Source organism: Bradyrhizobium sp. CCBAU 45394, assembly GCF_028128655.1.
Classification (GTDB): domain Bacteria; phylum Pseudomonadota; class Alphaproteobacteria; order Rhizobiales; family Xanthobacteraceae; genus Bradyrhizobium; species Bradyrhizobium diazoefficiens.
The window spans coordinates 1-41,461 of the sequence record NZ_LBIX01000148.1; the positions used below are offsets into that span (position 1 = coordinate 1).

The window sequence follows — 41,461 nt, forward strand, 5'->3', positions numbered from 1 at the left end:
CTCACTCTGGCCAACGCTCAACTGTCCAGTTCAGCCCAATTCGGCTTATTAACGATCGACCGGATAACCAGGGCTTTTCCATCCGTAACTGCCTGCCGATCAGTACTTGGCTCAGTACTTGGCGACGACCGGGCCCGCCGTGAACTGGTAGTTGAAGCCAGCACGGAGGATATGGTCGCGGAATTTGACGTCGATGTCATTCCCTGTCCCGGCGAAGTAGGTCTTGGTGCCGAGATCGATGTAGAGATATTCTAGCTTCGCCGACCAGTTGGGTGCGAACTTCTTCTCCAGGCCTGCGCCGAGCGTCCAGCCCACCCGGGTCCGGCTTTCCGACACTGTCGCGCCGGTGGCCGATATGGGCGCGCCGACGGGGTCGTTGCCATCGAACGCCTGAAGCGTAAGCGTCGGCGTGCTCGAGAACTTGACCTCGCCGACCGCCAGACCGCCGGTGGCATAGAGCAGCAAGCTCGGATCAACGAGGAAGCCGCCTCGTCCACGGAAGGTTGCGAACCAGGGAAAATCGGTGCTGGTCGCCGTGGACGCCGTGACACCAAACCTGCCGATTCGGATCGTGCCTAGCACGTCGTTCGATCGCCCGCGTTCGCCGGTGCCTTGAATGTCGGCCTCGACGCCGACGACCCATTTCCGGTCCAGCTGCCAATTGTAGCCAACTTGGCCGCCGCCGAGGCCGCCATCCACGTTCTGCTTGGCCGTGCCGATGGATCCCGCGGGAAAGGGCGCGCCGATCACAGCCGTCGCGGTCGTCCTGCCCCAGCTATAGCCGCCGTTCAAACCCGCATAAAATCCCGTCCAGTTATAACCGGGATCGACGATCGGCGGCGCCTTCACATAGGGCCTCGCCGCCAGATCGGCGGCCATCGCGTTCGTCCCAACCAGCGAGGCCGCTGCCGCAATTCCCATCACAATCCGCTTCATAACTTCGCCCCTGCCACAAAAACCAAAATCTGGATGGGACCATACGCCTTCGGTTCCAGCGCGGCTGTCGCGCGGCGGCAACATTTGGAAACAATCGGATGACGCCAGGACTTGGACTGCGACGTCATCGACAAACTAAGCTTTTGATCTACTTATAGTTTAAGAGCGAATTTACCGTGATGCGGTTTTCGCCCGTTGCGTCCATCCGAAGTGGCCCAGCAGGCCATCGATCAGCGGCCAGAACAGAAGCAGAATCGCTAGCGTGGTAATCGACCCGACCAGCCCGTTCGCCCAGAACACTCTGAGGTCGCCGCCGGAGCCGATCATCGACAGGCGGAATGCGTCCTCGGCACGGTTGCCGAGGACGAGGGCGAGCGTAAACGGCGCCAGCGGAATTCCGATCTTCTTGAAGACGTAGCCAACGACGCCGAAGCCCAGCATCAGCCAGATGTCGAACATCGCGTTCTGGATCGCATAGGCGCCGATCGCGCAGGATACCACGATCATCGGCGCCACCGCCGCAAAGGGCACGCGCAGGATCGATGCGAAGATCGGCACCGTCGTTAGCACCAGCACGAGGCCGACGACGTTGCCGAGATACATCGAAGCGATCAAGCCCCAGACGAAATCCTTGTGCTCGACGAACAGCAGCGGCCCCGGATTGAGCCCCCATACCATCAACCCGCCGAGCAGGATCGCGGCTGTGCCGGAGCCGGGAATGCCGAGCGCCAGCATCGGCAGCAGCGCCGCGGTGCCGGAGGCGTGCGCCGCCGTTTCCGGCGCAAACACGCCCTCGATGCGACCCTTGCCAAAACTCTCCGGATCCTTGGAAAAGCGCTTGGCGAGATTGTAGCCCATGAAGGAGGCCGCGATCGCCCCGCCCGGGGTGATGCCGAGCCAGCAGCCGATGAAGGAGGAGCGCAGCAACGTCACCCAGTATTTCGGCAGGTCCTTCCAGACACCGAGCACGACGCGCAGCGAGATGCTTGCCGCGTGGCCGCGCAGTGCCAGCCGCTCCTCCATCGTCAGCAGGATCTCGCTGATTCCGAACAGGCCGATGACGGCGACGAGGAAGTTGATACCGCGCAAGAGCTCGGCCGAGCCGAAAGTCATGCGCAGATTGCCCGACACCGTGTCCATACCGATGCCGGCGAGCAGCAGCCCCAGCGACATCGAGATGACCGTCTTGTGCTTGGCCTCGCGCCCCAGGCCAACGAAGGAGCAGAAGGTGAGCAGATACACCGCGAAGAACTCGGGCGGGCCGAACTTCAACGCAAAGGACGAGATCATCGGCGCGAGGAAGGTGATCAGGAGCACTGCGACCAGCGAGCCGATGAAGGAGGACGTGAACGCCGCGGTCAGCGCCTCCGCCGCCCTGCCCTGCTGCGCCATCGGATAGCCGTCGAAGGTGGTCGCGACCGACCAGGCCTCGCCCGGGATGTTGAACAGGATCGAGGTGATCGCGCCGCCGAACAGCGCGCCCCAGTAGATACAGGACAGCATCACGATGGCGGAGGTCGGGTCCATCGTGAAGGTCAGCGGCAACAGGATCGCAACGCCGTTGGGGCCGCCGAGGCCCGGCAGCACGCCGACGAAGATGCCGAGCACCAGCCCGACCATCATCAGCACGAGCGTCTTCCACGTCAGCAGGACGGCGAAGCCGTGAAGCAGGAGACCGAGAGCTTCCATCGCGGGTCCGTCCTAGTGGCCGAAGGCCGCTTCGAGCGGCCCCTTCGGCATGATGACGTCGAAGGCGATGTCGAAGGTGACGAACATGATCGCCGTGAACAGGAAGGCGGTGAGCAGCGACTTCCACAGCGCGATCTTGCCGACGAGGCGCATGAAGGCCGCAATCAGCAAGAAGCTCGCGACATAGAGGCCGAGGAACTGCGTCACCAGACAGAACAGCAGCGTCGGCACGAACACCGCCATCACGCGGCGGGCCTGCGCGCGCGTGACGAAGCTTCCGGACGCCGCGCGGCGCGCGACGAGCGCCGCGATCAGGCCGTAGAGGCTGCCGCCGCCGAGGATGACGGAGAGATAGAACGGGAAATAGCCGGGCTCGGGCCCGGTTGCGTCCCAGGAAGCCCCGGTGCGCCAATTGTCGTAGCCGAGCGTGACGGCCAGCGCGAGCAGCAGGAGGCAGACAAGGATTTCGATCGTGCCTGAGCTGACGATGGAGGGCGAGTCCTCTTCAGGCGCGGTCGGATCGTCGACGACGATTTCTATATCGGTTTGGGACATGTGCTGCTTTGCAAAGCCGGAATGATGTCACCTCGCCCCCGCTTGCGGGGAGAGGCAGAGGTCGCATCCGCGGCCGTTTTCTAGGACGCCGAAGCAAAGCCTCGGCTATGGCGAAGCGCCGGGTGAGGGGGACTCTCGGCACGGACGGGGAAAGCTGGACTCGCCGAGACCGCCCCTCACCCCTGCCCTCCCCCGTAAGAACGGGGAGAGGGAAAAGAGAGACGGCTACTTCGCGACGAATCCGGCTTCGATCATCAGCGCCTTGTTGATGGCATCGTCCTCCTCGAGGAATTGCACCATGTCCTTGCCGGTGAGGAAGATCGGCTTCAACGCCTGTTTCTCCATGTAGTCCTTGTACTCGGCGGTCTGCGTCACCTTGTGGAACAGCTCGACATAGAAGGCCTGCTGCTCGGCCGTGACCTTGCCGGGCAGGAACATCGCGCGCAGCATCAGATACTGGACGTCGACGCCCTCCTCCTTGCAGGTCGGGATGTCGGCCCAGGACTGCGTGTCCGTCACCTTGCTGGTGTAGAAGATGCGCTCCTTGTCGAACACGCAGAGCGGACGCACCTGGCCGGCGCGCCAGACTTCGAGGTTTTCGCTGGGGTTGTTGACGTTGGCCTCGGTATGGTTGCCAACGAGCTGGGTCGCGGCCTCGCCGCCGGACTTGTAGGGCAGATAGGAGAATTTCGCGCCGGTCTTCTGCTCCAGGAACACGGTCAGCACGTGATCCTCGCGCTTGGAGCCGGTGCCGCCCATCTTGAACGGCGAGCTCGCCGCCTTCGCGGCCTCGACGAATTCCTTTACCGTCTTGGGACCGGCGCTGTTGTCCCACAGCACGAACTGGTCGAGCGCGATCACCGAAACCGGGGTCAGCTCACGCCAGTTGAACGGGATCTTCGCCGACATCGGCAGCATGTAGATCAGCGAATAGGCGATCAGCACCTTGTTGGGGTCGCCCTCGCTGGACTTCATGTACATCAGCGCTTCCGCGCCCGAGGCGCCGCCCTTGAGCGAGACGACCATCGGCTGCTTCATCAGATTGTTCTTCTGGATCGCGGCCTGCATCATTCGCGCCATCTGATCGGAAGCACCGCCCGCACCGGCCGCCACCACGATCTCGACCGGTTTGGTCGGTTCCCAGCCGGCAAAAGCCGGTGTGCCACAAAGCGCGGCCGCCAGCACGATCGTGGCCTTCATTCCATGTCCCACGTGCGTCTTCCCTAATTTCTTGTTCGGATTGGAAATTCAAAGATGAATTCAGCGCCATTGTGCTGGCGAATCCGGCTGGATTCAAGCCACGCGGCGCAACATTGCTTATGACTTTGGGATGAGAACAACTTATTCAAAAATTGAGTAGAATAAGTCAATTACTACATTGAGCAGCAAGCGCACGGTCCATGAGTGTCGTTGTGCCGGCGACAGAAACTTAGATGTTGATGAGGTCTGAGCAAGACCTGCGACCGCCCCCCTGATCCACGGAGTGTCGACGTCCGGAGGGGCTAGGGAGACGGTCGCTATGGGCGCGCGTGCGAAGGGTTAGGGCCCAGTTGCGAACAAATGATGACAAGTATCGGAGCCCATGCCGTCCGTTCGATCGAATTCAAGACGACAGCTTGACGAAAGAAAGAACGATGCGATACCCCGCCCCGCGCTGGACGCGGCATCACCGCAGTTCGCCGACAGCCTATTCGCAGATCTGTTAAAACCCCGAAGTGTCGGTTCGAGCGGCTTTGTCGAAGACAATAGTTGGTAGAAATATGCCGCAGCTTCTTTACATTAACGAGAGATTTGGCCACGACGCGACAATTGTCTTAGACAGCGGAGACGCCTGTTGGATCTCTGTTGGTAAAAAGGGAGTCCTAATACGGTCTCACAAGCATAGCTTCTGGGGCGGATTGCTGGGAGGCCTTTTTGGTCTGAAGCTCTATGAGGAGCGGGATGTCTACCAAGCGCTACAAATTGCGCAAGCTCTCACGGCAACGTATCGGTCGGTTCCACAAATTGGGTGCAAGGACGTGATACTGAAAGCTTTCTGTACAGCAGTTTGGCACTGCTCTTCACCCGCACGAGTCAAGGTCGCATTAAATGAGCCGGCGCGGCCCGAGGAGTAACGTTGCTGTCCGTCAGCTCCGCTTTTTAAGGCCAATTTTGGTTCCGTGCCCCGAAACGACCTACAGCCGAACAGCTCCCCGCATCAGCTTGTATACGTCTGTGCAATATCGTGCTTACGATTGTCTGGCCCAACCACACTCCTGAAATATGGGTGCAAGGGAGAGTGTTAGCTTGGATCGCAACCTCGAGCGGAGGAAAACGCGGTGGAGAGTGCAGTGGGGAGTGCCCGCCCGTGCCGCTGGCGGCATGGCAAGAGCAGCTGCGCTATCATGATGACGAGCGGCGGGGGATTGCTCGCAAGGCCGTTAAAGCCCGCTGGGCGCGACATTTGCCGCAGGCGGCGCATGAAGGCGTCATTCGATTTGGAGACATCGAGATTGAGGCTGCCGTTCTGAACGATGGGCAGCGAGTGATCACGTACAGTGGCTTCATGATGGGCTTAGGTCGCCCCTCCAACGGACGTCAGCATCACCGGGCGGCGTCAAACTGCCTTCTCTTTTGACATTGCAGAACCTAGAACCCTTCATCGGCGAAGACTTTGCTGTGATCGCTAAGCAGATTGAATTCCGCACTAAGCAAGGCGCTAAGGCGTTCGGCTACTCAGCGAACTTGCTTCCGGAGGTCTGTGATGTCTTTGCGCGCACCCAACGCGCCGGAGTCCTAAACGCCACCCAGCGTTACATCGCTGACCGCGTATGAATTATAGCAGAGCAGCTCCAAGGCTCTGGTACGCTACGCCTCATTGATAAAGCTATGGGTTATCAAAAAGTTAGTGAGAAATAGGCGCAGCAAAGGGCCTGAACGCCAATCGGCCCAGGAACTCCCGGACGGGAACAGCGGGCTTCGAGAGTTGCAGTATCAATCTGGTTTTTACTTACCCTTCCAGACCGGCGTCCGCTTGTTGAGGAAGGCGTCCATGCCCTCGCGGAAATCTTCGCTCATATAGGCCTTGAGGATCAGGTCCTCACCCTCTTCGCGCGACAGCGTACGGCGGATGCGGCGGACCGCTTCCTTGGTCGCCTCGAGCGTGAGCGGCGCGTGGCTTGCGACAAGCTTTGCGGTCTCGTCGGCGCGACGCTGAAGCGTCTCGGCGTCGGGCACGACCTCGTTGAGCAGGCCGAGGGCGAGCGCTTCCGGCGCCTCGACCAGCCGCGCCTTGAAGATCAGATCCTTGGTGCGGGCAGGTCCCACCAGTGCGACGACGCGGCTGATGTTGGACATCGACAGGCAGTTGCCGAGCGTACGCGCGATCGGAAAGCCCATTCGCGTCGTCTCAGTCCCGATGCGGAGGTCGCAGCAGGCCGCAATGCCGGCGCCGCCGCCGGTGCAGGCGCCGGCGATCGCCGCGATCACGGGCACGCGGCACTGCTCGAGCGTGCCGAGCACGCGGTCGATGCGGGCCTCGTAATCGAGTGGATCCTGCGCGGTCTTGAACGCGCGGAATTGCGAGATGTCGGTGCCGGAGGCGAACGCCTTGTCGCCGGCGCCGGTCAGGATCAGCGCCTTGATCGAGCGGTCGGCGTTGATCTCAAGGCAGATCTCCGCCATGCGGTCATACATGGCGAAGGTCATTGCGTTGCGCGCCTGAGGGCGGTTGAAGGTGATCCGCGCGATGCCGTCCTGGACGGAGTAGAGCAGGTCTTCGTTGGTCGTCGTCGGTGCGTTCATCGCGCGCTCACTTTCCAGGTTAGTTCAGGCCACCTGCGCCTTCTAAGCTACTTGGGCCTTGGCCATCGGCACCACATCGCGTCCCTTCAGGACGTCCATGGCCGCCAACACGCCGCCGCTCCGGTGCGGAATCTTTGCAAGATCCAGGCCCATCTCGACGCCGGCGAGCGTGCCCATCAGCATCAGATCGTTGAAATGGCCGATATGGCCGATGCGGAACACCTTGCCCTTGACCTTGTTCAGGCCCGTGCCGAGCGACATGTCGAAGTTTTCCAGCACCACCTTGCGGAAGGCGTCGGCGTCGTGTCCATCCGGCACGCGCACGCCGGTCAGCGCAGGGGAATGCGCGGCAGGATCGGCGCACTGCGTTTCCAAGCCCCAGACCTTGACCGCGGCGCGGGTCGCCGCGCTGTGGCGCTTGTGGCGGGTCCAGACGTTCTCCAGCCCTTCCTCTTCCAGCATCTTGACCGCTTCGCGCAAGCCGTAGAGCAGATTGGTCGCGGGCGTATAGGGGAAGGTGCCGAGCTTGTTGAAGCTGATGACCTCCTGCCAGTCCCAATAGGAGCGCATGCCCGGGTTGGCCTTGGCAACGGCGAGCGCCTTCTCCGAGACGGCGTTGAAGCCGAGGCCGGGCGGCAGCATCAGGCCCTTCTGGGAGCCTGCGACCGAGACGTCGATACCCCAGGCGTCGTGCTCGTATTCCATCGAGCCGAGGCCGGAGATGGTGTCGACCATCAGCAGCGCCGGATGCTTGACGCGGTCGAGCAGCTTGCGCACCTCCAACGGCGGCGTCACGCAGCCGGTCGAGGTCTCGTTGTGCACGACGCAGACCGCCTTGATCGTGTGCTGCTTGTCGGCGGCAAGGCGCTGCTCGATCTCGGCGAGATCGGCACCATGGCGCCAGTCGCTCGGGATGAAGTCGACGTCGAGCTTGAACTTGTCGGCGATGCCGCGCCACAGCACGGCGAACTGGCCGGTCTCGCACATCAGGACCTTGTCGCCGGGCGAAAACACGTTGACCATCGCCGCTTCCCATGCGCCGGTGCCGGACGAGGGGAAGATGATCACGGGCTGCTTGGTGCGGAACACGCGCTGCATCGCGGCAAGCACGCCGAAGCCGAGCTCGGCGAACTCCGGACCGCGATGGTCCAGCGTCGGCATGTCCATCGCCCGCAGCACGCGGTCGGGCACGTTGGTCGGTCCTGGAATCTGTAGGAAATGCCTTCCAGTATGCACGGTCATCGGCGTCCTTCCCGGTCTTGCCTTGATTTTGATGGCCGCCGAATAGCACCATTTGACCGGCTTGTCCCCTCTCCTTAAGGCCCCTCCCATGCATCGGCGGCGGGCCTCCGCCGCCCCCTATTCCGCGGCCACCACCTTTCCGGACGGCAGCCTCCCCTCGACCTCCGCGAACGGACGCTCTGGATGCATCAGGAAGGCGGAAAAGCCGCCGAGCAGCAGCAGCCCCATCGACATCAGGAACGGCAGGTACCAGTTGCCGGTCACGTCGATCACGAAGCCCGCGACCAGCGGGGAGACGATGGCCGCGAAGGCCGAGCCGGTGTTCATGATTCCCGAGGCGGTCCCGGAATATTTCGGGGCGATGTCCATCGGGATCGACCACATCGGACCGATCACCAGTTCAGCGCAGAAGAAGCCGGCCGACAGGCACAGCGCGACGATGGTGATGTCGTGGACGAACAGGATCGGAAACAGCGAGAGCAGCGCCCCCGCAAATCCCGCAACGGTGACGCTGAGCCGCGCCAAGCGGACATTGCCGGTGCGGTCGAGGATCTTGTCAGACAGCACACCGCCGACGCTGTCACCGACCACGCCGGCGAAGAAGACGCCGGAGGCGAACAGCGCCGAGTTCTTGATGTCGAGACTGTAGTTGTTCTTGAAGAACAGCGGCAGCCAGTTGAGGTACAGCCACAGGCACCAGCCGTAGCAGAAATAGGTCAGCGTCACCGGCCACATCCGGCCGAGCAACGGTCCCCACGGCACGCGCGGCCGCTCACCGGTCGGGCGCGGCGGCAGCGCGGCGAGCTCGGCTTCGGTGATGGAGGCATGCTCTTTCGGCTCGTTGCGGAAGTACCAGACCCAGATCACGCCCCAGACGAGGCTAACGAAGCCGAGCACGACGAAGGCGCCGCGCCAGGTCAGCCAGAGGATCAACAGCGCCACCACGGGCGGCGTCACGGCATTGCCGAGCCGGGCGAAGGAATGGGTGAGGCCTTGCGCGAAGCCACGGCGGTTCGCCGGCGTCCAGTATTGCATTGCGCGCGTCGCGGTCGGGAACGTCGCGCCCTCGCCGAAGCCGAGCGCGAAACGCGCGACGAACAGCGCGGCAAGACCGTTGACGAAGCCGGTCATGATGGTCGCGGCCGCCCAGATCATGCCGCACCAGAACAGCGTCTTGCGCGGGCCGAAATGATCGCCGACCCAGCCGCCGATCACCTGGAACAGCAGATAGGGATAGGCGAAGGCGGAGAAGACGAAGCCGAGCTGGGTGTTCGAGAGGCCCAGCTCCTTCTGGATCTCGCTCGCCGCAGTGCCGATGTTCACCCGGTCGACATAGGTGATGAAGTACATCGCGCAGAGCATCGCCAAGACGACATGCGTGGCCTTGAACCGAATTCCCATCTCCACCCTCGCTGATTGCTTTTTATGATTGGCCTTGCGTGTCCCGCGCGATCTAGGTGCCGACCCCTTTCAGATGCGGCGATGCGTTGCCCTGCGGGCGCTGCTCCAACAGCTTCATCGCGACATCGACGCCGCCCGAGCGATGCGGCACGCCGGCAACCGACAGGCCCATCTCCACGCCGGTGAGCGCGCCGAGCAGGGTGAGCGCGTTGCATTCGCCGAGATGGCCGATGCGGAAGACCTTTCCGGCGACCTTCGAGAGCCCGGAGCCGAGCGACATGTTGTAATTGTCGAGCACGACTTTCCTGAACTGATCGGCGTCATGGCCCGGCGGCATCAGCACGGCCGTGAGCACCGGCGAGAACTCTGAAGGCTCCTGGCAGAGCACTTCGAGGCCCCAATGATTGACGGCGGCGCGGGTCGCGGCAGCTAACCGCTGATGCCGGGCGAAGACGTTGTCGAGCCCCTCTTCGAGCAGCATCGTGATCGCCTCGCGCAGGCCGTAAAGCAGATTGGTCGCCGGCGTGTAGGGGAAGAAGCCTTTTGCGTTCGGCTTCAGCATCTCCTCCCAGTCGAAATAGGAGCGCGGCATCTTGTTGGTCTTCGCCGCTGCACGCGCCTTCTCCGAGATCGCGTTGAAGCCGAGGCCGGGCGGCAGCATAAAGCCCTTCTGCGAGCAGCTGACGCTGACGTCGACCTTCCACTCGTCGTGGCGGTAGTCGACCGAGCCGAGCGAGGAGATGGTGTCGACCATAAGTAGCGCGGGATGCGAGGCGCGATCGATCGCGGCGCGGATCTCGGCGATGCGGCAGGTCGCGCCGGTCGAGGTCTCGTTGTGCACGACCATCACGGCCTTGATCGCGCGCGCCTTGTCCTCGGTGAGCTTCGCCTCGATCAAGGCGGGGTCGGCGCCACGCCGCCAGTCGCCGGGCACGAAATCGACCTCGATGCCGAAACGGCTGGCCATCTGCCGCCACAGGGTGGCGAAATGGCCGGTCTCGACCATCAGCACCCGGTCGCCCGGCGACAGCGTGTTGACGATCGCGGCCTCCCAGGCGCCGGTCCCCGACGAGGGGAAGATGATGACCGGACCCCTGGTCTGGAAGATTTTCTGACTGCCCTCGAGGACGGTCCGGCCGAGCTCGCCGAATTCGGCGCTCCGGTGGTCGATCACAGGCATGTCCATGGCGCGCAGGACGCGCTCGGGGACCGGGCTTGGGCCCGGAATCTGAAGGAAATGGCGTCCCTGATGCATGAAACCTCCCTGTCGGCGAATTCTGCCGGCTCTGCAGGTTATTTTGCATTCATTTTTTGTCATTTCAATCGAATTTTGGTATTCGATTGTGGACGTCGACGCGACCAGACGGGCAAACTACTGTGCTGCAAATGAAATCCACGATTCCCGACACTGGGGTTCCGATCACCCCGCCCGCCACAAATGGCGGCGACCGCCAGGAGGCCTCGCTCCATGGCGAGATCCTGCTGCGGCTGCGCGACTACGTGGTCGAAGGCAACATTCCCGACGGCGCGCGCGTTCCCGAGCGCCAGCTCTGCGAGATGCTCGGCATCTCCCGCACGCCCTTGCGTGAAGCGCTAAAGGTCCTTGCCGCCGAGGGGCTGATCGAGCTGCTGCCCAACCGCGGCGCTCGCGTCCGCCAGCTCAGCCAGCGCGACCTGGAAGAGCTGTTCGACGTCATGGCGGGACTGGAAAGCCTCGCCGGACGCCTTGCCTGCGAGGCCATTACGGATGAGGAAATCACCGCGATCGAGCAGCTGCATTACGAGATGTACGGCCACTATCTGCACCGCGACATGCACGGCTATTTCCAGACCAACCAGCGCATCCACGAGAGCATCGTCGCAGCCGCGCGCAACGAGACGCTGAAGACCGCCTACGCCAATTTCGCGGGAAGGATCCGCCGCGTCCGCTACTCCGCCAATTTCGCCCGCAAGCGGCAGCGCTGGGCGGAAGCCATGCGCGAGCACGAGGCCATCCTCGATGCGCTGCGCCGCCGCGCCGGCAGCGAACTCAGCGACATCCTGTTCCAGCACCTGCGCAACAAGCGGACGGCCGCGATCGAGCACCTGACCGAGCCCCAAGAGGACGCGCCGGCCTCGCCCTGACGGGCGGCCGGCTTGCTCATTTTGAATTCATAATATAATCGGTCGTGAACAATAATGAATAACTCAGCAAGGCTGAGCTTCGCTGGGTCAGTCCGGGATCAGGGATGACAAACGCCTCCTCGCTCGAACGGCGCCTGCGGTCGGAATTGACCGGCGACGTCCTGTTCGACCGCTTCAGCCGCGGCCGCTACGCCACCGACGCCTCGTTCTACCAGATCGTGCCGGCGGGCGTGGTCGTGCCCAAGACCATGGACGAGGCGCTGCGGGCCCTGGCGATCGCCCGCGACGAGGGCCGCAAGGTCACCCCGCGCGGCGGCGGCACCTCGCAATGCGGCCAGACCGTCAATGACGGCCTCGTCGTCGACCTCTCCAAGCATCTCAACCGCATCCTGTCGCTCGACGTCGAGGGCCGCACCTGCGTGGTCGAGCCCGGCATCGTGCTCGACGACCTCAACCGCCAGCTCAAAAAGCACGGCCTGTGGTTTCCGGTCGACGTCTCCACCGCCTCGCGCGCCACCATCGGCGGCATGGCCGGCAACAATTCCTGCGGCGGCCGCAGCTTGCGCTACGGCACCATGCGCGACAACACGCTGTCGATGGAGGCGGCGCTTGCCGACGGCACGCTCAGCCGCTTCGGCGAGGTGTCGCGCGATCTCTCCGACGTCGAGGCCAGCGACAGCGCGCGCGCCCTGTTCCGCGACATGCTCGATCTCGGCACCCGCGAGGCCGATGAGATCGCCGCGCGCTTTCCAAAGGTGCAGCGCCGCGTCGGCGGCTACAATCTCGATGCGCTGGTGCCGCGCAACGCGCCGAACAACATGGCGCACCTGCTGGTCGGCTCCGAAGGCACCCTCGCCTTCACCACCAAGGTCGAGCTGAAGCTCTGGCCCGTCATCCGTAACAAGGCGCTGGGCGTCTGCCATTTCGGCAGCTTCTACGAGGCGATGGATGCGGCCCAACATCTCGTCAAACTCAAGCCGATCGCGGTCGAGCTGGTCGACCGCACCATGATCGCGCTCGGCCGCGACATCGCGATGTTCAGGCCGATCATCTCGGCCGCGATCAAGGGCGATCCGGACGCCGTGCTGGTGGTCGAGTTCGCCGAAGAGAATCAGGCGGACAATCTCCTGCGCCTGAAGCAGCTCAACGAGCTGATGGGCGATCTCGGCCTCGGCTGGAATAACGACACGCGCAAATGGGGCGGCGTGGTCGAGATCACCGAGCCGGCGCTGCAGAGCGGCATCGCCGATTTCCGCGCCGCCGGCCTCAACGTCATGATGTCGATGAAGCAGGAGGGCAAGCCGGTCTCCTTCGTCGAGGACTGCGCGGTGCCGTTGCCCCATCTCGCCGACTACACCGCGCGGCTGAACGAGGTTTTCGCAAAACACGGCACCAGCGGCACGATGTATGCGCATGCCTCCGAGGGCTGCCTGCATGTGCGCCCGGTGCTGAATTTGAAGCTGGAGAAGGACGTCAAGGCGATGCGCGCCATCGCGGAGGAAGCCTTCGCGCTGGTGCGCGAGTACAAGGGCTCGCATTCCGGCGAGCACGGCGACGGCCTGGTGCGCTCGGAATTCCACGAGACGATGTTCGGCGAACGCCTCGTTGCCGATTTCAGGGAGGTGAAGCAGCGCTTCGATCCCGATGGCGTCCTCAATCCCGGCAAGATCGTCGATGCGCCCAGGATGGACGACCGCTCGCTGTTCCGCTTCAAACCGGACTATCGCGTCGCTGACTTCAAGACGAAACTCGACTGGTCCGCCTATCCCGGCGCCGGCGGCGGTTTCCAGGGCGCGGTCGAGATGTGCAACAACAACGGCGCCTGCCGCAAGCTCGAGGGCGGCGTGATGTGCCCGTCCTACCGCGCGACGCGCAACGAGAAAGACGTGACGCGGGGGCGCGCCAACACCTTGCGGCTCGCGATCTCCGGCCAGCTCGGCCCGAACGCGCTGTCCTCGGACGAGATGATTGAGACGCTCAAACTCTGCGTCTCCTGCAAGGCTTGCCGCCACGAATGCCCGACCGGCGTTGACATGGCCAAGATGAAGATCGAGGTGCTCGCCGCCCGCGCAGCCACCCACGGCCTGACGCTGCGCGACCGCCTGGTGGGCTATCTCCCGCGCTATGCCGGCCTCGCCTCGCGCTTCGCGCCGCTCGCGAATTTGCGCAATCACAGCCCGTTGCTGCAAAAACTGTTCGAGCGCTTTGCCGGCATCAGCGCGCGCCGGGCGCTACCCGCCTTCCGCAGCGACGTGTTCGCGCCGCCTGCGGAAACGGTCGGCCCGGAGAGCGGTCGCGAGGTCGTGCTGTTCGCCGATACGTTCAATCGCATCTATGAGCGCGAAAATCTCGATGCCGCGCTGCGCGTGCTCGCGGCCGGCGGTTATCGCGTGCATCTGCCCAGGCCCGCGGGTGGCAGTCGCCCGCTCTGCTGCGGCCGCACCTTCCTCTCCGCGGGTCTCGTCGACGAGGCCAGGTCCGAGCTGGACCGGCTGGTGGCCGCCTTCGCGCCCTTCGCCGCGCGTGGCGTGCCGATCGTCGGTCTCGAGCCTAGCTGCCTGCTGACGCTGCGCGACGAGCTTTCGTCGCTGCGCAAGGACGATGACGCCAAGGCCATCAGTGCCCATGCGCTGACCTTCGAGGAATTCCTGGTGCGCGAAGCCCAGGCCGGCCGGCTGCAACTGCCGCTCGGTACCGTCGCCGACAAGGCCGTGGTGCACGGCCATTGCCACCAAAAATCCTTCGGCGCCTTCAGGCCAGTCGAGCAGGTGCTGCGGCTCGTTCCCGGCCTTGAGGTCGAGACCATCGAGTCCAGCTGTTGCGGCATGGCGGGCGCCTTCGGCTATGGCGCTGAGACCTATGACGCCTCGATGGAGATGGCCGAGCTGTCGCTGCTGCCCGCCGTGCGGCGCGCAGACGAGGCGACGCTGGTCGTCGCCGACGGCACTTCCTGCCGGCACCAGATCCACGACGGCACAAAGCGCGAAGCGCTTCACGTCGCGCGCGTGCTGGCGATGAGCCTCGATCGCGCCAAGACCAATTCCCCTTCTCCAGCTGCAAAGGAACCCAACCATGGCTGAACTGACGCTCGACACCGCCCGTAAGATCCTCGACGCCGCCTTCGCAAAGTCCACCGAGCTGAAGCTGAAGCCGCTCGTCGTCACCGTCCTGGACGCGCGCGGTGTGCTCAAGATCGCAGCAGCCCAGGACGGCACCAGCCTGATGCGCGCCGAGATCGCGCACGGCAAGGCCTATGGCGCCCTCGCCATGGGCATGGGTTCGCGCGCGCTGTACCAGCGCGCGCAGGAGCAGACCTATTTCATCGACTCCGTGAACACGATTGCCAAGGGCGCGCTGGTGCCGGTCCCCGGCGGCGTGCTGATCATGGACGGCACAACGCTGCTCGGCGCCGTCGGCGTGTCCGGCGACACCTCCGACAATGACGAAGCCTGTGCCATAGCCGGCATCGAGGCCGCGGGGCTAGACGCCAAACCGGGATAGCGCGCGCCCGCTTCGTACGCCAAGCACAAGAATGCGTCTATGCCGAAAGTTGCCTGCCGGTTGAGGGAAAACACGATAAGCAGCTCACGCCCCGCTACTGGGCAGCCCGACCGCCCGGCACGGCATGGCGGGAGGTTGCCGCCGGCGGGCAGGTTCGGACCATCGATAGGGGCCGCGATCTCGAAAACCACGCTTGTCTCGTCACTAAGACCCGCCGTGTGAGAATTACGGACCGGCTGAAGAAGCTCACCTGTCGAAGTCTGCCAGAGTGTTGGTAGTGGCCGACTGCAGTGTCCTAACCGTACGCCACCGGCACATTCGTCTGAATCGCGGCCACGCCAACCTATCTCTATCCTCTCCACCGCAGTCGCGCGGCGCACCGGGCACGAACTCTCCTGTTGGGATAAGCCTCCACCAGAGGATCCGTTGTCTATGACCGTCGTGGCATGGAAACCGCAGCCGGCGGACGTTTGCTTGGACTTTAGATTGCGATCGGGAGCACCGATTGCAAGCGTCTGCGGCACAGCGGCCAAGCCAAGTGGAATCCAGCCAATCCAAAGTCAGCGCTTGGCCGCGCTGCCAGCTAACTCCATCGCTAAATCTAAAGCTGCGATCCCGATTTGGTCTGCAGGATGCGATTTGCAGCGTCGATCCATCCAACCGACGATCGCGGCGAAATCGCCGCCACCTACAATTTCCCTATCACCACTAACATTTAGTCCGCTAATAAAGCCAACGACCCAAGATTCAAAAGCGCCCTTGACAACGGCGCTCTTGGCTCTGTTCGTCCAGGCCGTGCACGATTGAGACCCAGCACCGACAATCGTAGCGCCGGCCCCGAGTGGATTTGTCGGCAGCAGCAACAAGGCGACTAACACTAACAACCTCAGCATCTGATCGGTGACCTATCGCTAGAAGCAACCTACTGATCTATAGCGCATCTGCCAGTCTTATCGATTGGCCGTTCTGGGCCGCGAGAACGGCGATCCGATCGTAAATTTACTCGGCAACCGGCCCCGAAGGCGTCTCCAGCCCGCCTCGATTGGCGCGACGTCCTGCTCCACCTGAGCGATCGAGGACTGGCGATGCGGTTGCTGTCGCTCGAGTAAAGCAGAAAATGGGCCTGCGTGGCATCCTAGTCTATTGCCATTGCGGCCATCATGTTGCTCTGAGCACTGATCGCTGGTCGGATGATGTTCGGTCATCAGCCGCTCAATTTCGTCACGGGCGGCCTGTCGGGCGCGCCCGAGCGCTTGGAAGAACTGCTCGGAGGAAATGTCGGTTCGACCGTAAAGCTCACCAGCAGAATCCGCTGGCCGTTCTATGGGCGAGTTTGCAAGTGGCGTGCTATACACGCTGTCAGCCTTGGCATCTTGAAAACCCTTTATGGTGCAGGTTAGGCCGAGCGGAATTGCAACTTCCGTTTCGGCTCGATTTTCTGTAAACTGAAAATATGAAGAAATCAATTTCCGTAAACAAAAAATCTCGAGGGCGTCCGAAGAAGGCTGGTGGGGTCTATCCCGTCTCCGCTGTCCGATTGTCGCCCGATGTCGCTACTGCCGTCGACAAATGGGCCAGCGCACAGGCGGACCTTCCCTCACGCTCCGAAGCCATCCGCCGGCTGGTCAAGATTGGGCTGAAAGCAAAAAAATGAACTTGTTGCGACGCGGCCTTTTTTGATTTGAGCATCATGATAAACGTCACCGGAACTACTCGATTCTAGCCGTGCTGAACCCGAACACAATTGTGGCCGTCGATGGAGCCGGAGAAGGCAGGCGATAGGAGACGCATCGCCAAGAGACTGAGGCGGCCGCGCGTCGCAAGGCCACCGCGAGCCGCGCCAGCCGCAGAACCGGCCGGGCCAGCGGTGCTAGCCCCTGCGGATCTATCCCATTTGCTCATCGATCGCATCCGGCGGGCACAACTTTGGATGTTCAAAGATGTCAGCCGCCGGCTCGCGGCCTTTGAGATCGGCCCGTCGCAATTCTTCGTGCTGTCCATGATCGAGGCCAATCCGGGCGCCAATCAGTTCGCCATCGCGCAATCGCTATCGATTAATCGCGCTGGAATCGGAAGGCTAGTGGACGATCTGGAGCGGCACGGTCTGGTGCAGCGCTCCGCCTCTGCCGTCAACCGCCGCTACTACGTGCTTTATCTGACCGAAGCCGGCGCCGCACTCTTAGGCCGCTTACGGCCGGCGATCGCCGGATGCGAGACGGCGATCGCCGAAAGGATTGGACCGCGCCGCTTCAGGGAAATGCAACGTGCGCTGGACCGGATGCGGGATCCCTGAAGGAAGCGCAGCCATCATCCGCGCGGCATTCTCGTCAGAAAGCGGACCTCTAGCTGCGACCATAGCTTGCCTCGATCGAGCGCATGATTGCGCATGCGGAGCCAACTCCTGAGTCGCGGTGTGGGTCAAAGGCTGAGCGGCGTCAATCCACTGTCCAAGCGAGTTTTTCTTGCGGTCTCCTAGCAAGGTCAGGTCGAGTAATGCGCCAACGTCAGCATCGTTTGAATCCGTCAAACCGCTCCCTTCACCGCCTTTTGGTACAGCAGGACGGCTTCACGCTCGTTGAAATGCTCGTCGTGACTACCATCATAGGTCTCGTCGTGGGCCTCGTCGGCCAACCATCTTTCGGAATCGAAAATCAAGGCAGCCAGAATTCAAATCGAAGGCTTCGCCCAGGCGCTTGACCTGCATTATCTCGACAATGGCACGTATCCGGCGACTGGTGTTGGATTGGCTACGCTTGTGCAGAAGCCGACCAATGTCGAGCGCCGGAACGGCCCTTACTTGAAAGGCAACGTGGTTCCGAACGATCCCTGGGGCAAACCCCTATACGTATGCATTTCCGGGGACGCATGGGTTAGCGTATGACCTCGCATCCCTTGGAGCTGACAGTCGCGAGGGGGGCACCGAGCAAGCTGCCGATATTGCCAACTGGCAGAAATAGTGCGCGTCGCCCGACGACTCACAATTGGGACACATGATGTGCTGTCGGCAGAGCTCTGGGCGCCCGGCCGTTCGATTTCGAGCACGATACGCCCGTCCCCATCACGACCCATCGCGGCTTCGATCTCCGCCGGTGCAGGGCTTCTACTCTGCCCGAATCGTCGTTGGTGCTTCTTAAATCGGGAAACACCGCCCCGCGACAGCTACAGCGGCCGCCGAGCCGACTAGCGAACTCGTAGGGCCGCCACGCCTCGTCGGGGACGTTTGGCATTCGCCATCACGTGCTGCGCGAGGAGGCAGCGTGCACTCTTCTCCTCGCTATAGGTCTTATCGGTCGGGATCAGCCTGGCTCCGTCTACGATGTACCAATATTTGACCCAGTTTGGACGTCCGTCCTTGAATGGGGGCGTATGGAGTACAAGCTTGGGCCGAGCCGCAACGGGCTTGGCAGCATTTCGACTCATCGGACAACTCCTTGGCGACATCAGGGGATTGAGGATCACTTGGCGGCTTAGTCGGACCTCTGGAGCGAGAAGAGTCAATAACGCCCGACGAGGGATGCGGGGAAAACCGATATTTTGCGCCGCTCCGCGGCCGGGGCACTCCGGTTTAGTTCCGGAGGCTGGGAGCGAGCTTATTCGGCCACAATGAACATCCCGGTAGCGTGCCGAGCGACCGCCTTTTCGGGCCCGAGGTAGCGGCGACCAACAATCTCCACTCTGGTTCGACAATCACAGGGACCGGAGCCGAGTCGAGGTAGGGTTGCCGACGTGTTTGTTACAGTCGGCCGGATCGGCTCCCATCGCGACAACCTCTTCGACGGCAGCCGGCAGTTCGCATATTTCTTCGTCGGAGTTCGTTCGTAGCGTGCTTGCGTGCTAAGTTGCACGAGCGTGGTCAAGGTCAGCGGCTGGGCGGAGAGATCGAGATGGACGAGATTGGCGCAGGCGAGCGCCATCACCGTCGGCGCGGGATCGCTTACTTGAGCAGTTGGCCGAGCGGCATTGGCCCCTCGTCGAGGAGGACCTGCATGATGCGAATGCGCAGCCCGATCGGAATAGTCACGTCGCAGTAGGACCAGACCAGGTTCGCGTTGGCGCGGCGCGGTTCGCGCCGAATATCTTCGGCCGTCAAAACAAGCGGCTTGAGCTGGAGTTCACTTAGCGCGATCAACATGAGGCCCTCGTCCTCGAGGTCGCGCATGCGCCGCGCTGGGACAACGTCAAGGAAATAGGGGCCATCCTCATAGTTGACGACGACCGCATCGATCGTGACCTGCGCCAACGCAACGCGGGCTGAGGCGACGTAATCGATGGACCGCACCCGCGATCGAGGGAGGCCTGGACCAGTGCATCGCGCAGCGCCGGGTGTCGCACCGGGATCGCGGTCGTGGTCTTGATCGAGACGAAGAGAGCGGTGAGGCCCTCGGCCTCTTTTGTGTCGTACATGACCTTGAACGTTCACTCATAAGTGCTCTGCCTTCAGATCTCGATGATCAGGTTGGGATCAAAGCTCCGGTTGTCCCAGGTACGCTGTTGTGGCATCCAGGGTCCGTAGCCCTTGGCGTTCGACGCCACGCGCGTTGCACCGATGACGGTGTCATCGGACTCGTGGGTATGGCTGTAGACCCAGAGATCGGCGGACCTTAAGGCGCCGCGCCCGTCATCCGCCGCCGGCCGCATCGAGGCCGTCGCTGCGGTAGGCCGCATTGAGGATATCGTCCGGCCTCGGGGGATCTGACGGTGCCAAAGCAGCGCCAGGATGCGGGGCGTGATGGGTGATCACGACCAGCTTGCCCACGCGCGGCTTGCGCATCTCCAGTTCGAGGAACGCGCGGGCCTGCCGGTGCCGGGCCAGCACGTGGCTTGGCCGGAAGCGCTCGACATAGCGCCCGATCCTAACCTTGCGGAAATCATTCATCCGTTCGACCGCGACCATCATGGCGCGATGCGGATCGCCGAACAGGTCGAAGTCCGTCCAGATGGTTGCGCCGGCGATCGAGTCGTATCCCTCGGCCGGAACGCGCCGCACCAGGGCGCCCACCAGAGATATTTAGGCTTCCGCGGAATCAATCGCAGTCTCCTTCATTGGAAGCAAGATTTGTGATCTCCTTCGAGGCCCCTGCAACCAAAGCCCAAGCCGACTGGGCATGCGTGGCCGTGAGCGACGCGTTGGGCCTTTGCGTGAAGGCAGGTGTTCGAAGACGCGAAATGGATCACAGAGGCTCAATAAGTCAGCGAGCAACTTTATTACCTCGGTTAGTGTCTATCGCGCAGGCATAATGCCGGTATTATACAGGCATCATACGGTGCGATCGGATTTTTGCGAATCAATGCAGACACTTGCGAGGCTCGAATGATGTCTCCAAGCGCGCACGAAAATTGCCCGAGATCCTGATTTCGACGTGAACGAAGCACGCAGCTCGGCAAGACGTCCTCTTCCCTTCCCAAAGTCGTGATCGGGCCTCGCGTGCAAGCCAGGACTGAGCTTCGATCTTGGGGGTGATCGATATCTGCGCCGTGGTCCGGCTCGGCGAAGGGCCGGCCGGGGATTTCGTCGCGGCTGCCGCCGGTCGCGAGTTCAATGGCTTGCGCCTCGGGTTCGTCGCGCACGATCCCGAGGAGCGCGGACAGTGATCCGAGAGAGGATCGCGGCGCTCAGCGGATAGGTACGGCTCCTTCGACTGCTTGTCTTTGCGATTTTGCGGGAAGCGATCTTGCTCGCCGCGAAGGCGTTCGAGCCCCAGCGGCCGTGAGCTATTCTCCATGGAGGAGACCCAATGCAGCCGTGAGGTCGTTTAACCCGAAAACGTCCATCTGTACCTAAGCTCTCCCTCTCCGAGCCGAACATTGTGACGTAGCCGTGTGCAGGTAGTCCGGTCGCTCTTGATGGAGACAAGGGTCATTTCAGCCCCGCTTCACCACCGGCGCATCGCGCTCGAGCAGACGGCAGGCCTGCTGCAGGGCAGTTTTGATCTCATCCGGTGAGAGCGAGGGATAGTCCACGCGCACGATCTCGTCGGCCGATCTGTTGGCCAGTGTCGCGAAGACCGGCCCCGGCGGCACGCGCGTGCCCCGGAAGACCGGATTGCCGCTCATTACGCCGGAGTACCGCACGATGACCGGCTCATCCGCCGAGAGGCTGCCGGCAATGGTCTCGATAATTGCGATCCGAGCGAGGAACTCCAGCGTGGATTCGCCGGCTTTGCTCTGGCCGCTCCTGATCCGGCGCATCATTCCCGGCGTGACGAGATGAACCCTAGTTCCGAGAATACCGGCGATCATCGCCTTAGCGGTGAACATCTCGGCGGAATCTCTGCGCAGGACGAGCAGCAACTCGCCCTCGCATACCTGGGCATCCAGCAATCTCATGATAAGACCTTGCATAAACGGCTTGTCCGAATTTCGTGGGCTTGCCGACGCTGGACGGGGCGCTCTGGGAGGCCATCGCTAACGTCGAGGGCGATACTACCGGCCCGCGGGGAGCGTTCTGCAGGCACATTGACGAGGCCGATATTCACAGAGCCCACCATCTTCAATTTCTCGCCGCCCGCAGATCGCGCTCGCGCAGGATCGCCTCCACCATGCGGCGCAGCTGCCGCAACGAGCCGCCCCTCCAGTTGTGCGCGATCGCGGCGCGCTCGGTGCCGTCCAGCGGCGGGACCCAAACGGCATCGAGGCCGCGCTCCCGCGCGAGATCGACCATCACGGCCGGCAGCAGGGCGTCGAGGTCGTCGGGAGCCGGGCTCGGAAACGTCACCACGCGAAACCTGTCGCGGATCGGCGAGGGCAGCGGATCGAGGCTGTTCGCCGTAGCTATGTAGGAAACGTGCGAGACATCGACAGGCGTGAGCAAGGCCGGATCGGGAAAGCGGGCACTGGTCTCGGGCTCGAGAAAGGCGAGCAAGGCGTCCCAAAGCCGGCCATAGTCGGAGCGTGTGCCGGCCTTCTCCAATTCGTCGATCAACACGAGCGGATTGGCGATTTTGCCTTGTGCGATCGCCAGAAATGCGTGGCAGGGTTCGGCGGAATTCCAGCGCCTGTCCGTACCGCCGAACACGGCGCCGTCGGCGCGCGCGGCATCCTCCCGCCAAATGCTGACGCCGAGGGTCTCACCGAGCCGTCGGGCGAATCGGCTCTTGGCAGCGCCGGGCGGGCCGACCAACAGCAGGGGGCGCAGGTGGACCGTCGCACGGCCGACGAGATCGGCGAGCGCGAAGTCGATCACGTTCATCGCCCAGGGAAACTCGAATGCCAGCGCGTTGCGGACCTTGTGCAACGGCGGCGCCTCGATCAGCGGCAGGGGCGTGTTGATGGCATGCTTGAGAGGGACCAGGATTTCCTTGAGCTTGGTGTTCTTCATCTCGAGTTCGGACAGGCGGGCGACCATGACGTGGCGCTTGGGAATGGCTTTCGCGTCGACGCTCGCCGGCGCCTCCCCGCCGGCGGACATCTCGTCCTCCTTCTCAGCTTTCTGCCGGTACGCTTCCTCGAACTGCTGCCGGATCTTTGCCTTTGCAGCAGCGAGGCGGCGCTCGACCATGCGGCCTCCGAGGTAGATCGCGTTCGCCGCTGCCGAAAGGCTGCCGGACAGCATTCCTGTGCAAGCCGGCAGCGCTGCCCAACCGAAGGTGAACTGCTCGATATCGCAGCTGAGCTCCTTCTCCACATGCCCAAGGGTCTCATAAAGAGCGTGAACCAGTGCTTTGCCGACCCTTTGGTGCTCCTCAAGCTGATGAGAACTGCGCGGCGTCGGCAGCGACAGCAACCGGACGCAGTCGGCCAGGCTCCGCAAGTTCGGCTCGTCTCGCGTGACGGCACGATGATCGAGTTCGGCTGCGAGTGCCACTCCGGCATCAAACGTTCGCTCCGAGGCCCAGGCGGCGCTGTGCGGCAGCTGCGGGCACAACTCATGGATCTCTGCGATCAGTCGCTCCGAGACATGCTGGGCTCCGTTGGTGCTCAGCACGGCGTAGCGCAGGAGGCGCGGCAGTCCCTTCAGGCGCTCATCACAATCAGCGGAATCGGCTGCCGCACCCGTCGAGACAACGTCTTCAACCGGCCGGTCGGCTTCGTCGTCAGAGCTCATGCGCGGTCCGCGCAGCATCGCACAAGCGTGGCGGGGCTCAGCGGCTGCGTGAGCAGATCGAGAGAGACAAGATTGGCGCAGGCGAGCGCCATCACCGCCGCGGCGGGATCGCTTTCGGCGGCCACGGCCTTGAGCAACTGGCCGAGCGGCATTGGGCCCTCATCGAGCAGGACTTGCAGGATTTGCAGGCGCAACCCGATCGGAACGGGCACGTTGTTGTAGGACCAGACCAGTTTCGCATTGGCGTGGCGTGGCTCGCGCCGGATCTCCTCAGTGGTGAGCTCAAGCGGCTCAAGTTTGAGGTCATCTCGCGCGATCAGCACGAGGCCTTCGTCATCGACGTCGCGGATGCGCTGCCCCGGGACGACGTCGAGGACATAGCGGCCATTCTCTCGCTGGATGATGACGGCATCGAGCGGGACCTGTACGGAGGCGACCCGGGCGGAGGCGATGTAATCGATGGACCGCACCCGCGGATCGAGGGAGGCCTGGATCAGCGCATCGCGCAGCGCCGGGTGTCGTACCGGGACCGCGGTCGTGGTCTTAGCGGAGACAAAAAGATCGGTGGGGCCCTCGGCCTGTTTTTCGTCGTACATGATGTTACTTTCTCACTCGTACAAGGATGGACGAAAGCGCGTTGCTCCCGTCCGGTTGTCATCGAGATCAGCCATGGCTTGCTCCTGCCCTTCAGATCTCGACAATGCAGTTCGGGTCGAAGCTTAGGTTGTCCCAGGTGCGCTGCTGCGGCGGCCAGGGGCCATAGCCCTTCGCGTTCGAAACTACGCGCGTTGCTCCGATCACGCGGTCCTCGGATTCGTGCGTATGGCCGTAGATCCAGAGATCGGCGGGCTTTAGCGCCCCTCGCCCGTCATTCGCCGCCGGCCGCATCAGGGCCGTGAGATCGCTCCGGTAGGCTGCGCTGAGGATCCCGTCCGGGCTTGGTGGGTCGGAGAGCGCCAAGCCCGCGCCGGGATGCGGGGCGTGATGGGAGATCACGACCAGCTTTCCCGGACGAGGCCTGCGCATCTCCGCTTCGAAGAACGCGCGGGCCTGCATGTGACGCGCCAGCGCGTAAGTCGGCCGGAAGCGCTTGGAATAGCCGCCGATCCTAATCTTGCGAAAATCGACCATCCGCTCGGCCGCGACTGCCATGGCCCGATGCGGGTCGCCGAACAGATCGAAGTCCGTCCAGGTCGTAGCGCCAGCAAAGGTGACGTCGCCGATCCGAATGGAGTCGTGCTGCAGAAAATGGACGTTCGTGCCTATTGCTGCCGCTCTCGCCTTCTCGATCGTCCGGTCTAGATCGGCGCCGTAGTACTCGTGGTTGCCGGCCACGTAGATCACCGGCCGATCCGCGACCCGTTCGAGCAGCCACCTCACCCCACGTTCGGCGCGCGGGATGAGATCGCCGGCCACCACCATGACGTTGAAGTCCGGCTGCGCATCACCGGCCGGCAGGTCCCAGCCCTTCGTCAATTCCACGTGTAGGTCCGATAAGATCCACAAGCGCACGTCAGTCCTCGTCATCATCATCATCATCGAGACGCTCGGCCCGAAGCAGTGCCGCGACGAGCCCCCTCGGGCAGCTCATCGACAGAAGGCGCAACACCACATCCGCCGATCCGCAAAGCCGACAATTGTGACGGTGCGGTGTGTATTCGCACTCGCCTTTGCCGGAGCAGGAGGGGCACTGGAATCGGGCCATCACTGTCGCTCCGGTTCGCCCGCAGGCGACGAACTCTCGCTCGACGAGTCGCTCACGCTGTCGCAGACCGGCGCGTTTGCGTGGAACAGAGCTCATTGCTGAGTGGCCGATGCATCCAGGCCGCAGGTTGCGCAAGTCCGGCTCGCGCGTATGGCGGCGAGGCGGATGGCCTCTTCGATTCTCGCTCTGGTGTCGCCCGAGACCTCGCCGACCCACCTGATCAAGAGCAGGCCCAGTTTCTCGTCGATACGCGTGAACTCGAAGGTTTCGTTCTCCCCCAATGCGGCTTCGATCATGCCGCAGAGCTGCTCAAGGACATCGCGCCAGCCCTGTCTGCAGCGCGGATAGCCAGGCGACGATATCGGCTCGCCCTGCGGGAACTGGAACAGACAAGGATGCGCCTGCATCACATCGGCCTGCCAACTCTCGGTCACAGCCGTCTCAGGCCTGCCTGCCTCCACGATCGTCGGATCCTCGTCGAGGAAGCGGTCGTCCTCGCGGTCGTAACGCCGCGCCACAATGCGGTAGCCATCGGCCGCCCGGACGCGAACGAGATGGACGTTCTCCTGGCCAGACGGGGCCGGGATCAGCTCGCCTTCCACGTGGTTGACGCAACGGATCATGGAGGCTTGACCGAGGATGCACAGCCGCCCCTCCTCGCCACAGGACTCGCAGGTGCAGGCGGAGCGTGCCTTGGCAAGCGCGACGGCCTCGTGAAGCCCGGCGACCGTCTCGGGCGATACGTCACCACGCCAATAGACCCGTAGCGCTGCGGATTTTTTTACAACCTGGCTGATCCGGATCGTCTCGCCCGGCTGCAGGGCCGCTTCCATGCGCCTGCAGAGGCGACCGAGCAGATCGCGCCAGCCATCGCCGACGTCGGCCTTCACCTTTGGCGGGTCGCTAACCGGGTCGAACAGATCCGGATGCGCCAGCACGAACTCGAGCCGCCAGTCACGCTCCACATTCGCCATTGCAGACCTCCTGCCGTCGTCATTGCAGCGGGGAACAAATCATAAACATCAACCTATGTCAACGTTCATATATATACAAATACATATATTTAAGTCTGGAGCGCCCATCTTCATATATCCAAAGCCACCTATGGCCATTTGGCAAAACCCCGCCTAGATTGGACGCGCCCAAGGATTCGCTGAGGTGCGAATCCTTGCCCCTTCAGCGCCGGAGAGCTCATGAGTGACGCAAGAAAACCCACAAAGAAAAGCAAGGCGCCGACCGGGCAGCAAAAACGAAACTTCTTTGCCACCCTGTCCGCCGACGTGATCAAGTCGATCAAACGGGCTGCCCTCGATGACGACACCACGGCGTCGGAGATTTTGAACGAGGCTGCCCGGGACTGGCTCGAACGGCGCAGGCACAAGACATCCAAGGCTGGCTAGTCGAGAGCCATGCGCCATCGGCACGCTCGCCTCGGAGACTGCGCTCAAAGTAAGCACGACTGCTTCGGCGCGCTGCGTGCATGACGTGGCAGCGCCCGGCTCGACGCGCTCCATCAGAGCTCCGATCCCGCCGGTGCCGGCCGGTCGAGCCCGCACCATGTCGGCCTTGAGGCTGGACGCGAGCCGAACAGTCATGCCCGGCTCTCCCTACCGGCGCGCGGGACATCGAATGCGCGCAGCGCGTTCAGCACCGCCTTCTCGGACGGCGCAAAGCCGCCGCGGAGAGCCGGCTGGCCGCAGCGGAAGTCGAACCAGGATGCGCACATCAAATCGGCGCGGCACGGATCGGGCTCGGCGCGATCGATGACATGGGCAAGCACAATCGCGCATCTGGGCTCGCCCTCGAGCGCAAGGCGGAGCACGGCCGTCAACGCAATGTCGGTCTTGATGCCGCCGAGCCGCCTGATCGGCATCAAGGACAGCACCAGCGCGATCGCGGCATCCACATTGCCTTGCAACGCCGGCTCGACCTCGGCCCCCTCGATCAGCCTTGCGACCTGCTCGAGCGCGGAGCAGATGGCGAGGAACTCCGTCGCCCGAAACGCGTCCGCAGGCATCGACCGCCACCAACGTAGCGGCGCGATCTGAACCAGGGCGCGGACAACCGGCGAAGTGGTCGGGGATCTTCGCAGCGTTGCCATCGCGCGGAAGCTTCGCGGTCCCACTGCAGGCGACGCTGATCCCGACGAGCGTGCCGCCGTCGCCGGCATGATCGGAAAGACCGGCCGCACTAATTTGCCGGGGCTCCTGCCCCGGCGTCATCATGGAATTGGACATTTGGCGAGCCCTCCTACGTCGCGCGCCCGATCGGCGGCGCATTGCGGGGGAGCACCCACTTGGTGCCGGCGACATGAGCTCCGGCCACGAACTTTGCCGCGACCGCTGCGCTGAAGAAGCACCAATCGACTTGGAAGCGCAGGCGATCCGTCACACCAGCGATCGGAACCACGACGTCCCGGGCTAGCAGGTCGGCGCGCAGCCTCTTGATGTTCTTCCGCAGGCTGTGGGTCTCCGTCGCTCGCAGCTCCGAGCCAGCCGCGACGACGAACCCCTGATCGGCGTGGTAGCCGCGGGCCCAGATGCCGCGATAGTCAAATGCGAACTCTTCGGGCACCGGTCGTGTCGGGCAGGCGATCTCGACGGCTTCCTTCGCATCGTCGCTGTCATCGCCCTTCCCTTGCGCGGTCGGCTGGCTCAGGAGATTGCCGTCGACAACCCGGCATCCGGCGTCGAACAGGAGGCGCCGGGCCTGCGTCGCGAGCAGCTCCAAGGTTGCGGTCTGTTCGAGCCGCCAGGGCAGAACCCGCGGCTCCACGGTGTTGGCGAGGCGAACCAGCCCCGCCTCTCTGGCGAGTTCGCTCAGACGGTGCTCCAGGTAGAGCCGCGTCGACCAGTCCATCGTGCGCGGCTCCTCCTGCGCATGGATCAGGAAGACATCGCTGGCGAAAGCTTTGGCGGGATCCACCACGTGCTCGGCGATGCATTTCATCGCGTAATGACTCTGGCCGAGGTAGGCTTGGCCGCCCCCTGTGAGCAAATAGCAGGCAGACCATTGGTCCATGCTCGCCGAAAGCCGCCTCGCCATCTCCATTGGAAACGTCGTGACCGCGAGCCGGCCCGCCGGATCGCTGATCAGGCGATAGCCTTCGATGCCGCCGAAGGGGCGATAAATGGTGTGGGTGCAGGGCTGAAGCTGCAGGGTCATCTCGGAAGAAAACTTCATCGATCGATCTCTCTATGTTTGAGAGATCGCAAAGCACGACATCGGACGGGCTGACGCGCCGCCGAACGCCTGCCGGACTTGGCAGGGGGCGGGCTGTCATCGCAGCTTGCGTGGCCTGTCTCGCAAGAATCGCGACGCCAGGATTGGTGGCGCTAGCAAGCGGGATCGCCAATGCATGCAACGGACCGGGACCGATCCACGCGACGCCGTCGCGCCGCATGTCGTCGAGCCTCGCGATCGGTGCCTAGCTGATGGTGGCGGCGATGACGGAAAGGGAGATGCCGCCCGCGGTGGGCCCGACATCGGGCACGACAGCGCAGCCGCCGGTCACACAGGACCGGACATAGCGCAGCAGAGAGTACGCGAGAAGGAACGCCGAATCGGCGTTATAGTGATGCCTAGCCATAATGACTCCTAGTCGGTCGTTGTGGTCAGGCCGTCGTTTGGTGTTGGCGCACCGGCGGCGGCCGCCTTCGCGAGGGACGCGAAGTCAGACCAATATGTTGCCTGCGCGCGGAAAATTCCAGCACGCCGCAGCCCTCGTTCGACATGCATGGTTAACGACAGCTCTCGAGACAGGTGTTCTGCCTGGCAAGCGTGAGCTGACGCGGGGCCGCAATTTCGCAGGGTCGGAACGTCAAGGACGCGGCGCTTGGTAGTCGAGCTCCTCCGTCTCGACCGCATCACCACTGGCCGCGCTGATTTCGGTGGGCCACTGCGGGATCGGCTGGGGACGCCTCGTCGGCAGCCGAGGCCTCGCGCTCCCAGGGGAGCTGATGCCGTCACGCCGAAGCCCGGACGATTGCCGGATCTTCCGACGCAGGAATTCGTCAAAGTCCTCCTGATATTGTCGCTGCCGCCTAGCGCCGGCCTCGAGTTCACGCGCATCGCGCGCCAGCGTAATTGGATCGGGTTTGACCATCCACGAGTCGTCGTCCGGCAGCGGTTCCAGACCTTCGAAAGCCTCGGACGACGAACCGGCGGTTCGGCTCGCATCCTCACCAGCGGCCACACGCCGGCTGTCAGTGCCCGGCGTCGCGATGGGCGCAACCGCTGAAGCCAGGCCGGCGAGCTCGCGCGACAGGTGGAGTGGAGCAGTGCGCGGCACCCTCAGGTCCGCCGGCGATCGAGGAAGATTGTTGGAGGCCACACCCACTTGGGGCGGCCGGGGGGCCTCTTTGCGATGTCCGGACATCCGAGCGATTGCCTCGGAGGAGGAAGCAGCGGTTCGCCTCACGTGCCCACCAGCGGCGACGCGACGGCTCTCATTGCCCGACGTCGCGATGGGCGAAACGGCGGATGCCGGCTCAGCGACATCGCTCGGCTCGATGGGAGCGGTGCTCGGCACCCTCAGGTCTGCCGGCGATCGAGGAAGGTTGTTGGAGGCGACACCCAGTCGGGGCGGCCGGGGGTCCTCTCTGCGATGTCCGGACATCCGAGCGATTGCCTCGGACGAGGAAGCAGCCGTTCGCCTCACATCCCCACCAGCGGCCACGCGCCGGCTGTCGGTGCCCCGCGTAGCGATGGGTGCAACGGCGGATGCCGGATCGGCGACATCGCTCGACTGGACCGGAGCGGCGTTCGGCACCACCAGATTTGCCGGCTGTTGAGGATGATCTTCGCAGACCACATCCACTTGCCGGGGAGCATCGAGGGCTTCATCCGCCTGCGTGCCAACCTTGTCCGCCTCAAAGTTCGCAAAGAATTCTGCGGCGATCCCGAGCGGATCATGGCGGGCAATCGCGGCCTTCATCTCGCCGAAGAATTCCCGCGCAATGAGGTCCCGGGCGGAGGTGCTGGGGGCGCGATTGACCATGAACACGCCTTCGGAGGCGGCCGCGATCGCCAACAAGTCGGCAAGGCGTGCACCTCCCTCCACCACCAGGGCCGGCCAGTCGAGCTCGCGCACGAACCGCGCCACGATTGCAGCATCCTCCGAATTGCCCGTTGCCGCGATCCTGAACGCGTGGCCGTCGAAGGAAACAGAGCTCCCGCGCAGCGCCACCGCCGGCGAACCCAACCGCGCATGCAGCTGGTAGCCTGCCTTCTGCGCCGCATCCGCGAACTGCATCCTGAGTTTGCTTGCCCGCTTGTTGTCGACAGAATACACGGCCGCGTTTGTCACGATCACGCCCCCATCCTCTGGCCCCGGAACTTGCTTCGGCGCTTCGTGTTTTTGCTTCAGCTCAGGGTTCTCCACCAGCTGTTCGATCGCCTCAACCTCCCTGCCCTCGTTGCTCGCGCAAACCATCCGGCGCGGCCGCCGCGCCTTCGGAATTCCCGCTCCCTTCGCATCGTTACGGCGCGGATCGACGTACGCGTCGATGCCTAGGACCGCGCAGCCAAGCGTGAGCCTCCCCCCGAGGAGGGCCCGCGCGTACCGCCCTTGGTCGCGCCTGAACAGCGTATTCCACCTTTCTTCCTTCAGGCCGAAACCGTGTTGCTCCAGCGTGCGTTGCGCGAGCCAGCCGTGAGCGTGCGGGTTCAGTTTGCCGTCGCTTGCAACGACGCACTCAACATCGAGCCGCACCGCCATGCCTCGCTCGACGAAGGGCAGTAGCGCGAACGCCGCAAGCGGCAGTAGCAACATGCGCGGGACCGCGCGTGGGAGGCTGAAATCAACAATTCGACCCTCCTGCCCGTCCCACCGCTTTTCGGTGCACACGGCCGCGCTGCGAAAATACTCCCAGTTCTCGAACGCCTCCGGCGCGCCCATCGGTAGCAACACGCCGCCTCCGACCCGGCAATCGGCATAGCGCCGGTAATCGACGCGACCGAAGCGATCGGTCACCCACGTGCAAGTCTGATACGCGAACCTATGGCGGGCGGTATAGCCCTTGGTCGGCTGCACAACACCGAAGTGGATAGAGCCGCTGAATGACACGGTTGCCTCCGACACATAATGGACGGTCGTCGTCGTCTGGCAACGGGCTAACATCTCACCCTGCAAGTCCCTAACAGACACGGCTCGATAGGCCGCGCTCATCACGATTGAAATCCAAGCCGGCCAGTGGTGATCCCTCTTCGCAATTGAGTTTTCACAGCAGAAAGGCGTGCCGTGTGTCGCCGCAATGCTCCGCGACGTGCCCACGAAAATGGAGATCGAGGTCGGCGTCACTTGTCCCTTAGCGTCGACCTTTTGCCGATGATCGGAAGCAACTCAGGCGCGTACGGTGGCCTAACCATCCTGCTGTCAGACGACCTCACCGTGCCGCAGTAGGGCTTTGAGGAACCCAAAATCGCCAAATACGAAAACTTTTCGCATTTGGCGATTTTCCAGACCTGCAAGCCATTGTAATCAATGGCGAAATACCGATCGCACCGTATAGTGCGGGTATTATGCGGGCATAATGCGGGCATTATACCGGTGCGATCGGCGTTCCGAACCGCCCACAAATGCCTAATGGCGGACAGCCGACTGTAACCAGCTGTCTCCATTCGCGCATTCGCGGTCCAGGCAAGCCGGCTTGGCTGGCCTACGTAGGCGTACCTTGTCGCCCCATTCGCCACCGCGTGGCGAAATCAAGCAACACAGGCCGCCAACCGAATTGCAAAATTGCAAAGAGAGCCGGTTCAATAAGGTCGCGAGCCGGCGCCAACTGCCGACGGATAGACCATGTGTCGGCGTCAGCACAGCTGCGCGTGAGAATTGGCTTTCAAGAAGCTCGAGGCCTAATGACATGTTAGGCCTCCCTGGCCGCTGGCTTGGGCATCGCGCTCAAGACCGCAGGACCAGCAGGAGATCGCAAACCCGGATCGAGCGGGGACCGTGATCATGGCGGCCCCCCAACAATTTCCTTCCCTGCAGGGAAATCCAGGGTGGCAAATGCCGCCGCTCATGCACGTGAAGGGCCTACCTGCGAGGCCCGAACACAGACCCGGGACAATTCGTCGGGACAGAATGAGCCAGTGTCCTGATTGGCACCAGCACCGGCGACTTTCCACGTCTGTAGAATGCTCCGCAAAGGGCCGCCAGTGGGCGCGCCCAAAGCGCGCCTATAAGATCGCGCAACCGAATAGGCCCTGGCCGTCCGGACAATTTCTCATGTGGCGCAAAGTGGGCGCGAAGATATGAGCCTCAGGCGGCGGGCAGCCGACGCACCAACGGCAGGCGCACGCGAGCTCCGTTCTGCCGCAGGTCGAGGCGCTCGCGCAGGCTCTTCACAAAATGCCGATCGTGTGTGCGAGGTTTATCGCCCAGAAACTTCTGCAAAGGGCAGTAAATCGCAAAATGTTGCCCATCAGATCGGAGCTCCCTGGAGCACCCGTATTGAGCCTTGGAAGATCGCTCCACCTCTGAGCATCGGAAGTGTGCTCCGAGCTGACGGTCTCCGAGACTTTCCCGCTTTGTTAACCATCGGCATTGAGATGTTGTTGTTCGACACGATCCCGTGTGCTACATGGGCGCTCGATTGTAGAAACCCTTACGCCGCGCGAGGTGTGGGGGAGGTTGAAAGTGCAATAACATAGTGCTTTCTGTACAATCGATGTTGTAACCCCGTAACGGGGTGGCAAGAGAGCGTCTCTCCGGAGGCGCTCTTTTTTGCTTTCATCCAGCCGGAAAGGCGGACGAGCGCATCGAAGGCCGCGTTTTGTCCGTTCAAGTACGTCGTGTCGGGCACGCCTCAACTGCCCTCCAGCATCGTCACGGCCGCGCTTCGACTGCTTCGCCTGATCGTTCGAGGCGCGAATCACGCTGGCGTCAGGCATCAGTGGCGCACACAACGTCCTCTTCGGCTGGCGGCTTCCCTGAGAAGCGGATCCGGATCTCTGAGCCCCCGAGCCTACTTCAGCTTTATCGTCTGCTCGCCGGCTTGTTGACGAGCCGCTTTTGTTCGACCGGAAAGCCCCATGTTTAGCTAGCGCCAATGGACAAGAAGCGCTTTCCTGACGCTGCCAGCCGAGACGGAGGCTGCAGCACGGCATCTATCTTCCCGGCCAACTCGGCTTGCGCTTCTCGCTGAAGGCCTTCAGGCCCTCCTTGGCGTCCTCGGTCATCGCCAGCAGTGCGATCTGGCTCTCGGTGTAGGCGATGCTTTCGTCGAACGACATCGAGGCAATCGCACGCATGGCGTATTTGCCTCGGCGGATCGCGGTCGGGGATTTGTCGACGATACGGCCGATCAGCCAGTCGACCTTGGCATCGAGCTCGGCCGTCGGCACGACGTAGTTGAGCAGGCCGGCGTCCTTCGCCGCCTTCGCATCGAACGGCTCGCCTGTGAGTGCCCATTCATTGACGAGGCGCCGCGATGCGATCTCCTGCAACAGGCTCAGCACCTGCATCGGAAACACGCCGACCTTCACCTCCGGCAGGCCGAAGATGACGTGATCGGCCGCCACAGCCATATCGGTCATGCACAGCAAGCCAATGCCGCCGGCCATGCAGACGCCGCCGACCCGCGCGATCGCGGGCTTGGTCGCGTTCTGCGACAGGCGCAACAGATCGGCGTAGTCGACATTCGGCCTGGAGAAATCCATCGCAAAGGCCGCACCGGAATTCTGCAAGTCCGCGCCAGCGCAGAACGCCTTGTCGCCCGCGCCCGTCAGCACGATGACGCGGACGTCCTTGTCGTCATGCGCATCGCGATAGCCTTTGGTGATGCCGGCGATGACGTCGCCGTTCAGCGCGTTGCGCTTCTCCGGCCGGTTGATGGTGATCCAGAACGCCTGCCCGCGCTTCTCGGTGACGACGGCTGTGGTGTCGGTCATGGCACGCTCGCTTCCTTGCTCCCGTTTTGCTGCCATTTGCGGCAGGTCGGGCGAGAGGTGCAAGCGCAAACTGCGGCGCAGCGCCGCTTTAGCGCCTCGACACAAATTGCAAGGCAATCGCCATGCGCGCTCAGGTGGCCGCTTTCCTGATCCAGACCTTGTTGTCGTGGAATGCAGCGCCGCCGATCGGGGCGATGGTGTCCGCACCGGTCAGCGTGTTGATGCCGCGACCGCCGATATGATTCTTGTTCGGATGAACGGACTCCGCAATCAGGACGCCGCGCCGCACGCCCTCGAACAGCGTCGCAATCAGCGTGGTCTCGCCGCGGGTGTTGCCGAGCGTCACGGCGTCGCCGTCGGCGATATCGAGGGGGGCTGCATCCAGCGGGTGGATCATCACGCTCGCTTTGCCCTCGCGCGCCTGTGAGGACGGCGTCTCGTTGAACGTGGTGTTGAGGAAGCTGCGCGAGGGGCTGGTCGCAAGCCTGAACGGATGGGCCTGGTCGGCATGCTCGATCACCGCCCAATGGTCGGGCAGTGACGGCATCTGGTCGACATCGCCCATCGTCTGGCCGAACGGCGGATGCGCCCAGTCCGCCCTGAAATGGAATTTGCCGTCGGCATGGCCAAAGCCGTCGAGGAAATGCGCGGTGCGGAAATCCGGTTGCAGATCGCGCCAGATGTCGGCTTCGAGGCCGGCGATGTCGCCGTGGTTGCTGAGCTTCAGCGTTGCGTCGATCAGTTCGCGCGGCGTCATCTCGAAGCCCTGATGCCTGGCGCCAAGCCGCGGTGCCAGCGCCTGCAACACCTGGTGGTTTGAGCGGCATTCGTCGGGCGGGTCGATCAGCTTGGGTCCAACCGAGATGTGTTGATGGCCGCCGCCGTAATAGAGGTCGTCGTGCTCCATGAACATGGTCGCCGGCAGCACGATGTCGGCCATCAGCGCTGTCTCGGTCATGAACTGCTCGTGCACCGCGACGAACAGATCCTCGCGCGCAAAGCCTTGGGCTACCAGCGCCTGCTCCGGCGCCACCGTCATCGGATTGGTGTTCTGGATCAGCATCGCCTTGACCGGTCCCTTGCCGAGCAGGGCCTCGGCGTCGCCGGTGAGGATGCGGCCGATCTTCGACTGGTCGAGCGCACGCGTGGTCCGGTCGATCGCGTCGTGGCCCTCGATGATGGCCTCGTTGAAGTGCCACAGCGCGTAATTGTTGAAGAAGGCGCCGCCGCCTTCATACTGCCAGGCCCCGGTCACCGCGGGGATGCACAGCGCGGCATGCATCTGCGTCGCGCCGTTGCGCGAGCGGGTGAAGCCGTAGCCGAGGCGGAGGAAAGTTCGCTGGGTCTCGCCGACCAGCTTGGCAAACGCCTCGATCTCGGACACCGGCACGCCGCAGATCGCCGAAGCCCATTCCGGCGTGCGCGTCTTCAGATGCGCCTCGAGCTCGGCAGGGCAATCGGTATACTTGTCCATGTAGGCGCGGTCGGCATAGCCGTCGCGGAACAGGACATGCATGACGCCGCAGGCGAAGGCGCCGTCGGTGCCGGGACGCAGGATGATCTTGATGTCAGCCTGCTTCATGGTCTCGTTGTCGTAGATGTCGACGGCCGCGATCTTGGCGCCGCGCTCCTTGCGCGCCCGCGCGGCGTGCGTCATCACGTTGACCTGGGTGTTGACCGGATTGGTGCCCCAGATCACGACGAGGTCGGAGAGCGCCATCTCGCGCGGATCGACGCCGGCGATCTTGCCGGTGCCGATCGCATATCCAATCCGCGCGACATTGGCGCAGATCGTCTGATAGAAGCGCGAATATTTCTTCACATGCGTGAGGCGATTGAGACCGTCGCGCATCACCAGCCCCATCGTGCCGGCGTAGTAGTAGGGCCAGACCGATTCCGCGCCGAACTCGCGCTCGGCCTGGTTGAACCGATGTCCGATCTCGTCCAGCGCCTCGTCCCAGGAGATGCGCGCGAACTGCCCGGAGCCCTTCGGCCCGGTGCGGCGCATCGGATACATCACCCGTTCGGGGTGATGGATACGCTCGGCATAGCGGGCGACCTTGGCGCAGACGACGCCGGCCGTATAGGTCTGCTTCTTCGAACCGCGGACGCGGCCGATGCTGCGGCCTTCGACCACCTCGACATCGAGGGCGCAGGCTGAGGGGCAATCGTGCGGACAGGTCGAATGGCGGATTTCGATCTTGGCGTGCTGGTTCATGTCCCAGTTCGTAACACCAAAATACCGGCCGGCCGAGAGCATTTATCCGGCAACGCCCATGCGATTTGCCGGTTCCTGCCGAAAGCACGAAATCCGGCCCGGCCACACCGAAAGCCGCCCGATATTCCCGGCGCGATCGACTTTGTGAGGCGTCGACAGTCCGCGTTCCCTGCCGCTACAGTGCACCCAACAAGAACGATATCAGGGAGGTGGGCGTGACGGCCCGACAATTCATGCTGGCGCTGGCCGCCGGCCTGCTCGGCGTAGCCGCCGCAGCCCCCTCATTGGCGCAGGATTATCCCACGCACGCGGTCCGAATCGTCGTGCCCTTCGGCGCCGGCGGGCCGGCCGACGTCGCGGCCCGGCTGATCGGCAACGCGCTCCAGGAGAGTTTTGGCCAGCCCTTCGTGGTCGAGAACCGCACCGGCGCGGGGGGCGTCATCGGCACCGTCGAAGCGGCGAAGTCGCCGGCCGACGGCTACACGCTGTTGATGATGTCCAACACCCAGACCGCAAATGAATCGCTGCTGACGCCGGAGCAACGCAAATATGAGCTGATGCGCGACCTCGCGCCGATCGCGCCGGTGAACTATTCCGATCTCGTCCTCGTGGTGAACCCGCAGGTTCCGGCGAAGACGCTGCAAGAGTTCATCGCGCTCGCCAAATCACAACCGGGCAAGCTGAACTACGCCTCCTCCGGCCAGGGCACGCCCTATCACATGGCCGGCGAGCTGTTCAAAGCGATGGCGGGCATCAACGTCGTCCACGTGCCCTACCGCAACAGCGGCGAGGCGCGCAGCGGCGTGATCGGCGGGCAGGTGCAGATGATGATCGACGCCGTGCCGGCGATGGCGCCGAACATCGCCGAGAACCAGGTCCGCGCACTCGCCACCACCGGCAAGCAGCGTTCAACGGTGCTGCCGAACGTGCCGACCGCGGGCGAGGCCGGCACAGCAGGCTATGAGGCCACGATCTGGCTGGGCCTGATGGCGCCGGCCGGCACGCCGAAGCCAGTCATCGACAAGCTCAACGCCGCCGTGAACGCGATGGTGAAACGTCCGGACATCGTCAAGCTCTGGACCGCGCAGGGTGCCGTGCCCATGTCGATGACGCCGGAGGAATTCGACAAGTTCCTGCGCGGCGACATCGAGAAATGGGCCAATGTCGTCAAGAAGTTCGACAAGTCCTGAGGCCGTAGAACGACCATGCCGATTCAATTCCAGCTCAACGGCACGGCGACGGCTGTGGACGCGGATCCGGATCAGACACTGCTCGATGTTCTGCGCGGCCGCCTCGGCGTCACCGGTCCGCATTTCGGCTGTGGCGCCGGTGAGTGCGGGGCCTGTCATGTCATGGTCGGCGATCGCGCGATGGCCTCCTGCGACATGCCGATGTGGTCGGTCGCCGGCAAAGATGTCGTCACGATCGAAGGTCTCGGCACGGCGGAGCAGCCACACGCCTTGCAACGCGCCTTCATCTCCGAACAGGCGATGCAATGCGGCTATTGTGTTTCCGGAATCCTGATCAGTGCGGCGGCGTTGCTGAAGCGCAATCCGTCGCCGACGGAGGCCGAGGTCAGAACGGCGCTCGACCGCAACCTGTGCCGCTGCGGATCGCATAACCGCATGGTCCGCGCCGTGCTGCGCGCGGCCTCGGAGATGGCCACCCCATGACGCCCCCTGCCCCGAAACTGCCGGTCAGCCTCGTGACCAACCCAAGACTGTCATCCTGGGTACAGTTCACCAGCGACGGCCGCGTCGCGATCTCGCCCGGCAAGGTCGAGATCGGCCAGGGCATCGTCACGGCGCTGGCCCAGATCGCCGCGGACGAGCTCGACGTCGATATCGGCCGAATCGAAATGATCCGCGCCTCGACCGCAACCAGCCCGAACGAAGGCGTCACCTCGGGCAGCCTTTCGATCCAGCAATCCGGCCGCGCGCTGCGCCATGTTTGCGCCGAAGTGCGCGAGCGCTTCCTCGCCGCGGCGTCGGAACGCCTCGGCGTCGATGCCTCGCGGCTCGATGTCGATGACGGCACGATCTCGGGTCCCGGCAATGTCAGGACCAGCTATTGGGAGCTGGCGGGCGACGTCTCGCTCGACCAGGATGCCACTGCTGGCGCGACTGCGAAGGCCGCCGCCACGCGTGCCGTAGCAGGGCATTCGATCCAGCGCGTGGACATTCCCGACAAGGTGTTCGCACGGCCGCGCTTCATCCACGACCATGCGCTGCCGGAACTGTTGCACGGCCGCGTGCTGCGGCCGGACATCTCGGGTGCCAAATTGACCGCGCTCGACGAAACAGCCGTGCGCACCGTTCCGGGCCTCGTCGCGATCGCTCGCGACGGCAGTTTCGCCGGCGTGGTCGCCGACAGCGAGGTGGCGGCGGCAGCCGCGCTGAATGCCCTGCGCAAGGGCGCGACATGGTCGGCCGGCGAGCCGCTGCCCGACGAAAACGATCTGGCGGGCTTCCTGAAGAGCCAACCGGTCGAGACGACCACCATCGACACCAGATCGGCCGCGTCGCCACAGAAGGCCGCGCGCACTCTCCGCCGGCAATACACCCGCCCCTATATCGCGCATGCCTCGATCGCGCCGTCCTGTGCGATGGCGCGGTGGGAGGGCGATCGTGTCCACGTCTGGACCCACAGCCAGGGCGTCTATCTGCTGCGCGCCGATCTCGCGATCGTGCTCAGGCTGCCGGCAGAAAACATCGTCGTCGAGCACATGGAGGGCGCCGGCTGCTACGGGCACAATGCGGCCGACGACGTCGCGCTCGATGCCGTGCTGCTGGCGAAAGCGGTCGACGGCCGTCCGGTCCGGGTGCAGTGGTCGCGCCACGACGAGATGTCCCACGCACCGTTCGGCGCGGCCATGGCCATCGAGATCGAGGCCGATCTCGATGCGGACAACGAGATCGTCGGCTGGCGCCATGCGATCTGGAGCAACGGCCACGCGGCGCGGCCGGGACGCGCGGCACAGCCGGCGCTGCTCGCGGCAACCGAGATCGCAAATCCCTATCCGCGCATGATCTCGACGAACCCGCCGGCGGCCAATGGCGGCGGCGGCGACCGCAATTCCGTTCCGCTCTATGACCTCCCGGCCTGGACGATCACGAGCCACCGCTTGCTGACCATGCCGGTGCGCACCTCGGCGCTGCGGACCCTGGGCGGGCAAGGCAACGTGTTCGCCATCGAATCCCTGCTCGACGAGATCGCCGCCCTGCGCGGCGAAGACCCGATCGCGTTTCGGCTGCGCCATCTGCGCGACGAGCGTGCGAAGGACGTCATTCGCGCCGCCGCCCGACGCGCGCGGTGGAAGCCCGAAAAGCGAACCGGTATCGGCTACGGCGCCGGTTTTGCCCGCTACAAGAACACGGGCGCCTATTGCGCCGCGATTGCCGAGATCGAAGGCACTGACGATATCCACGTGAGGCGGCTGACGCTGGCGGTCGATGTCGGCGAAGCCATCAACCCGGACGGCGTGATCAACCAGATCGAGGGCGGCGCGATCCAGGCGACGAGCTGGGTGTTGAAGGAGCGCGTCCGCTTCGACCGGACGCGCATCACATCGACATCGTGGACCGACTATCCGATCCTGACCTTCAGCGAGGTGCCGGCGGTGGATGTCGAGATCATCCAGCGGCCGGAGATCGAGCCGGTCGGCGCCGGCGAAGCCGCACACGGCCCGGTGACGGCGGCGATCGCGAACGCGGTCCACGATTGCCTCGGCGTGCGCGTGCGCGACCTGCCGATCACGCGCGACAAGATCATCGCAGCCATGGAGCTTGCATCGTGACGACAGTGAATATTCTGAGCGGCGGCGCGGCGCAAGGCCTGGTGCGCGGCCTCAGCGAGGCCTTCAAGACGCAGACCGGGTTCGGCATCGACGGCGAGTTCGGCGCGGTCGGCATCATGGCCGACAAGCTGCGTGCGAGCACGCCGGCCGATCTCGTCATATTAACGCAGGCGTTGCTCGCGAAACTTGCCGAGGAGAAGCTCGTCGTCCCCTCCTCGATCGCAGATGTCGGCAGCGTTGAAACCGCGCTGGCGGTCCGCAACCGCGATCCCAAGGTGGCCGTGAAGACTGAAGCCGACCTGCGCGAGGTCCTGCGTGCCGCAGACGCCATCTATGTGCCCGACACCAGGGCTTCGACCGCGGGCCAGCACGTCGCAAAGGTCCTGGATCAACTCGGCATCGCCTACGAGGTCGCATCGCGTCTCAAGATATTCCCGAACGGCGCGACCGCGATGCGGGAGCTTGCGACATCCACCGCGCAAAGGCCGCTCGGTTGCACCCAGGCGACCGAGATCATCGCGACCGACGGCATTGCGCTATCGGGATCGCTGCCGCCGGGCTGCGAACTGGTGACGACGTACACGGCCGGCGTGACCACGCGCGCCGCACACCCGAAGGAAGCCGCCGCGCTGATCGCTTTGCTGACCGGCGCGGACCGAAAGGAGCTGCGCCAGCGCGCGGGTTTTGCCGGCTAGGGCGGGCGCGCACTCATAAACTTGCGCTGCACTTCGTATGAGGTCCGCTCTGCCTCTGATAGCGGCGCGTTGGCGCACCTCACCTCAGGGTCCGAGATGGGCCAAGAGCAGCCATTGGCATAGTCTGCAAGCCAAATTTGTCCAGCTGGTCGTCGCAGCCGAATGCCCGCGCTTTGACGTAGATCAAATCAGACTTAGCCATTAGTAGTAATTTAGTTTTCGCATGGCGCGCATAGTTTAACGCGGCACGGTGTTCAAGCGTCTGTGTCAAACCAATAGGCGGCCTGCTGGGAAACGACGCTTTTCGAAGGGCGGAGAATTTCGATGACGGTCCGCCAGTTACTCAATGAAAAAGGGCATGATGTTTTTACAATTGGCCCGGACAACACCGTCCTTGAGGCCATACAAAAGATGGCTGACCAGAATGCTGGTTCTTTAGTTGTAATCGAGGACGGAAACCCCATTGGCATCATTACCGAACGACATTACGCACGGAACGTGTTTTTGAAAGGACGTGCATCCCCTACAACTCGTGTCCGTGACATTATGGAGGCGAAGATTTTATACGCTCACCTTGATCAAACTGTGGAAGAATGCATGGCCGTTATGACTGAGAAGAGAGTTCGCCACCTTCCCGTTATTGATCAGGGCAAATTGATCGGAATTGTATCGATTGGAGATTTGGTAAAAAGCATAATCAGTAAACAAGAATTCGTCATTGACCAGTTGGTACAATTTATTCACCGCTAATGCGGATCGACTATCGCGCCGATCGCGCTTCTGATGTTTTCCGCTTTTGGTGATGGTTAATCGCGAAGAAATCGCCTTGTTTCCTGCAATCGAAGTTGAGTGTAGCCCTGCTCGGGCGGGGCTTCATAGA

Annotated in this window: 34 protein-coding genes and 1 pseudogene; 13 read left to right on the forward strand and 22 right to left on the reverse strand. The window is 63.3% G+C overall.

Annotation, left to right across the window (positions count from 1 at the left end; all coding sequences use genetic code 11):
• Positions 1-111: 111 nt before the first annotated feature.
• From WN73_RS15225 to WN73_RS15240, 4 genes are all read right to left on the reverse strand, one after another.
• Positions 112-1,020 carry an outer membrane protein gene (locus tag WN73_RS15225; RefSeq protein WP_244647611.1) on the reverse strand — a complete coding sequence of 303 codons (909 nt, stop codon included), beginning with the start codon at positions 1,018-1,020 and terminating at the stop codon, positions 112-114.
• Between the two features lie 87 nt (positions 1,021-1,107).
• The gene (locus WN73_RS15230) at positions 1,108-2,625 is read right to left on the reverse strand and encodes a tripartite tricarboxylate transporter permease (protein WP_028173162.1); all 1,518 of its coding nucleotides are present in this window, start codon (positions 2,623-2,625) and stop codon (positions 1,108-1,110) included.
• Positions 2,626-2,637: 12 nt separating this feature from the next.
• Entirely contained in the window at positions 2,638-3,180 is a 543-nt protein-coding gene (locus tag WN73_RS15235; protein ID WP_097532284.1) for a tripartite tricarboxylate transporter TctB family protein, read from the reverse strand.
• A gap of 225 nt (positions 3,181-3,405) precedes the next feature.
• Complete coding sequence (locus tag WN73_RS15240; RefSeq protein WP_271553551.1) at positions 3,406-4,380, reverse strand: Bug family tripartite tricarboxylate transporter substrate binding protein; 975 nt, start codon at positions 4,378-4,380, stop codon at positions 3,406-3,408.
• 1,147 nt (positions 4,381-5,527) lie between these two features.
• Here WN73_RS15240 and WN73_RS15245 point away from each other — a divergent pair.
• Complete coding sequence (locus WN73_RS15245; protein WP_271553553.1) at positions 5,528-5,797, forward strand: hypothetical protein; 270 nt, start codon at positions 5,528-5,530, stop codon at positions 5,795-5,797.
• Positions 5,798-6,165: 368 nt separating this feature from the next.
• Here the strand turns inward: WN73_RS15245 and WN73_RS15250 are convergent, their stop codons facing one another.
• The 4 genes from WN73_RS15250 to WN73_RS15265 form a co-directional block, all read right to left on the reverse strand.
• On the reverse strand, positions 6,166-6,963 hold the full coding sequence (locus tag WN73_RS15250) for an enoyl-CoA hydratase/isomerase family protein (RefSeq protein WP_271553554.1): 798 nt from the start codon (positions 6,961-6,963) through the stop codon (positions 6,166-6,168).
• Positions 6,964-7,005: 42 nt separating this feature from the next.
• Positions 7,006-8,205: a pyridoxal-phosphate-dependent aminotransferase family protein gene (locus WN73_RS15255; RefSeq protein ID WP_028173158.1), complete on the reverse strand. Its 1,200-nt coding sequence runs from the start codon at positions 8,203-8,205 to the stop codon at positions 7,006-7,008.
• A 117-nt stretch (positions 8,206-8,322) separates the two neighbouring features.
• The gene (locus WN73_RS15260; protein WP_271553555.1) at positions 8,323-9,606 is read right to left on the reverse strand and encodes an MFS transporter; all 1,284 of its coding nucleotides are present in this window, start codon (positions 9,604-9,606) and stop codon (positions 8,323-8,325) included.
• A 52-nt stretch (positions 9,607-9,658) separates the two neighbouring features.
• Complete coding sequence (locus WN73_RS15265) at positions 9,659-10,861, reverse strand: pyridoxal-phosphate-dependent aminotransferase family protein (protein WP_271553556.1); 1,203 nt, start codon at positions 10,859-10,861, stop codon at positions 9,659-9,661.
• A gap of 131 nt (positions 10,862-10,992) precedes the next feature.
• Between WN73_RS15265 and WN73_RS15270 the strand changes: the two genes are divergently transcribed.
• The 5 genes and pseudogenes from WN73_RS15270 (at position 10,993) to gspG (ending at position 18,188) form a co-directional block, all read left to right on the forward strand.
• On the forward strand, positions 10,993-11,730 hold the full coding sequence (locus WN73_RS15270; protein ID WP_271553557.1) for a GntR family transcriptional regulator: 738 nt from the start codon (positions 10,993-10,995) through the stop codon (positions 11,728-11,730).
• Between the two features lie 104 nt (positions 11,731-11,834).
• The gene (locus WN73_RS15275; RefSeq protein WP_271553558.1) at positions 11,835-14,810 is read left to right on the forward strand and encodes an FAD-binding and (Fe-S)-binding domain-containing protein; all 2,976 of its coding nucleotides are present in this window, start codon (positions 11,835-11,837) and stop codon (positions 14,808-14,810) included.
• The gene (locus tag WN73_RS15280; RefSeq protein WP_271553559.1) at positions 14,803-15,231 is read left to right on the forward strand and encodes a GlcG/HbpS family heme-binding protein; all 429 of its coding nucleotides are present in this window, start codon (positions 14,803-14,805) and stop codon (positions 15,229-15,231) included. The genes WN73_RS15275 and WN73_RS15280 overlap by 8 nt, the downstream gene beginning before the upstream one ends.
• 1,894 nt (positions 15,232-17,125) lie before the next feature.
• The gene (locus tag WN73_RS15285; protein ID WP_271553560.1) at positions 17,126-17,524 is read left to right on the forward strand and encodes a MarR family winged helix-turn-helix transcriptional regulator; all 399 of its coding nucleotides are present in this window, start codon (positions 17,126-17,128) and stop codon (positions 17,522-17,524) included.
• A 200-nt stretch (positions 17,525-17,724) separates the two neighbouring features.
• Positions 17,725-18,188 (forward strand): annotated as a pseudogene (gene gspG, locus WN73_RS44665) (type II secretion system major pseudopilin GspG).
• 977 nt (positions 18,189-19,165) lie between these two features.
• On the opposite strand, the gene WN73_RS15295 reads toward gspG, so the two are convergent.
• The 3 genes from WN73_RS15295 to WN73_RS15305 form a co-directional block, all read right to left on the reverse strand.
• A complete protein-coding gene (locus WN73_RS15295; RefSeq protein ID WP_271553561.1) occupies positions 19,166-19,510 on the reverse strand; it encodes a hypothetical protein in 345 nt (114 codons plus the stop codon).
• 158 nt (positions 19,511-19,668) lie between these two features.
• Entirely contained in the window at positions 19,669-19,896 is a 228-nt protein-coding gene (locus WN73_RS15300) for a hypothetical protein (protein ID WP_271553562.1), read from the reverse strand.
• Positions 19,850-20,230, reverse strand: coding sequence for a hypothetical protein (locus WN73_RS15305; protein WP_271553564.1), 381 nt, complete (start codon positions 20,228-20,230; stop codon positions 19,850-19,852). The genes WN73_RS15300 and WN73_RS15305 overlap by 47 nt, the downstream gene beginning before the upstream one ends.
• Before the next feature lie 452 nt (positions 20,231-20,682).
• Here WN73_RS15305 and WN73_RS15310 point away from each other — a divergent pair, with 452 nt between their 5' ends.
• Positions 20,683-20,823 carry a hypothetical protein gene (locus WN73_RS15310; RefSeq protein ID WP_271553565.1) on the forward strand — a complete coding sequence of 47 codons (141 nt, stop codon included), beginning with the start codon at positions 20,683-20,685 and terminating at the stop codon, positions 20,821-20,823.
• Between the two features lie 270 nt (positions 20,824-21,093).
• On the opposite strand, the gene WN73_RS15315 is transcribed toward WN73_RS15310, so the two are convergent.
• From WN73_RS15315 to WN73_RS15335, 5 genes are all read right to left on the reverse strand, one after another.
• On the reverse strand, positions 21,094-21,558 hold the full coding sequence (locus tag WN73_RS15315; protein WP_271553566.1) for a DUF433 domain-containing protein: 465 nt from the start codon (positions 21,556-21,558) through the stop codon (positions 21,094-21,096).
• Between the two features lie 163 nt (positions 21,559-21,721).
• Positions 21,722-23,275, reverse strand: a complete 1,554-nt coding sequence (locus WN73_RS15320; RefSeq protein WP_271553567.1) for an AAA family ATPase — start codon at positions 23,273-23,275, stop codon at positions 21,722-21,724.
• Positions 23,272-23,871, reverse strand: a complete 600-nt coding sequence (locus WN73_RS15325) for a hypothetical protein (RefSeq protein ID WP_271553569.1) — start codon at positions 23,869-23,871, stop codon at positions 23,272-23,274. Before WN73_RS15325 ends, WN73_RS15320 begins: the two co-directional genes overlap by 4 nt.
• A gap of 91 nt (positions 23,872-23,962) precedes the next feature.
• Positions 23,963-24,814 carry a metallophosphoesterase gene (locus WN73_RS15330; RefSeq protein ID WP_271553570.1) on the reverse strand — a complete coding sequence of 284 codons (852 nt, stop codon included), beginning with the start codon at positions 24,812-24,814 and terminating at the stop codon, positions 23,963-23,965.
• A gap of 258 nt (positions 24,815-25,072) precedes the next feature.
• Entirely contained in the window at positions 25,073-25,954 is an 882-nt protein-coding gene (locus WN73_RS15335) for a hypothetical protein (RefSeq protein ID WP_271553571.1), read from the reverse strand.
• A gap of 219 nt (positions 25,955-26,173) precedes the next feature.
• Here WN73_RS15335 and WN73_RS15340 point away from each other — a divergent pair, with 219 nt between their 5' ends.
• Positions 26,174-26,380: a hypothetical protein gene (locus WN73_RS15340; protein WP_271553572.1), complete on the forward strand. Its 207-nt coding sequence runs from the start codon at positions 26,174-26,176 to the stop codon at positions 26,378-26,380.
• 191 nt (positions 26,381-26,571) lie between these two features.
• Here the strand turns inward: WN73_RS15340 and WN73_RS15345 are convergent, their stop codons facing one another.
• The 6 genes from WN73_RS15345 to WN73_RS15370 form a co-directional block, all read right to left on the reverse strand.
• Complete coding sequence (locus tag WN73_RS15345) at positions 26,572-26,997, reverse strand: hypothetical protein (RefSeq protein WP_271553573.1); 426 nt, start codon at positions 26,995-26,997, stop codon at positions 26,572-26,574.
• A gap of 233 nt (positions 26,998-27,230) precedes the next feature.
• Complete coding sequence (locus WN73_RS15350) at positions 27,231-28,145, reverse strand: hypothetical protein (protein ID WP_271553575.1); 915 nt, start codon at positions 28,143-28,145, stop codon at positions 27,231-27,233.
• Positions 28,146-28,407: 262 nt separating this feature from the next.
• Entirely contained in the window at positions 28,408-28,569 is a 162-nt protein-coding gene (locus WN73_RS15355) for a hypothetical protein (protein ID WP_271553577.1), read from the reverse strand.
• Positions 28,570-28,800: 231 nt separating this feature from the next.
• Positions 28,801-31,047, reverse strand: coding sequence for a MobA/MobL family protein (locus WN73_RS15360; RefSeq protein ID WP_271553578.1), 2,247 nt, complete (start codon positions 31,045-31,047; stop codon positions 28,801-28,803).
• Positions 31,048-33,089: 2,042 nt separating this feature from the next.
• The gene (locus WN73_RS15365) at positions 33,090-33,872 is read right to left on the reverse strand and encodes an enoyl-CoA hydratase/isomerase family protein (protein ID WP_028173134.1); all 783 of its coding nucleotides are present in this window, start codon (positions 33,870-33,872) and stop codon (positions 33,090-33,092) included.
• Positions 33,873-34,002: 130 nt separating this feature from the next.
• Positions 34,003-36,090 carry a molybdopterin-dependent oxidoreductase gene (locus WN73_RS15370; protein ID WP_271553579.1) on the reverse strand — a complete coding sequence of 696 codons (2,088 nt, stop codon included), beginning with the start codon at positions 36,088-36,090 and terminating at the stop codon, positions 34,003-34,005.
• A gap of 233 nt (positions 36,091-36,323) precedes the next feature.
• Between WN73_RS15370 and WN73_RS15375 the strand changes: the two genes are divergently transcribed.
• The 5 genes from WN73_RS15375 to WN73_RS15395 all read left to right on the forward strand — a co-directional run bounded on the left by WN73_RS15375 (position 36,324) and on the right by WN73_RS15395 (position 41,331).
• Complete coding sequence (locus tag WN73_RS15375) at positions 36,324-37,280, forward strand: tripartite tricarboxylate transporter substrate binding protein (RefSeq protein ID WP_271553585.1); 957 nt, start codon at positions 36,324-36,326, stop codon at positions 37,278-37,280.
• Positions 37,281-37,295: 15 nt separating this feature from the next.
• Positions 37,296-37,763: a (2Fe-2S)-binding protein gene (locus tag WN73_RS15380; protein WP_271553580.1), complete on the forward strand. Its 468-nt coding sequence runs from the start codon at positions 37,296-37,298 to the stop codon at positions 37,761-37,763.
• The gene (locus WN73_RS15385; RefSeq protein ID WP_271553582.1) at positions 37,760-39,886 is read left to right on the forward strand and encodes a xanthine dehydrogenase family protein molybdopterin-binding subunit; all 2,127 of its coding nucleotides are present in this window, start codon (positions 37,760-37,762) and stop codon (positions 39,884-39,886) included. Before WN73_RS15380 ends, WN73_RS15385 begins: the two co-directional genes overlap by 4 nt.
• Complete coding sequence (locus WN73_RS15390) at positions 39,883-40,581, forward strand: molybdate ABC transporter substrate-binding protein (protein WP_060908297.1); 699 nt, start codon at positions 39,883-39,885, stop codon at positions 40,579-40,581. The genes WN73_RS15385 and WN73_RS15390 overlap by 4 nt, the downstream gene beginning before the upstream one ends.
• Positions 40,582-40,905: 324 nt before the next feature.
• Positions 40,906-41,331, forward strand: a complete 426-nt coding sequence (locus tag WN73_RS15395) for a CBS domain-containing protein (RefSeq protein WP_271553583.1) — start codon at positions 40,906-40,908, stop codon at positions 41,329-41,331.
• Positions 41,332-41,461 lie beyond the last annotated feature (130 nt).

What these genes read in the sequence shown, in the direction of transcription:
- WN73_RS15370 (WP_271553579.1), bottom strand. Translation starts at nt 36,090, where the DNA reads ATGAACCAGCACGCCAAGATCGAAATCCGCCATTCGACCTGTCCGCAC.
- WN73_RS15250 (WP_271553554.1), bottom strand. Translation starts at nt 6,963, where the DNA reads ATGAACGCACCGACGACGACCAACGAAGACCTGCTCTACTCCGTCCAG.
- WN73_RS15380 (WP_271553580.1), top strand. Translation starts at nt 37,296, where the DNA reads ATGCCGATTCAATTCCAGCTCAACGGCACGGCGACGGCTGTGGACGCG.
- WN73_RS15375 (WP_271553585.1), top strand. Translation starts at nt 36,324, where the DNA reads ATGCTGGCGCTGGCCGCCGGCCTGCTCGGCGTAGCCGCCGCAGCCCCC.
- WN73_RS15300 (WP_271553562.1), bottom strand. Translation starts at nt 19,896, where the DNA reads ATGCGGCCTACCGCAGCGACGGCCTCGATGCGGCCGGCGGCGGATGAC.
- WN73_RS15225 (WP_244647611.1), bottom strand. Translation starts at nt 1,020, where the DNA reads ATGTTGCCGCCGCGCGACAGCCGCGCTGGAACCGAAGGCGTATGGTCC.
- WN73_RS15355 (WP_271553577.1), bottom strand. Translation starts at nt 28,569, where the DNA reads ATGGCTAGGCATCACTATAACGCCGATTCGGCGTTCCTTCTCGCGTAC.
- WN73_RS15270 (WP_271553557.1), top strand. Translation starts at nt 10,993, where the DNA reads ATGAAATCCACGATTCCCGACACTGGGGTTCCGATCACCCCGCCCGCC.
- WN73_RS15235 (WP_097532284.1), bottom strand. Translation starts at nt 3,180, where the DNA reads ATGTCCCAAACCGATATAGAAATCGTCGTCGACGATCCGACCGCGCCT.
- WN73_RS15350 (WP_271553575.1), bottom strand. Translation starts at nt 28,145, where the DNA reads ATGACCCTGCAGCTTCAGCCCTGCACCCACACCATTTATCGCCCCTTC.
- WN73_RS15265 (WP_271553556.1), bottom strand. Translation starts at nt 10,861, where the DNA reads ATGCATCAGGGACGCCATTTCCTTCAGATTCCGGGCCCAAGCCCGGTC.
- WN73_RS15280 (WP_271553559.1), top strand. Translation starts at nt 14,803, where the DNA reads ATGGCTGAACTGACGCTCGACACCGCCCGTAAGATCCTCGACGCCGCC.
- WN73_RS15260 (WP_271553555.1), bottom strand. Translation starts at nt 9,606, where the DNA reads ATGGGAATTCGGTTCAAGGCCACGCATGTCGTCTTGGCGATGCTCTGC.
- WN73_RS15320 (WP_271553567.1), bottom strand. Translation starts at nt 23,275, where the DNA reads ATGAGCTCTGACGACGAAGCCGACCGGCCGGTTGAAGACGTTGTCTCG.
- WN73_RS15255 (WP_028173158.1), bottom strand. Translation starts at nt 8,205, where the DNA reads ATGACCGTGCATACTGGAAGGCATTTCCTACAGATTCCAGGACCGACC.
- WN73_RS15365 (WP_028173134.1), bottom strand. Translation starts at nt 33,872, where the DNA reads ATGACCGACACCACAGCCGTCGTCACCGAGAAGCGCGGGCAGGCGTTC.
- WN73_RS15315 (WP_271553566.1), bottom strand. Translation starts at nt 21,558, where the DNA reads ATGAGATTGCTGGATGCCCAGGTATGCGAGGGCGAGTTGCTGCTCGTC.
- WN73_RS15240 (WP_271553551.1), bottom strand. Translation starts at nt 4,380, where the DNA reads ATGAAGGCCACGATCGTGCTGGCGGCCGCGCTTTGTGGCACACCGGCT.
- WN73_RS15330 (WP_271553570.1), bottom strand. Translation starts at nt 24,814, where the DNA reads ATGATGATGATGATGACGAGGACTGACGTGCGCTTGTGGATCTTATCG.
- WN73_RS15385 (WP_271553582.1), top strand. Translation starts at nt 37,760, where the DNA reads ATGACGCCCCCTGCCCCGAAACTGCCGGTCAGCCTCGTGACCAACCCA.
- WN73_RS15395 (WP_271553583.1), top strand. Translation starts at nt 40,906, where the DNA reads ATGACGGTCCGCCAGTTACTCAATGAAAAAGGGCATGATGTTTTTACA.
- WN73_RS15345 (WP_271553573.1), bottom strand. Translation starts at nt 26,997, where the DNA reads ATGCCTGCGGACGCGTTTCGGGCGACGGAGTTCCTCGCCATCTGCTCC.
- WN73_RS15335 (WP_271553571.1), bottom strand. Translation starts at nt 25,954, where the DNA reads ATGGCGAATGTGGAGCGTGACTGGCGGCTCGAGTTCGTGCTGGCGCAT.
- WN73_RS15275 (WP_271553558.1), top strand. Translation starts at nt 11,835, where the DNA reads ATGACAAACGCCTCCTCGCTCGAACGGCGCCTGCGGTCGGAATTGACC.
- WN73_RS15230 (WP_028173162.1), bottom strand. Translation starts at nt 2,625, where the DNA reads ATGGAAGCTCTCGGTCTCCTGCTTCACGGCTTCGCCGTCCTGCTGACG.
- WN73_RS15340 (WP_271553572.1), top strand. Translation starts at nt 26,174, where the DNA reads ATGAGTGACGCAAGAAAACCCACAAAGAAAAGCAAGGCGCCGACCGGG.
- WN73_RS15325 (WP_271553569.1), bottom strand. Translation starts at nt 23,871, where the DNA reads ATGTACGACGAAAAACAGGCCGAGGGCCCCACCGATCTTTTTGTCTCC.